We start from the raw sequence: 53,755 nt of genomic DNA, 5'->3' as shown, positions 1-53,755 counted from the left end.
AGATGAAAATCCATGAGCTTAGCCTCTAGCATAAAGTTCATATATTATACAGTTTACACCGCAAACCCAGAAGACCCGTTAAGCCCAGATATTGACCGACATCAACCTTACCACAGCCAGATCCAAGAGCTTCAAGCTCAAATGAATGGCCTAAAGGCTGAAAACCTCGACTTGAAAACTGAAAACCTCGACTTGAAGACTGAAAACTTCGACTTGAAGGCTGAAAACTTCGACTTGAAGACTGAAAACTTCGACTTGAAGACTGAAAAGTCAAACTTGAGGCGGATTAACCAAGAATTGCAATGGCGTATCAATCCCAACTCTCCTGATGGGGATGCAATTTGCAATTCAGACTGGTAGTTGAAAATACAGTAGGTGTGCAGCCCTGGCTTAAAAAGTCAGGGCTGTTTTTTCAACAAAATTATGGGTATTCAGTGGGCAAGGTAGAAAATTTTGCTGAGCTTGTAGAGTTCTATGCCCCATATTTAGTGCAAATTGTCAAATATATTAACCTTTTACCCTAAATCTGAATCCTGTTGTATATTCGTAGTCTGTTGATTTATTCCGACACGTCAGTACACAACCTATGGTTCGAGAATTAGAGCGATCGAGTGCCAGCGAGAAACGCAACCTGTCCGATTTCCCCGAAACAGCACCCGCAGCCAATCCAGTATTTTTCAGGACTTACAGCCGCCGTACCGAGACGGGAAGGGAGACTTGGGCCGAAGTGTGCGCGAGAACAGTCAAGGGGCTGCAAAAGCTGGGAAACCTCACCCCCGAAGAAACACAACTGCTGCACCGGATGCAAAACCAGCTCAAAACCCTCGCTTCAGGCCGCTGGCTGTGGGTAGGCGGCAGCAAATGGATAGAGCAACCAGAGAATTTTTCCGGCGCATATAATTGCTCCTCAACAAATATTCTCGACTGGCGTTCCTTTGGTTTGTTGATGGATTTGGCAATGATGGGCTGCGGCACAGGGGCAGTCTTGGAACCACAATATATCAACCAACTGCCGCCGATTCGCAACCGCTTAACCCTAACCATGCAAGGCGAAATCGGCTCTACACCCGCTCAGTCGCGCCGTCAAGAAACCGAAATAAAAATAGCAGAAAAAACCGCAACTATTTATGTCGGAGATTCTCGCCAAGGTTGGGTAAACTCCTATCAAACTTTGCTGGAATTATCCACAGATGAAAGATTTGCAGGAGAAGTTCAAGTATTCATCGATTTGAGCGACGTTCGCCCGGTGGGAGAACCTTTAAAAGGTTTTGGGGGAGTAGCAAATCCGGTGAAATTGCCCGACCTTTATCAGCGCTGCGCCGCTATTTTGAATAAAGCTTTAGGGCGGCAGTTAAATTCAGTTGAATGCTGCGTGTTGATAGATGAAGCTGCGGTCACAATTGTTGCTGGCAATATTAGAAGATCGGCCGGAATGCGCCAGTTTGATTCTGATGACGAACTAGGGGCAAATGCTAAAAATAATTTGTGGCAACAAGATGAAAGCGGCAACTGGAGAATAGATCCAGAACGCGATGCCCTTCGGATGGCCAACCATACGCGAGTTTTCCATACCAAACCTACACTAGAAGAATGTATTGATGCTGTCCGCAAACAGTATTACAGCGGCGAAGGTGCGATTCAATGGGCCGGCGAAGCTGTAGCTAGATCTAACGTTGATTTACTTTCAACACCGAGTCTTAGAAGTGAGTTTTTGAAAGCTTACGACGAAGGAAAAGCTAAAGAGTGGTTGCAGGAACGCCATCCTAATATGACTGCTGGCGAGTTAGAGCATCGGTTAGTCCGTGTGGGCTTAAACCCGTGTGGTGAAATCATCGGCTCTAATTTTCATTGTGTCAGTGGCGACACTCTGCTAATTACTAGAGACGGACTGCATAAAATAAAGGACGTTCTTGGAACTGAAATTGAGATTTGGAATGGTAAAAGATGGAGCTGCGTCACACCATTTAAGACAGCGAGTGATAATTGTGGCGGGCGACGCAAACTTTATCGTGTAAAGTTTGGTGATGGTACTTATCTGGATGCCACAGAATATCATCGCTTTTTTGTCAAGGATCGCTTTGGTAAAGTTTACAGAGAAGTTCAAACCAAAGACTTGATGGATACAAGTCGGTATAGCATTCATACTGAACCTTTTACAATTCAGTATGAAGATGGCTTGAATATCGATTCAAGTTATGCTTACACTTTGGGGGTGGCTGTAGGAGATGGGACTACAGACAAAAATGACAATGCGAAAGTTCGACTTTACGAACACAAAATGGCATTATCAGTAGCAGGAAATAAGTCTCCAGAAAGAAGCTATGACTATTTACCTGCTTTTACCGATGTAACTAACTTGAGCTTTTCTGGAGAGTTGCTGAAAAGTTTGAAAGTTAACCCAGAAGCACTAAATGTAATTGCGAGCTGGAATCGGCAAGCAATTTTACATTTTATTGCTGGATTAGCCGATACTGATGGCTCGAATACCCACAGTAATGGTATCAGAATTTATATTTCTGACCGCGATCGCGCTTTCAGAGTTCAGTTACTTTTGACCAAATGTGGTATTCGTTCGTCGCTAAATCTTTGCGCTCATCAAGGGTCAATTACTAATTACGGTGTCCGAAGTCGGGATTTGTACTACTTGCAAATTACTGACTGTGGTGAAATTCCTTGTCAGCGGTTAGATGTGAGCAAAGGGACGAATGCTAAACACAAAGGTAAATGGCAAGTGGTCAGAAGTGTCGAAGAATTACCAGGATTGCACGATACTTACTGCTTCAACGAACCAGAGTTTCATAAGGGAGTTTTCGGCAATACCCTAGCTGGAAACTGTAATCTTTCTGAGGTTCACCTCAATCAAATTGACCCTTACAATTTCAAAGAACAGGAGGAAGCTTTCAAGGCGGCGGCTCTATCTGTCGCGGTACTTCTCAATCACAAATTTCTTGAACCCCGCTATCAATACAGCCGCGAACTAGACCCGATTGTCGGCGTATCTTTCACCGGATTGTTCGATTTCTTCGTTCATGCTTTTGGCGTTGAGTGGCTGCGCTGGTGGGTGGAAGGTCGCCCGCAAACTCCGCAAGGAATCGCTTTTAAACAGCGGGAAGAAGAGTATTTGACTGGTTGGCGAGAGATTGTCAATCGGGTAGTTTGGGATTATTGCGATCGCCATTCCTTAAAACGCCCAAATCGCTGCACAACGGTTCAACCATCGGGTACTAAATCTCTGCTGACAGGCGCTTCTCCCGGCTGGCATCCGCCGAAAGCCCAGCGTTTCATTCGCCGAATCACTTTCGGCAAAAACGACCCCGTAGCCCTCGCCTGCATCGACTACGGATACAACGTGATTCCGTCTCAATCTGACAAAGATGAAAACGGCAATTTGCTAAACAATCCCTTCGATGAACGCTGCACGGAATGGCTGGTAGAAATACCTGTTGCGGTAAGTTGGGCTGATTTACCGGGTGCTGATGAAATTGACATTAATAAGTTCTCAGCAGCGGCACAAATGGACTTTTATATGCAGGTGCAAAAGTTCTATGTCAGACATAACACTTCGGCCACGATTGAATTGCGCGAAAATGAAGTGGAAAGTTTGGGTACGCGGATTTACGAAGCCATTCGCGACAACGAAGGCTACATTTCCGCAGCGCTTTTGGCTCGGTTTGATGCTCTTGAAACTTTCCCGCGTTTGCCCTTTGAACCGGTGAGCAAGGAAACTTACACCAAGATGGTGGAAGAGACTTTAGCGCGTCGCCAAATAGATGTTTTTCATGCGGCACTAAGTCGCTATGATTTGGGTGAAATGATGGATTCGGGGCCTGCGGGCTGCGACTCCGATAAGTGTTTGATGCCGGAGACTAAGGCTATGTAATAGCCAATAGCCAAATCCCCGACTTCTGAAATTACTTCGATATTTCACGAACATAACCAGAAGAAGTCGGGGATTTTATTTCTCAACCGTTTATGTAATAATCCCGCGTTCCCTTCGCATTCATCGCTTCTCCGAGTCGATTTAACCCGTAGACGTAAGCCGCAGTTCTCATGGAAACTGACAATTCCTGAGATTTTTTCCAAATTGCCTCAGTTTCTTCGACCATTTTATGCTTCAACCGCTGGTTGACTTCCTCCAGCGTCCAATAAAGTCCGCTGCGGTTTTGCACCCACTCGAAATAACTAACCGTTACGCCTCCGGCATTGACTAAAATATCAGGAATTACGTGAATTCCCCGCGTTTCTAAAACCAAATCAGCAGCAGAATCAATCGGGCCGTTAGCTACTTCAAAAATAAACTTAGCCTTAACATCATTAACATTGGCTTCAGTTATTTGATTCTCCAAAGCGGCAGGAACCAGCACGTCTACATCTAATGCTAAAAGTTGCTCATTGGTCAAGATTTCGTGTTCGATAATATTGCAAACTGAACCTTCACAGTAAATAGCTTTGATACCTTTGTTAGAGTCTTTAAAACCTCGAATACTTGGGATATCCAGCCCTTGTTTAGCATAAATTCCCCCTTGGGAATCGCTGACAGCAACAACTTTGTAACCTGCTTTCCAGAGCAGTTCTGCTATTTCTGCACCGGCATTACCAAAACCTTGTACCGCTACAGTTGTATCTTGAGGAGTTAGCTCAAATTTGGGTAGAAGAGTTTGTACTACAAAAAAAGCACCCATTGCTGTTGCCGTATCTCTGCCCAAACTACCGCCAATTGTCACTGGTTTACCAGTCACAACCGCTGGAGAAAGCTGCCTCTTAATAATATTGTACTGATCCATCATCCAACCCATAATCATGGGATTGGTGTAGACATCTGGCGCGGGAATATCGACATCGGGGCCGATGAAATCTGCGATCGCATCGACATAGCCCCGGCTCAACCGTTCCAATTCCAGTTTGGACAATTCCTTGGGATTGAGAGTAATTCCGCCCTTGGCTCCTCCAAAAGGCAAGTTCAAAACTGCACATTTAAAAGTCATCCAAAATGCTAAGGATTGCACTTCATCAAGGGACACTCCCGGATGATAGCGCACTCCTCCTTTAGACGGGCCTCTGGTATTGTCGTAGCGCACCCGATAACCTTGAAAAATGCGCAGGGAACCGTCGTCCATCCGCACGGGAATCGATACAATTAAACTGGATTTGGGGTATTTCAGCCGTTCGATCGTATCCTCGGAAAGCGACACATATTTTAAGGCTCGTTCTAATCGGCGACTGGCATCGGCAAATAATGAATCAGACATAATAAGACGAAGGAATAAGGAATAAGGAAGAGGTTGGAGGGAAGACAGGAGAAGAATTTGCCGGAAAGCTGTTGCTTAGCGGGCATCTTAAATTTAATTGTTTCGGCTTACCTGCTGCTTTTGGGATACTTTCTAATTTAATCACAATCCCGCCTTAATTCTGCATAAGAGCCTTCTACATAAGTGCTCTCTACCTTGTGTCGATCGACAATATCGCAGTGCCAAGCACCGATTAAGCAGATACACTTACAATAGAAGGTGATATTTAAGCTCAAGCCGCAATTTGAGTTCGATCGCTCAAATCACAGCCAGCCATCAGGGGAATTAAATTCTGAAATAGATCGAGGCTTTAGCTGACGTTATCAACTGAATTATTATTATGGTTGGACTCCTAGCCGCACTCTCTGGGTCTGCGGCAGGGGGTATGAGAATTGCCCTGCCCCTGCTGTTAATTGGTTTGTTGCGGATTGATAAACTTTGGTCGGAAATACCTCTATTGTCGGGGGTTCACCCCCAAGTGGCTATCACCATCTTGGTGAGTTGGTCGCTGTTAGAATTATTTGCTTCTAAAACCTTTGTAGGACAGCGGGTACTGCAAGTTGTGCAAATTATTTTCAGTCCCATTGTAGGAGCAATTATGGGCATTGCGATCGCTCAGGTAAGTTCGATCGACGAAATTATTGTTCACCCTTGGATGCTGTGGATTATTGGTGTTGTCGGAGGTTTGTTGGCTTTAGTGCTGCAACTGGTACAAGCAGGATGGCTTTACCGACTGCGGGGTTTGCCGATTTGGGTGATTTTCCTCCAAGATGTTCTGTGCATTTCCTTGGTTTTGTTTGCCTTTGACGCTCCGCGGCAGGGAGGGCTAGTTGCTATGATGCTGCTGTGGCTGGCAATTCGCAGTTCTAAAGAGTGGTATCGCTGGTACAGAAGTCAGGGAATAACGGGGGATAGGGGAAATCCCCGCCGCCACAAGCGCGATCCAGATTAGTTAGTGATTAGTTATTTGTGATTAGTTATATCGTTTACAGTTGTTTCGGAATGATTTAACCGCTGAGACCGCAGAGGAAGACAACAGAGAGATGAATAATTCCGATCCCAACGGATTTGATATCATTAGTCATTTGTAACAACGGTCAACAGTCAACAGTCAACTGTCAACTGTCAACTGTCAACTGTCAATTTAAAGCAATCCGATCGAATGTAGCGGGCCCTGACCCGTAATTAACTCCAGCAATAGTGCCACAAAACCAATCATCGCCACACGACCGTTCCAGACTTCGGCCCCCGTGGTCAAACCCCACTCCCACTGCTCTTGAGGGTACATTTTCACTATCTTGGAAGGGCGTATAACATCAGAGAATTTAACGCTAGGAGATTCGATCGACTCGATGACTAAATCAGCCAAGGCTTCAATAAACACCGGATGAGTATTCAGGGCGGGCACTCGGTAGAAATTTTCAATCCCCGATTCTTCTGCTAATTCTCGATACTCCATGTCAATTTCTTGCAGAGTCTCGATGTGTTCGGAAACAAAACTAATCGGAACTACCAACAAATCTTGGACTCCATTTTCTGCCAATTCGGTAATAGCGTCTTCGGTGTAAGGCTTGAGCCATTCCACCGGGCCAACCCGACTTTGATAAGCTAGAGTGTGTTCGTTCGATCGGTTCAAATGTTCCATAATCAGACGAGTGCAATCTTCTATCTCGCGCTGATAGGGGTCTCCAGCCTCTTCTACATAGCTGAGGGGGACGCCGTGGGCGCTAAAAAAGATGTGAACTCGATCGGGATCGGGATTGTGGTCTAGTTCTTGGGCTATCAGTTCCGACATTGCCTGAATGTAGCCCGGCCGCTGATACCAAGAAGGAACAGCGGTATATTCTATATCCTTGAGGGCTGGATCTTTGCCCCACATTTCTTCTAGCTGCCGGAAGCTAGAACCGCTGGTGCTGATGGAAAATTGAGGATACAGCGGCAAGATTGTCAAGTGTTCGATGCGATCGCGCTTAATTTTGGCGATCGCCTCTTCAGTAAAAGGATGCCAGTAGCGCATCCCCACGTACACTCGAGCATCCTGTCCCTTTTTTTGCAAGAGTTCTTGCAGCGAAGCGGCTTGTTCCTCGGTAATCCGCCGCAAAGGAGAGCCGCCCCCGATTTGGCGGTAGTTTTCCTGGGATTTCTGAAAACGCAGGGTCGAAATCAACCAGGCGAGCGGTTTTTGCATCCACGGAAACGGAATGCGAATGATTTCCGGGTCAGCAAACAAGTTGAACAAGAAAGGACGGACATCCTCGATTTGATCTGGCCCGCCCAAGTTTAATAGCAATACTCCCACACGACCCATAGCGGTTACAGCTCTCCCATCGTCTCAGTTCTGTTATTTATCTTTATCATATAACTTAATAATCTCTTAAGTCGATAGCAAGGTATACATAATTTTGACTGTGGCAACAATTTTGAGAGATTTAAGTTATCGGTATCAGTGGCTCTACGATGCGATCGCGGGTCTTGCTGATTCGAGCGCAGGCGGCGAGGCTCGTTTGAGCCAACTAGCCTTGCAAAATTTGACCGTCAGCGCGGAAACTAAAGTTTTAGATTGCAGCCGCAGCCGTCAAACTACGCAGTTTCTGGTGCAATATTCCCAGGCTCTCACAGGACTTGACGCTTCGCCATTATCTCTGCAACGGGCAAGAAAAAATGTACCATCAGCCAATTATGTAGAAGCTTTTGCTGAGTCGATGCCTTTTCCCTACAGTCTGTTTGACAGCAGTGCACAGCAGCATTGCGATGCACGAAATGCGATCGGCGCAGTTGCGAGAAATCTTTCTGGAAGTATACCGGGTGCTTAAGCCGGGTGGTCTATTCATTTTGGTAGATTTTCATCTCACAAATCCGGTATTTTGGCCGGGGTTGGCTGTATTTTTGTGGTTGTTTGAGACTGAAACTGACTTGGGGAGTTTGTTGGCAGAAGTGGGATTGCGATCGTACAATTCCGAAGAAGCTCAGCAACCAAAACTTTATCCTGGCGGCAGCATTCAAGTAATCCAAGTTCAAAAGTCATTAGTCATTAGTCATTAGTCATTAGTCCTTAGTCATTAGTCATTAGTAGACAAGATTGCAAAACACACAAACAATGGGGAAAAGCATCTGCGTTTATCTATGTTTATCCGCAGTTTCCCTATCAATCAAAAAATCTGCAATAAGTCTACTAATGACTAATGACTAATAACTAAACAAACTTTTTCGCTTCTGCCAAAGCCGCCTCAAACTTGAGCAATACATCCTTTTCTGTGTGAATAACTTTCTCTTGTTCCAGCAGCGGGCGGCCAAAGCGAAAAATGCCGTCCTGTTCTACGTGCTCTACATAAGGCAACGTTTCTGGATGCGGCAAAAATTTTCTGCCGATTGTGTACGGCGTGTGGAAAGAAAAACTAAAATCGGGAAACTTGTCGCTCTTGATTTCCAGGTAGTAAAGCGAGTAATAATCTTTGGTTTCGGAGTACACACATTCGCGGCACTTATTTACAAGTTTGCGGTTCTGATAGAAAAACTCCCACTTGTCCCAATAGTAGCCATCTTTCATCATTTCCTGGTGGTCGTCGCACAGTTCTAGATATAATTTGTCAGCATCCGCCGGACGGTAGAAGTAAAGCATGGCGTAGGGCATCTCAATCAGTAACTTGACAGCTTGATTTTTTCGCTGGTACCATTCCTGCTGGTGAGTTTCGTATACTTCCTTATATTTAATTGCTTTAAAGCTGTTGAGCTGATTTTCTTTGGCCCACCGCGACGCCCAAACAGTCCAGTAAGCTAGCTGGAAGGTTGCTGAAATTTCCGCCGAACCTTGTTCTTTCCAGTCGGCAATGATTTTTTCCCAAGCTGAACTAAAAGCTCCTCGGGATTGTTCGTTTTCGGCGCGGTTTTCTGTATTGATTGGGGAGGCTGTTGGGCGATGATTTGGAATCAGCCCTTTGGGTTCTTTGCGCCAATTATTAATATCGGTTTCCGTTAGACTTAAGATGAATCTTCTGTCGTGAACGGGATATTCTAAATGGATTCCCGATTTGCGAAAAGAGCGGTATTCTAGAATAGGGAGTTTGCCTTGTTCAATCCACTGCTGCCGTTCTGCTGGCGAACACTTGAGTATTGCTTCTAATTCTACGGGATCGACTGCTAATTCACTTTTGAATGTCTCCCAAAATCTTTCTTGTTCGGCTGGATTTACTTCCAGCACGGATACAATTTTGCTGACGAGGTAATCGGTTTTGTCTTGGCAGTTGTCGGGAAGTCCTAAAAATTCGAGGAGTTTGGTCTTGAGTATGCGTCTGGCAGAGATTAGCTCGGCTAACATGAGAAGCTCCAGTAGAGTCATGACTTGCGCCCTTGAATTGGCAAGATTTGCGCAAGTCTTATATATCTTAATAGATTCTCCTGGGTTGTTGACAATTGAAATGTCCGCGCCAGCGAAGCTATCCCGAACCCGCGTGCCTTCGGGAATGGTAGGGAATTCCCCAACCTCCGCTCCATGCTTAAGCCAAAATACTCAAAACAAGGCTAAAAGACCGATCGACCTTTTGGCCTTATTGGCTAAAATCGATAATTGCGATCGCGCACCCACAAAGTCACAGGCACAGCATGGCCTGTTTTGTCAACCTTTACTTCTACCAAAAAAGATTGTCGCTGATTCCTTTGAGCTTCGCTAATCTCCTGATTGACTTTTTCCCTTTCATCCTCTGGCATATAATAAGTTTCTAAGCCGTATTCCATCCGCCAACTGTTATATTTGCCCTTAATTGCGATTTGATTTGCGGGCAAATTGGTGGGATTTTTGAGACTGACGCGGACGGGTTTCCAAGGTTGGGGGCGGCCCGGATTAGTCGCCGCTTTTGGCGCTTCTAAGATTACATAAAAACTGGTTTGCGGCTTGGGATTGTGCGTATTTTGCGGACAAGCAGCCCCGGGCGGACAAGGTGTTTTTTCCGCAGGTAAATCTTTCCAGCCGGGGAGTTTTTCGAGATTTGTGCGATCGGAAATATCATAGCTCAAAACTTGGTAATATCCGCGCAGCAAATCGTAAGGATCTACTGGTAGAGTTTGCAGGACAACTGTTTTGCCAGTAATAAAAGTGTAAACTGCCGTCGCTGGTACTGCGGCAATTAGTCCGATTTGCAAGAGCAAAGGAACCCACAGCCGCCACGCGGGAAGGCGTTTTGCTTCCCGGGGAAGGGTGAAGGATGGAGGATTAGCGCTGGTATCTGCTATTTCGGAACTTTGATCTGTTAAATCTTTATTTTCGGTGTTCATATTGGGAATAGGGAATTGGTTCGCAGAATAATATCGTTGACCTTTGAATCGGAATAATAATCTTCCGATTGCAGTGCAAGGGGGACGATCGCACTATAGTAGAATGCTTCTATTCATCGTGAATTTTTGCGAAGTGGCGCTCAAACCACAAACCCGCAGCAATTACGCCAACCCCGCACAAAACAAATACAAAAGATTTGAGCAACAATCCTGTGTTGTATTCAAATACTCGGCTGATAACTTGCAGGGTGATTAATACCATACCTCCCCAAAAAGTCTGGCGGTTTCCTAAAGCTAAACCTTCTCGGATTAAGCCGACAGCGAGCAAAAATAAGCAAACATTGAACAGAAAAGTCGCTAATTGAGGAATGGGAGTAAAATTGAGGTGAATAAGCGGTATTAAGGCGCTGGCGAGGATTAAAATGCCGATCGCACCTGTGGTCAAATTCACTTTTTTTTGTTTCGGCCGCCGGAGTTCCAAACGTCCCAAACGCAGCCATTCAAACACTGTGAAACCGCCCAAAACAGCCACATTTGCCAGCAAAACCCAATCCGGATCAGTTGGCGCAGGATTCGGCGAATCTTGCCAAAACCCGTAGAAAGAAAGAAGATAAAACAAACCGGCGAGAAACAGCAGTGCTAAACTGCGGGCGGTAGCTTGAAACAGCCTGCTGTGTACCTTCGGCCACATTGCATCGTCGTATCCCCACAGCAAAGCGGGCGGTAGGGCGCAAAAAATTACAACACCCCAAGTTGAATTTAACCCTTGGGCAATTGAAACTTGTAGGGAAAAAATTATCGCGATCGCACCTATGGCAAAAATAGCACGCGATCGACACCAATAAGCCAGCGGCACAAACATTATACTGGCTGCGATCGGCATTTGCCGCACCAAAACTTCCAGCCAAGAAAACTCGACTTTGGAAGACCAATCTAACACGGCAAGCCAATAGCCCAAACCGATTAAAAGTGCGGACAAAACGCCCAATGAAGTCAACCGCAAACTGTAAGCCATTCCGAGCACGCCGATTCCCCAAGCAAGGAAAAGTCCGTAGGAAGAACCGCCAATGTGGAACATTTGCGCCATCAATGCCATATTTGCTCCTAAAATCAGAGCACCTAACAGCAACAATCCTTCACCTAGGAGTTTGTTTCGCCCTTTTGTTGCGGGCATATTGGGATTGGAGTTTTTGCTTCGGGATGGGGGAATTCGCCACAGATAGAAACCTGCTGCATTGACTGCTACGAAAAGACTTAGCAGCAGTGCAACTCTCACTTCGCGCGACCAAACTTGCCAGTTTGCGGCTACAAAGGTGATGACTCCTATACCGAGGAGAATGCCGCCGAGACTGATGAGAATGCTGAGGAAACGGTTGCGGGAGGCGGTTTCGAGTGTGTTGAATTGATAGCGATCGGAAAGTTGTTGGTAGAATGAAGTATCGATGAGTCCTTCTGCTTGCCAGAGTTTGGCTTGATCCCGCAACTCGCGCCGAAATTTATCTGAAATCATTTTTAATATTCCAGAGGATTTGAACTGTGATAGTTATTAATATGTCACTTGTGGGTTGATTGTCGATGGAGGCTGGGACACCTGCTGAACTTGCACAGCAGATTTGATTGATATCCTTCGGCTATTGAAACCGTTTCTACATAAACAAACTCCCAGCAGAAAGGAACGAATAAATCAAGGAATGTAATATTATGGTACAAGCTCAATCTAAAAAATTAACTTTTGACGAGTACCTTAATTACTCAAATGATACGGGTCAACGCTATGAGTTAATTGATGGGGAGTTAATAGCTTTGCCACCAGAATCTGAACCTAATAATTTCATTGCTAACTATCTATTTTTCTATCTTGCTAGCAGCGGGCTAGTGCCACTCAGGCTGATTAAAACGCATAATTGCGAGGTTCAAGTTGCCGTTTTGCGATCGGGAGATGCGGCCAACCGCTACCCCGATTTGATAATTCTGGAACCCGAACACATTCCGCTGACAGCAATCAGGCTAACTATCACTTTCGATATGCTGCCTCCTCGGTTTGTTGTGGAGGTAGTCAGTCCGGGTAGAGTGGGCAGGGATCGGGATTACGAGCGCAAACGAGCTCAGTACGCAGCGCGGGGCATCGCAGAGTATTGGGTTATCGATCCAATTGAACAAGTAGTGACGGTTTTGCGGCTTGAGGATGGGCAATATGTTGAGGTTGGGGTGTTTCGGGATGGAGAGGCGATCGTATCTCCGATGTTTCCACAGCTAAATTTGACGGTTCAACAGATTTTGAGTGGAGAGGTTGAGGGCCAGGCTAATAGCTAATTGGTTAGCATTCATCTAACCAGTCACTTTTCCTAGTAACGCAGAATTTTGTTTAAATGCCCGATCGCAATTTAGTTTGATTGCAACTATGAATCATTTGTTGTCGAGGATTACAATCCTTGATGTTTCAATCCCTCATAGGGTTTTATGGTAATGGCAACCGGAATTACTTCCTGCTGTCGATCGCACTCGCGATCGCCTGCGGACTGGAAATGTGATATCAATTCCGGCGGCGCCGGAATGATATAGAGGACAGGGCAGTGGGAGCATCCCGGTTTTGTAAATATCCGAATAAGCGTAAAATAGTTAAAATCAATAAAAGCGTCAAAAAAAGTCGAAAACAAGAGCCATGACCCCTGAAGAACTAGAGCGGTTGCAATCCTGTACGGCAGAAATTGCTAAAATTTTGTATAACAATACACCCCCAAGTGAACTGACCAGTCTGGAAAATATTGAAAAGCATCTCAGGCAACAATGGCTGGAAAAAGTTGGCCCACAAATCGGTTTTTTTTTATCAAACAAGCAACGGGAACAGAACAAGGACGACCCCGCACAGTAAAAAGCTGTATTGGTGAACTAATAATTACTGAAAAACAGGCAGAAAAATTAGATATCAAGAAATCTACTCGACTATCTCCATTATTTGAAAAATGCTGTCTCCGTCAAATAGCTAATCTTTCCTACGAAAATGCTGCCCAAGAAATGGAAGTTCAGACAGGAGTAAAGATTGGACACACTTGTTTACATCGATTGGTAGAAAAACAAGAATGGTCAGAACCTCATGCCAAAATAGAGGTCAAAGAAACAAGCATAGATGGAGGGAAAGTCCGTCTGAGAGGGAAGTTGGGAGAAGGGTCTTATTGGCAAGATTATAAAGCCGTGCGGTTACATGAAAGTTATTATGGGGCTTTTTATCAAGATAATGAAGCGTTAATTAAGTATATAAACCATCAGCATTTAGCCGATATATTAACTTGTCGCTTGTGATGGACATGAGGGAATATGGAAGATTATTAGCCAGTTGAATCCTGGTAAAATCCGACGCGAAATTTTAGATTGGTATCATCTAATTGAAAATTTATATAAAGTGGGAGGGTCGTTGAAACGTCTAGCCAAAGCCAAGGAACTTTTGTGGCAAGGCCGGGTCGAACCCACCCTAGATTTATTTAAGTCGGGTCGCAAAAAAACCGCCCAGAACTTTTGCAAGTATCTAGAAAAGCATCGCTCTCGAATTGTTAACTATGAGCAATTATCAGAAGACAAGATTTGTTCCATCGGCTCGGGAGCGGTGGAATCGACGGTCAAACAAATAGATAGAAGGTTGAAAATTTCAGGCGCTCAATGGTTGAAAAAAAATGTCAATCAAATGCTAAAACTTCGTTGTGCTTACCTCAACGACCTCTTGGCCATTTGAGGCTTTTGCAAAACCGGGATGCTCCCCAGGGCAGTGCCGTTTCTTGCGCGCCAGATTTATTGTAGGGAAACGGCACTGCCCTGTCCTGATTGCGGGTTATATTAATTCCGATGCTACCGGATTTGATATGAGAGGGGTTGGCGATCGGTGAAGCAAGTGCTGGCAAAATAGCCGTACTAGCCACAATCACCGCAACACTGTTTGGCGCGCGGCAATTGTGGCCCATCAGCTTGTGATGTTAACTGATGTTTAACCCAGTTCTAAGGTTGTCACCCCAAACACTTGATTTAGGGGTAAAATTGGTGGCGTTAATGTGTACATTCGTGCAGTTTCAAAAACTGGTTTCATTCGGTACTTATCAGCCAGATTAATACCTTCTAAATTGGTATCAGGCACATCTAAAAATACAGTAATATCGGGTACTTTTGCCATTAACCCTTGCAATAATAATTCGGCAAAATAGACATTATCGGCAAATAACGGCCCAATTTTATACCCCTGACGGCAAACTCTTAAAACGCCATAACCGCTGAGTTTTCCCTGATATTTGACACCGAAAGCGATTATTTCAGGTTGTTGAATCCAATGCTTTAAAAAAACCGGACGGGGAACAGGAAAATGTTGAGAATCATAGGCTAGAATTTCTTCCCAAGGAACGGTTGAAAGTGGCATCAGATCGTCAGGAATAACTCCAAATCCTAGACCTTGATAACGAATGTGACGGTTAGCTAATTTAAAACCAGATTTTTGATAATTTTCCTGTTGGGCAATAACGCCATCCAAACCAATATTTCGCGTTCCTAAATATTCGATCGCGGCTTGCCACAATTTGAATCCCCATCCCTGGCCCCGAAAGGAAGGTTTGACAATATAAAAACCAATAAAACCAAAACTGGAATCATAGGCAACGGCAGAAATTGCAGCAATAGGTTCATCATTCAAATAACCCATGAAAAATCCTTGAGGATCGGTTTGAAAAAAACATTCGGCATCATAATATCCGGGGTTCCAACCTTCTGCCGCTGCCCAATCTACTGCTAAATTAAGTTCCGATATCGTCATCCGGCTAATCATCCATTGTTTTTGGGTCATATTTTTTACTTAAAGTTATTGGATCTGGGGTTTTTGGTGGTTGCAAAATCGGCTGCCAGTTCAGGCGCTGTTACTGCGTTTCAATCCCTAATAGGGGTTTAGTTTGATTGCGGCTACAAGCGAAAGCTTTGAGCGGATTGTCTGGTGTTAGTCAAGTTTCAATCCCTAATAGGGGTTTAGTTTGATTGCGGCGCGTAGGGGATGATTACAATAAAGTTGCTTTCACCCGAGTTTCAATCCCTAATAGGGGTTTAGTTTGATTGCGGCCCAATTGTCAAGGAGGAGATTCATCCGAAAAGTCCGTTTCAATCCCTAATAGGGGTTTAGTTTGATTGTGGCCAAAGCAAACTAAGGTTCCGAACAGCTCAGAATGTGAGTTTCAATCCCTAATAGGGGTTTAGTTTGATTGCGGCGAATCTAATCGCTTACCAAAGACAGTCTGCCGACGTTTCAATCCCTAATAGGGGTTTAGTTTGATTGCGGCGTTATGAGTAGCATTGGTGGCAACTATAATTTTGGTGTATGGAAGTTTCAATCCCTAATAGGGGTTTAGTTTGATTGCGGCATCCGGAGTATATTTTCGGCGAATTAATGACTGGTTTCAATCCCTAATAGGGGTTTAGTTTGATTGCGGCGTGAATGCACAGCGCACTGCACTTAGTCCGAGCGTTTCAATCCCTAATAGGGGTTTAGTTTGATTGCGGCTTTGCTAACGACACAATCACCATCCCGATCGCAGACTTGTTTCAATCCCTAATAGGGGTTTAGTTTGATTGCGGCTTTCCCTCCTCGATGCCCCTCCTTTTTTGAGAGCGATGTTTCAATCCCTAATAGGGGTTTAGTTTGATTGCGGCCCGATCGTCGGTTCCAATTTGCGGGCCGTTGATTTTGAAGTTTCAATCCCTAATAGGGGTTTAGTTTGATTGCGGCCTTATTCACAGGGCAGCGTATTGTACCCAAACAAGTGGTTTCAATCCCTAATAGGGGTTTAGTTTGATTGCGGCTCTCTGCCCCAAGTGATGCTCTGTCCGGCGATGCTGTTTCAATCCCTAATAGGGGTTTAGTTTGATTGCGGCTTCAGGCTATTATGACTGTTATTATTGCTGGTGTAAATGGGTTTCAATCCCTAATAGGGGTTGAGTTTGATTGCGGCAGTAGAGTTAGCCAAGCTAAATAAAGGTATTCCGTTTCAATCCCTAATAGGGGTTTAGTTTGATTGCGGTTGATACTAAAAAAGATAAGTCTGCCACAACTTGGAAAGGGTTTCAATCCCTAATAGGGGTTTAGTTTGATTGCGGCCCTTGCAAATTTTTATCCAGTCACCCGGTTTGTAAGGTTTCAATCCCTAATAGGGGTTTAGTTTGATTGCGGCAAGAACTCCTCACCGCCATGCAGAAACAACTCACAATCTTTGTTTCAATCCCTAATAGGGGTTTAGTTTGATTGCGGCAACAATAAATATGGGTTTGATTTTTTTGGAGTTCAGTTTCAATCCCTAATAGGGGTTTAGTTTGATTGCGGCTTTAGGGTGCGCGCCCTCACAAGAAAGCAGCGGCGTTTCAATCCCTAATAGGGGTTTAGTTTGATTGCGGCGACCTCGCAAGCGGAATATGGTGTGTGATTCTAGTTTCAATCCCTAATAGGGGTTTAGTTTGATTGCGGCTTAAACGATATCTATCAGAAGCCACGGGAGGGATAACGCTAGAGTTTCAATCCCTAATAGGGGTTTAGTTTGATTGCGGCTGAGAATTAAGCCTATATAATTAAAACAAGGAATGTTTCAATCCCTAATAGGGGTTTAGTTTGATTGCGGCTATTACCGGAGGTTAATGTCTGGCACGGGAGCGCAGTTTCAATCCCTAATAGGGGTTTAGTTTGATTGCGGCCTCAAGCGACTCTCTTCCAGTCGCTTTTTTTGTGCCTAAGTTTCAATCCCTAATAGGGGTTTAGTTTGATTGCGGCTGTCCAGTTTGTCTAGTTTGTCCAGTTGCTCAGTGGTTTCAATCCCTAATAGGGGTTTAGTTTGATTGCGGCAAGAACTGAAAAATTCAGCACAAGTACAGCAATTGCAGCGTTTCAATCCCTAATAGGGGTTTAGTTTGATTGCGGCCCGATACAAAGCAGTGGCATCGAATACGAATTCGTTTCAATCCCTAATAGGGGTTTAGTTTGATTGCGGCCGTATCCACCAACAGGGTTGTCACCCCTCACCGCATATGGTTTCAATCCCTAATAGGGGTTTAGTTTGATTGCGGCCCGCCATATTTGAAAGCCTTATTCTATTTAGTTTTCAAGGTACATTTCCGTAAACCGATCTAAAAAGTACCATTTCAGCGATCGACCTGTCAAGAGGCAAAATTTTCAACAGCCATCAAAACGAATCACAGCAAGCATTACAGCGTTTCCGCAAACCGATTTTTTCCCAAAAGTAGCTCAACTCCTTACATAGCCGATACAGCCGAAAAAAAACCACCCCCAAAAAAAACACCTACCCATTCCCGGAAAACTCAACCCTCAACCTGATTCAAATTCCAGTCGTAAGGCAAAAAAACGATCGCCCATCCATCGCCCACAGCCGCCTCCGGCCCCAAATAACCGCCCACATACTCAGCCACCGAACCCGCCGCCTTCACAAAATCCTCGCCGTACCACTTAAAAATCTTGCTCAAATAAAGCGTCTTTTTCTGGGCATCGTACCGCACCTTATCGGGATTGTGAATAAAACGGCTGGCATCCGCTTCTAGTTGAGTTCGTACCGACTCCGGGAAATAAGCCCCCCGGCGCAGCAGCGGGCACCCGACAGCAGCGCAAACTAATGCAAAATGGATGCGCGGTTCCGCAAAATCCGGCCGCAAAATTCCGTGTTCGATTTGATTGAGACTGTACTTTTTGCCGCCAATAATCGAATTTGAACGAGTGAAAAAATCCAAAAAACTCAGCCAGTTGGGAATTCCCAAAACTTTGGGACGGATCGACGCGATCGGATATACTTCCAGAACTTGAGAAATTGCGATCGCATTGTACGCATTCAGCCACAACGCCAGCCGCGCATCCGCATCGGTACATTCCGCCAAATCCAAATCGGCCAAACTTTCCAGCCACCTCCTCAAAACATCCGCCCCCTCAGCTTTCCAGCGCCGATAATTGACACGGCCGAAATCGTCAACGTAGCGTTGCAGCAACTCGTCCCAAATCCTAAAGTCGATCGTACCGATCATTTATTACTATCCATATGATAAGGCGGGCATTGCTTTAGCTTCTGCTTCTATTTAATACTACCGTCAATCGATTTTAGATTTTAGATTTTAGATTTTAGATTGACCCCACGGATAAATGCGGGGGCTTGAGGATTTTTGATTTGAGATTTTCGATTGATTCCACGGATAAATGCGGGGGCTTGTACCATCAAGAAATTCTTGGTCAACCGAAATAACACCTGCAACGGTAGCATTTTTTAGATTAGCCCCGTCAAACGGGATCGGCTTAAATTAGCATCGCTCAAATTAGCACCTTGTAAATTAGCTTGCCACCAAGAAGCCCCGCTCAAATTTGCCCCCGATAAATTAGCTTCCCTAAAATTTCCTCCTCTCAAATCTGCCCCTGGCAAATCCGCATTTGCTAAACTCGCCTGCGCTAGGGGAATGCCGATCAAATCACAGCCCGGAGACTGGTTAGCTTGCCGCAACTAATTGACTTGCTGGGGGTTAGCTGCAATCACCGGTGCAGCCAACCCGAACATCTGTTCCCATGAAACTGCTCCCTAATTTACAGATTTCCTGCTCTTTACCTTCTACAATTTTAAAAGATTCTTAATTTCAACTTCAACAGGGATCGGTTTCTTCCGGCACAACACCAATCCCACTTTGAGCGGCAATTTTTTAAATTCCCCTTACCTCCCTAACAAACTATGACGGATCGAACCAACTTTTTCGATAAACTGTTAGCGGCTGTTGAAAACAATCAAAGTTTGCTGTATTTAGCCCTCGACCCCGACCCGGAAACCTTGCCCGCGCTGGTTTCGATGACTGGGGAGGAAACTCAAACTTTTGTAACTGATTTGTTGTCAAAGCTAAAAAGTGCGATCGACCAAACAGCAGATTTAATTTGTGCCTGCAAAATCACCCTCGGTTTTTACCAATCTCTCGGTATTCCCGGTTGGGCATTGCTGCAAGAAATTTTAACAATTATTCCCCCTCACCTGCCAGTAATTTTAGATGCCAAACACTGCGATTTAAATACCAGCACAGTGTTTGCCAAAATTGTATTTCAAGATTGGCGAGTTGACGCTATTACTTTAAGTCCCTATCCCGGATTCGACCAAGTAGCGCCTTTTTTGTTATACGCTGGAAAAACTGTTTTTGTGCTCTGTGCCACCGCCAACTCGTCAGCGGCGGATTTGCAAGAATACCCGACGCCAAACAACCCTTTTTACTTGCAATTAGTCCGACTCTCTCAAACTTGGGGAACTCCTGAAAAAGTCGGTTTAGAAGTAGGAGTAATGCCGGATATGTTAGCCCGCATCCGCAAAGAGGCTCCTGAACGCCTAATTTTAGTCGAAGGAGACATCCCCGCAGAAAATGACCTCACAGAAGAAAACGACCTCGCACAACTGCTGGCGGCCGGTTTAAGCAAGAATGGTGAAGATTTGCTGCTGCCAGTCCCCCCGAGTTTATTAGCGGGGAAAGAGCCGCGCCGAGAAATTGAGAAATTGCGGGATAGTATTAATAAACAGAGGCTGCGGGCGATCGAAGGTAGTCCCACTTGCGAACTGTGGCTGCCCGATGTTTGCTTTTTACAACCGGAACCTCACCGCGATTTAATCTTGCAACTTTATGACATCGGCTGCGTAGTTTTTGGCGACCACGTACAAGCATCGGGAGCCGTATTTCCATATTACATCGACTTGCGGAAAATTATCTCAATTCCGCAGATTTTCCACCAAATTGTCAGCGCTTATGCAGACATTCTTAAAAACTTAAAATTCGATCGCATTGCCGGAATTCCCTACGGTTCTTTACCCACAGCAACGGGTTTAGCATTGCGGATGGAACGCCCGATGATTTTCCCGCGCAAGGAGGTGAAAACTTACGGTGCAGGCAAATTAATTGAAGGGCATTTTCAGGCAGGAGAAACGATTGTCGTAGTCGATGATATTCTAATTAGTGGCAAAAGCGTGATGGAAGGCGCGGCTAAGTTAAAATCGGCTGGCTTGAATGTGGAAGATATTGTAGTATTGATCGACCACGAACAGGGAGTCAAAGATAAGATGCAAGCCAACGGTTATTGCGCCCATTCTGTGTTAGCGCTTTCGGAAATAGCTGAAATTTTGTATCGAGCAAATCGCATCGATACCGAGCAATTCAATCTTTTGACTGCGGAACATTAAATTATAAAAATTCTAGTTACCAGGCTCTGCCTGGTAATTAATACCCGGAGGCTCTGCCTCCTTTATTTATGTCTCATTTGGCTTGTTTTAATGGAGGCAGAGCCTCCTGAAATGCGTTCCCAGGCAGAGCCTGGGAACGAGTAAAGGTAAATAGATCAACCTTGCAAAACTTCAATTAAAGCATTGCCCATCGCCCGACAGCCGACGAGTTTCATGCCTTCTGACATGATATCACCAGTGCGATAACATCGATCCAAAACTTCGACAACTGCTTGCTCGATTTTATTAGCAGCTTCCGGTTGATTTAAGGCGTAGCGCAGCATCATTGCCGCACTCAAAACTTGGGCGATGGGATTGGCTTTATCTTGTCCCGCGATGTCCGGTGCGGAACCGTGCACGGGTTCAAAAACCCCCGGCCCGTTTGCTCCCAAACTAGCAGAAGGCAGCATCCCAATACTACCAGTTAGCATCGCCGCCGCATCGGAAAGAATGTCGCCGAATAAATTGCCGGTGACAATTGTATCGAACTGTTTCGGCCAGCGAATTAACTGCATTGCTGCGTTGTCAACGTAAATGTGAGAAAGTTCGACATCAGGGTATTCTGAAGAAAGGGCAATAATGCGATCGCGCCACAGTTGCGAAACATCCAAAACATTCGCTTTATCAACGGAACACAGCCTTTTTCCCCGCTTCCTGGCCGTCTCAAAAGCGACTCGCCCGATTCTGTCAATTTCTGACTCGGTATAAGCCATCGTATTGACACCGCGTTTTTCGCCTGTTTCCGTCTCAAAAATACCTTTTGGTTTGCCGAAGTAAATGCCGCCTGTGAGTTCGCGGATTACCATAATATCTACGCCTTCGACAACTTCCCGTTTCAAACTAGAAGCATCAACCAATTGCGGTAAAATAGTCGCAGGACGCAAATTTGCAAACAATCCCAATCCGGCGCGCAGTCCTAATAATCCAGTTTCCGGGCGCTGTTCGCGGGGCAAATTATCCCACTTGTAACCGCCAATAGCTGCTAACAATACTGCATCGCAGTTGCGGCATTTTTCCAGTGTTTCTTCTGGCAGCGGATTGCCTGTTGCATCAATAGCAGCGCCGCCCATTAAAGCTTCTTGAAATTCAAAGCCGATGTCCAATTGTTGACCGACAAGTTTCAGGACATCTACCGCCACAGCGATAATTTCAGGGCCGATGCCGTCTCCTGGTAAAAGAGTGATGCGGTAGTTTTGAGTCATATCTACTAAGTTGAGAAATTTTTGCGAGCTTATCATTGTATCAGGACAAGTCAATCGATTTTAGATTTTAGATTTTAGATTTTAGATTTTAGAGGCGACGCCACGGATAAATGCGGGGGCTTGAGAATTTTCGATTTTCGATTTTGGATTGATTCCACGGATAAATCACGTGGCGGGTACCATCAAGAAATTCTTGGTCAGCTAAAAATTCATTCTTTATCTCTTAGTCCGCAGAGGCAGACTTCGTTTGACTGTATGCAGCGGTTTCAACAGCCGATTGATAAAGACGATAACTTAATCTATAACTAACAATAGTTCGATCGCACGCACGTACAAAAAAATCGGCAAGGAGTCGCGGAGTGGCAGAGGACGAAGGCATACCAACATCAGCACAGATTGATTCTCGGGACTATTCTTGGGCTTTTTGGCCAGTTGTCCCCCTCTATCCCTACAACAAGCGGCGCACCATCCGCAAGGAAATAGTCAAGGACACAATCTGGACTTTTGACCAAATACAAGGCATTTTCTACGTTGTCGTCCCGATTCGGATGACAGTAATTAAACTAGAACCCGAAGGCCTTCTCGTCTACGCCCCCGTTGCACCGACTCCTGAGTGCATCCGCTTGGTAAAAGAGTTAGTAGCGGAGCACGGCGAGGTGAAGTACATCTTGCTGACAACGGTTTCGGGCATCGAACACAAAGTTTTTGTCGGCCCCTTTGCGAGGAGTTTTCCCGAAGCGCAGGTGTTGGTCGCCCCGCAGCAGTGGAGTTTCCCCGTGAATTTGCCGCTGAGTTGGCTGGGTTTGCCTGGGAAACGCACGTCTGTACTGCCATTTGACAGCAGCAACACGCCGTTAGCCGATCAATTTGACTGGGCAATTCTCGGCCCGCTCGGCCTGGGTTTGGGCAAATTTGCGGAAGTTGCTTTATTTCACAGGCGATCGCGCACGCTGATGTTAACAGATTCCATAGTTTCCATTCCCGAAAATCCGCCCGCGATCGTCCAACTCGACTCCTACCCGCTGCTGTTTCATGCCAAAGACAGCGCCTTGGAGACGGTGGCAGACACCCACGAAAATCGGCGCAAAGGGTGGCAGAGAATCGCCTTATTTGCCATGTATTTTACGCCTAGCGTGCTGGAAGTGCCGCCGTGGTCGGAGGTATTTGCCAGCGCACGCAAAGCGCCAGAACGCTCTAGGAAAGCTTATTTCGGGTTATATCCGTTCAAGTGGAAAAAACATTGGGAGCGATCGTTTGAGGCTTTGCGGGGAGGAGGGCGGTTGTTTGTGGCGCCGATTTTGCAGACATTGATTCTCAACCGCGCGCCGAGGGAAACTCTGGATTGGGTGGATAGAGTCGCGAGTTGGGACTTTCAAAGAATTGTACCTTGTCACTTCGATAGTGCGATCGACTCCCGGCCCCGTGAATTTCGGCAAGCATTCTCGTTTCTGGAAAAACACTCGCCTGTTAATTCTTTACCCGAAGATGATTTTAAATTGCTCAGGCAGATTGATGCGGGTTTGAATAAAACCGGTTTGGTTCCGCCTGCGAAAGAGAAAGTTTAATCTTACATCTTGCACCTTTGTTAAGAACAGGCAAGATGCCTGTTTCACAATAAAATTGAGTTTTGTGGAACGGGCATCTTGCCCGTTGCTAAACAGCTAATTAAGAATGGTGCAACATCTCAGTTTAATCTTAGATCTTGCACCATTCTCAAGAACAGGCAAGATGCCTGTTCCACAATAAAATTGAGTTTTGTGGAACGGGCATCTTGCCCGTTGCTAAACAGGTAATTGAGAATAGTGCAACATCTCAGTTCACTCAGATATCTGTAGGGACAGGGCATTGCCGTGCGCTTACCTTTCGCACTTAAACTCATCAAACTTCACCACTTCCGACTCGGGTTTCCGCGTATCAAAATAGTAGCTGCTAACCGTACCCTCCCCCGTATCAAAAATAGTAAAAGCCGTAATATCGTTGCTATCAATATACGGCAGCGGCCGCCCCTCTTCTCCCAACAAAGGCGCAACAGTCGGCATCACAGGTTCCAATCCGTTCGGGTCTCCAATAGCGCTGTAATCTTCCCGATATCCCGGCGGCACAAATCGGCGCTTTTCCCCCGCAAACGCACCGTAACTGTTACCAACATTTGAAGTCTCCAAAAAGTGCATTCCGCTGGAACTGACAAACCGATTCCACAAGTGCGAATGTCCGTAAAATACCAACTGCACCCCCGCTGTTTCTAGCAATGGCACTACATCTCGAATCAGATAATCTTGCTGTTTCGGATACTCGTAACGCACCATTTTAATCTCGCCATCGAGAGCGCGATCGACTATTTGCACAGGGTCAGTATAAGCAGGTACAATATTGTCACCCAGAGAATGCGGCGGGTGGTGAAACATCACAATTTTATATTTTGCCTGCTGGAATTCCGAACTTTTTAACTCTTGTTGCAGCCAAGTATATTGAGCGCTGCCCTTGACAATCGGCTCAAAAATATGCTGTCCGTATCCCCATTTTTCGGGACTATTAAAATCTTCGTCCCGTTCCCGATACCTGCCTCTCGCACCCGGATCTAAATTCGGAGTCCGCCAAATATTCGTAACATACAAAGTTATTAACCGCACGTCCCCAAAAGTCACAGCATAGTAATTTTTGCGTCCAGGAAAGTTGAAAATTTCCTCATATGTATCGCTATTAAAACTATTGTTTTTCCGCCATATTTCCCGCACTGAAGGGTCATTGTTGGGATTCACAAATGCAGCTCGTTGAGCGTAGATTTTATCGGCTGTGGCGCGGGGAAAAGGATCGTTAAATTGGTCGCCGAGTGTGCTGTTGGTTGCAAAGCGACCCATGATTTCGTGATTGCCAATCGCCGGAAATAAAGGCGCGTGTTGGATCAGTTCGCCGCCGCTGTAAACTGTTTTGATGCCGTTTTTGTCCAGTTCGGAAAATGCGCGACCTTGCAGAGCTGGAAAGAAGGCGCGGCCTCGGTAGTCGTCGAACCATTCAGAAGCGCGATCGGGTATGTTAATTAAATCTCCTGCCATAAAAACCGCGTCAACTCTCCCAATTGTTTCGGCTACTTTCTGGAGATTTGCTGCTGTCATAGGCATCAATTGATGGTCGGAAGTGAGGAGAATTTTGAGCGGGATTCCTGCTGCTGGTGTCGGAGAAAGAGTGAAAACCTTGCTGCTGACAGATGCGCCGTCTTCTCTTTCGCTGGTGACTCGATAAGGAATGCGAACACCGGGCTTTAAATTGGGGACTTCTGCTTCGTGCCGCCAGATGTCGCGGACAATTGGATTGCTGTCAATTATGCTTTGTTTGATTTCATCGGAAATGTGCGAGTCTTTGTCTTCGCGAGTGCGGCTTAGCTTAGTAGTATTGGCTGCCGTAATTTGATTCAAATTTTCGCCGTAATCAACCGTGTGGCCAGTACCAGCAAACTCGGTAAACCAAACAACTCGTACAGAGTTTGCTGTTGGGAGTTGCAGAAACGGATCGGTTAAAAGTTGAGGTTCGTTGAGGTAAGATTGCATCATGAAGCCTGGCAAGAAAACAATCAAAATCAAAACAGCAAAAAACCAGGGAGTGCGGGGCAAATCTCTAGGGTTTTCTAATTTATCAGGCAATGGTGTCAACATAAGTCATTAGCCATTAGTTGGTAGTGGCGGGTTTCACCAGCCAAATAGAACTCTCCACCCAAATACATATAAACCCGCCCCCGCCAACTTTAAATTTTAAACTACCAACCTTATCAAAAAGTTAAGAAATTAGTAAAATATCTCACATCTAACAAACTTCAACCATTTTTTCACATCTTCTTATCTCTCCATTCTCTTTCTCTGCGCCCTCTGCGCCCTCTGCGGTTAATTTTTTTAAAAAATCTTTCTCAAAAATGATTGAGACTTGCGATATAACATTCTTAACACCCTTCCTTCAATCTAAAATCTAAAATCTAAAATCTAAAATCCCATGACCCGCCACCTTCTCAAGGCTAACTGCAAAACCGTACACTTGGGCGGTTTTTCTCCGAAGATCGAACCTGCTTTAAGGGTGGATTCGGGCGATCGCATCGATATCGAAACCTATTCAGGATATTATGTTGCTGACAAAGCGCCGCGCGAATTTCTCACCCCCGAATTTTTAGATATTTGTCAGAATTTGTCGAGCAACCGCAAAGTTGGCCCCGGGCCCCACTTGCTAACAGGCCCGATTTATGTTAATGATGCCGAACCGGGAGACGTTTTAGAAATTCACATTGAGGATGTTTACCCGAGTTTACCAGTAGGATTTAATGCAATTCGCGCCGGATGGGGAGCTTTGCCTGAGTATTTCTCCGAATCGAAATTGCGATTTATTTCGCTAGATTTAGAGCAAAAAATTGCTGAATTTCCCCCAGGTAGTGGCATTCGGATTCCCCTGCATCCTTTTTTTGGAATTATCGGCGTTGCCAATGCAGAAATCAACCGTTCTTCTATTCCTCCAGAGCGCTACGGCGGCAATATGGACAATCAGGAACTCCAACCAGGAACGCGGTTATTTTTACCTATTTTTCTGCGCGGCGGTTTACTGTCCATCGGTGACGGACATTCGGCACAAGGAGACGGTGAAGTTGACGGTACTGCAATTGAAACTTCGATGAACGGGACTATTAAAATTATCTTGCGCAAGGATTTCTTTCTGATATTTCCCTTTGCTGAAACGCCCACTCATATTGTGATTATGGGATTTGGTAGAACATTAGATGAAGCGTTTGAGATGGCGGTAAAACAGACGGTTTATTGGCTCCAAAATTTTGCGGCTTTCAAAGAAGAAGATGCTTATGTTTTGTGTTCTATTGCGGTAAATTTTCGGATTACGCAGGCTGTCAACAATCCCCAAAAAGGAGTTCACGGAATGATGCCCAAGTGTATTTTGCCGGAGGTGAAAATTATTGGTCACCGAGTTTGAGGTAGTATGATAACACGCGATCGACAAAAAAATTAAGATCGCGATCGCACAATCTACACAAATTTGTCACTGCTGTGGCCGATCGTGATCGCCATGCTGTTGACAATTAAGCTTAAAATGAGATAAGTTACAATATCTACCTAAATCGAACTCAACATGAAAAACCAGACTGACGATGTTGCCAAAAAAGATTTAGTCGATCGAGCTTTTGAGAGTGCAGTAATACCAGATCCGACAGCGTGGGTGCACGAACATTATTTTCTGGCTAATTTCGCCTATACTCTGGCCAACATTCAAGAACATTTGTCTGATGAGAGTTGCGAAATCGGCGAGAATGGCGAATCTGGCGAGGGGATATTATCGATCGATGCCAAAATTAGAGATATGTTGAGAGCTACTTTTAGCGACGACGGCTGGCAGTATGTCGAAAGTTTATTGTGAGTTTGGTAAAATCGATAACAATTTGTACGTTCATAATTTTAGAGCGTCAATTCTACCAGTTTAAAAAAAGAATGTAACTGTAAGCCCGTGCTCCCAACCCTGATATCGTCACTCATTCCTAATTCTTCAATTCTTTAATCTAAAACCTCAAATAGTATCAGTTTCCTCCCCCAACATTGACTAGCAACTCAGAGGGCGGGGGTGCATTTCCACCACAATTTGACCCCGCCCAAAAACGGATACTTGTGAATGACTCCTCTCATCGTGGATAGCTCAATATTTTAGACTAAGGTTTAAGATTCCAAATTCACCTGTGGAATAAATCAAAAATTTCAAATTTCAAATTTCAAATCGACTGACGTATTGTGATGTATGATACTCTACGTCAACCCCAAATTACTGTCGCTAGGAATTTCGATCGATCGCAAAAACCCCGCACTTTCTTCCGGCAAAGCAGTATTGATAAACATCCCGCTGCCCAACTCAAATCCAGCTTGCTTGGTGACTCTGGGAATAATTGCCATATACCAGTGAAAGTATTTTGTTGTCCGTTGGGCGATCGGCACCGATCGAATATTATAGTTGTAATCGGGATTGTTCAATCCGTAATAAAACTTAGCTAGTACAGTTTTAACAGTCTCAGCAAGATCAGTAATTTCCGCATCAGTAATCTCATCAAACGAAGAGGAATGCCGGCGCGGAAAAATCCAAGTGTGGAAGGGTGAAAGTGCAGCATAAGGGATAAACGCCACAAAATGTTCACTCTCAAAAATTACTCTTTCTCCTGCCGCTAATTCATCTTCCAAAGTCCGGCAAAAGAGACATTCTCCCGTGTCGTCAAAATATCTAATAGCTTCGTCGATGCGGCTGCGAAATTGACTTGGTACAACGGGCGTCGCTGCTATCTGCGAGTGGGGGTGTTCGAGAGAAGTTCCGGCACTTTCACCGTGATTTTTGAAGATAATAATTGTTTCAATGTGGGGATTTTTTCTAATTTCTACATAGCGCTGGCGGTATACTAAAAGTATGTTGGCAATTTCTTCAACCTTCAACAAAGCGGTCGTCAAATCGTGTCGCGGGTGTTCGACAATTACTTCGTGAACGCCGATTCCCGCCATCGTGCGGTGAATTCCCGAGGATATCCTCATCCATTCTGCTGTCGGGGAGAGTGCGGGATATTTGTTGTAAATTGCCCGGACTTTCCAGCCAGTGCGATCGCCCAAACGGCAAGTTTCTAAGGTTCCGTCTTCCTCATTTCCCACGCAAAACGGGCAATCGGCACGGTGCGGTGGCACTACTGCTGCCCACTGTTTTTTGTTAGCGAATTGATCCGGTCTTGTCGCCCGTTCCGTGGCGATAATTACCCAATCTCTGGTAATTAGATTTTGTCTAAGTTCAGACATTTTCTTACCTTCAGTTTCCGGGTCAAATTGTCTCTTATTTTAGATACATAATTTGTGATTTGTCATCGCTTTTTTGTAAAATCTTAATAAATCTTGACTTTTAAATTTCCGGCTTGTAGTCTGCTAGATACCCGAATTATTCAATAATTCAGGTGTCTAAAGTGGGTAAAGCTAATAGCAGTTTGAAGAAGTGAAAAAGAATCGTAAAATCGCATCTCTTGTCGGGCTAAAACTGACACTATTTCCCGAGTTATTATGTCCGGTGAATGTTACCAAGCAGTTACCCAGAAAATATTTCCGAAAAAACAGTGTTGACATCAGTTCTGTTATTTGTTACTGGTTATTGGTTATTTGATGACTTCGGTCGGAGTTTGGGCGATGCCCTAGGGGATAGCTGCGCTTCACGGGCTTATTTGAAAAAACCAGGGTCGATTTATGTGAAAAGCAATATGAGAGAAATTATGTCGATTTCGGCAATAGAATGTCCGCCACTTTCAACTCAGGGTTGCACCTGTTCAATTGGGATTTGTGGAGATTGCAGCCAGAACTAAATCAGGTTGATTGTCTAGCCTTTAGTTTTACAGTTTCTCAAGAATCGACCAAAGTTATGAGCCGCTAAAGTTGTCTTGAAGGCGAAATCGGTGCCAGAGTCTGATAAAGTTCGCAGTCTTTGTATTATGAAGCGTCCTGCGAGGATGGCGACTGACTCTGGATTAAATTGGGACATTCCGGCCGCGAGCGCATCTGGATTGACATATCCCAAACCTTCTAAAAATTTGGGTAATAATCCCAGAAAAACTATATTTTTACCTGAACCGTTAGGGCCGCAAATCATGTAAATAATTGGCATAATAGTAATATTAATTTTCTAGCTTTTCTCTTAGTCCCCCTCGGCTGGGACGATAGTTTGTGTAGGATTGGTTTCAACCGCCCAATACTCAAAGGGATAACTAACTATTCCTTCCCTCCCCATGACATCTGAACCCAGCGGCGGAATAGTTCGACAGTAATACTGTAGCAACCATCACTTTCTCGAACCACATCGTGGCGATCGAGAGTTTTTAGTGCTTCCTGTAAACTTGTCTCATCCATCCCTGTTTCTTGACTCAGCCTGTCGAGATTCATTCCTTCTAAGTGAGGTGCTAAGGCTTTTAAAATCTCCTGTAGTCCCGATGCGCCTTGCGCTGCTTGACCCCAAACTCCTGTAAAATAGTAGCGACCTCTGCTGAAGAATTCCGGGTCATCGATGACAGTTGCTACGTCTTCTAGTGTAAACATTGGATCGCGGGGGCGTCCGATTTCAAATACTTGGTCGTTGTAGAGGCGGACTAACAGAAATCCTACCAATTGCGTGAGATAGGGTTGACCGTGAGTTAGTTCATAAATGCGATCGAGGGCTTCTGGTTTGTAGTCGAGGAGAAAATCATCATCGGGATTCGCTAAAAGTTGGCGAGTTGCACCTAGACTAAGGAAACCTACTCGGATGGGGATAATGCTAGCAAAAAAAGGATTGAAATAATCCTCGGTCATTTCATCTAAGGTGTGCAATCCGGCAAAAGCAAAGGCTACTTTAGAACTCATTTGCACCATCCCTCGCAAAAAACCGATAAAATCTTGATTGATGTTCCCAGCGTCTATCAATTCTTCTATTTTTTCAAACTCGTCTAAAGCAACGATCAATCCACTTTCTACATTTGCTATTACTTGTTCGATGTAGCGTCCAAAAGTGAGATAGGGTAAATCGAGTAAATCGCGATCGGCAGGAGGTGCAATCTTGACTGTTTTGGCAATGGCATCGGTGATGAATATTAGCAATTCGCCGGCTCCTTGAGAGCAATCTCCTACCCGCAGCAAATTGACATAAGCCACCTGTACTTTTGAGCCTAAGCAGTTGCTAGCATTCAACAAAATCGAAGTTTTTCCCATCCGCCGATGACCGTAGAGAGCAACAGATTGAAGCGGATTGCCTTTTACCCACAACTCCTCTAGGTGTCTGATGATGTCTTCGCGGCCGACAAATAGCTTGCCTTGGACTGGATCGCCAATTATATAGGGGATACTGACTGGTTGAGTAATCGAAATATCTCCGATTTTCCCGGTCACTTGCAGTAATATTTGTTGCCATTTTTGGGCAGTTTGAATAATTAAATTTCGTTCACATTGTGGTATAATATCTGGACGATAAAGGATAGTTTCAAGTTCACCTAATGCTCGGTTGAGGGCAAGGGAACGCGCAGAACGAGATAGGCTATTCTGGACGAGTTGAACATCGGCAATTACCCGCCGTAGAGAAGCAATTGCTTCCCAAGTAGTCTCACGCAGCAGAGGTGGATTTGGGGAAGCAGGCAGCTTCAGGGAAGCAATCTCGGCTAGTTCTGCTGTTTGGTGAAAATCTGTGAGAATCTCCGCTAAGGTAAACATCTCCTCTCCATAAAGCAGATCTCGCACTACAGCGAAAGCTTCTGTGGCTTTGTCTGGTTTTTGCTCGTGGAGATACCAGAAACCAGCGGCAGAGGCGTGGGCAGGAGTATTTAAACGAATTTCTGTTTGAAAACGAGCTTGAATTTGTTGTGGATAAGGTAGGTTTAAGAACAGACCTTCTACTGCTTGTGACTTCATTACTTCACTGAGAGAAACTGAGGCAAAACGCACCAAATCCCAATCATAAGGATTTTCTGATAATTGAGCGACGCGATCGATAAGTTGGTCTTTTGGTGTCTCTGCTAGCGCGCGATTTACAGCTTTAACAACAGGGATAAACTGAAGGGTAAATCCTAGTAATTGGTTAATGTTGTGCAATCCAGTTTCCCAATCCCGGCTCAGCCAATTAGCTATTTGAGAAGACAGGTAGGGAAGGGGAAGTGGTGTAATGTGAGGAAATTGTCTATTTTGCTGTTGACGCTGGAGTAGGGTAAACGGTAAAGCGAAAAGCCAATTTTCCGGACGTGCAATCGCCACGCCGATCGCCAAACCGATCGCCAAGCCGATCGCCACGGCTGACGGCACGCCCCACTCCAGGGCTGACGGCACGTCCCACCCCACGGCCCACGCCACGGCCCACGCCACGGCCCACGCCACGCCAAACGCCACGCCAAACGCCACGCTTAGCCCCACGTCAAACGCCACGCCAAACCCAACACCTGACCTCAGAACTAGCATGACTGACTCCACGCCTAACCCCACGCCAAACCCCACGGCTGACGCCACGCCTGACGTCAGGGCTGATGCCAGGACTGACCCCACGAACACCACCCCACACGCCACGCCTAACCCCACCCCGAACAACAGGACTGACCCCACTAACACCACCCCGAACATCACGCCCAACCCCAGGGCGGACGCCACGTCCAAATCAATAGAAATAATACCTATTTCCTCCAAAAGTCTATTCAAGCCGATTGGCATAACAATGATTAACACCAAGGCTTGCAAAATTAACTGACGCTGGACTGAATTGTGACGTAACCACTCCCACTTTTCTCGCCAGGTTGTGGCGTATTTTAAATTAGATTCCCCCCCAAAGGTAGACTCATACCACCGCAAAGCTTGAGGAAATAAAAACACCCAATATAACAATCGCAGGTAATCTAAAGGATTCCACAAACAAAGAGGACGCTTCAGTTTGGGAGCTAAATCTAACCGAAGAACAGGGCGATCGTTTTGACTCATAAATAGGTGGGAATGAATAAACAGGACTTACGCACGGGTGGTGAGAAACCGGGTTTTTTACCGAATTTGCGATGCGCCAACGAAATATTATCGTAAAAAACCCGGTTTCTGGGCCCCGATCTGTAAGTCCTAGTTGATATAACGAGCATAAGTTTGATAGCACAACTGCATCAATTTCTGAGGATAGCCGCCACTTTCAGCAATTAACCCCGCAATTTCTGCCTCAGTAAAAGTCACGGGTTTGGCAACAAGTATTAACCATTCAGCGTGGAGGCGACTAGCAATAAATTCACGGCAGATTTTTTCATCCCATTGCTTCAGAGTTTCCTCAATGCAAATTCCTTTAAAAGGAGATGTCATATTTTTGTCTTGACTGTCAGGAAACAGCGTATCCAGAGAGGTGCAGGCGGCGACAACTAGACGCAAAGGTGCGTTATTTCCCTCCGCCAAACCCCGCAATTGGCCGCGTACTTGGTTAGTAAATCCATCCCAGGTCATTTTCTCGACTTCATCTAAAAGCAACAGCAATCGGTGCGATTCTAAAGCCCGTTCTAGTAAATATCCCTTCACTGTCTCGATACCCGCTTTGTGGCATAAAGCACCGTAAAAGTCATTTTCATCGCAAACATTTTTTAAATCGAGGTAAATGGGTTGGCGCGGATGATGGAGTTGATGTGGTGCTTCTCGGTAAATGGCTTGTAGCACAGAACTTTTGCCGATCGCTCTTTCACCAATGATTGCTACGCTACTGCCACAATTCAGCGTCTGGAACACCCACCGAATTTCCCTTTCTCTGCCAAAGAAAAATCGCGGATCGTCTATCTTGCCATGCTGGGGAATAAAGGGATTATTATGGTTGATATTTAGCTGTTCTAATTCTGCTATTGGATTGTCATTTGGTAAGGATGTTTGGGGCGATGTAGTTGTATTAAGCTTTTTAATTTCTTGCCAATCCAATCCTAAAGCCTTGCAAATTCCAACAAAATACTGGCGTTTGACTCTGTTGCCGGTGAAAAAATTATTAACTGTTTGAAGACTAATGCTTTTCTGGAGAGTTTTGCCTTCCACCACGACGTAATCGGCTAAGTCTTCGCGACTCCAGCTTTTGCCTGTGAGAGCAATTGTTGCTTTTGCGATTCCGGCCTTAGATGCTGTGAGCGTTGGTTGTGGCATACCTAAATTACAGACCTTTTAAGTATTATAGCGAGCGATCGCCAACCAAACGCATCCTAAACGCATATCAAACTCATAGTATTTGAAACCCATACACACCTTGGCTTTCAAGGTTTTGCCCTTTATGATTAAAACATCACCAATCAAAAGGTAGCAATTATGAAAGCTCAACCAAATATGACACCTGCTAAACCTAAATCTCCTAAAATGACTCCTAAAAACACTTCTCCTAAATCTCTCTCTCCTTTCGAGTACGTCTTCGCAACTGTTGTCTGTATTACCTTTTTTTCTGGAGGGATGTCTTTTTGGATTAGTACAGAAGTTCAGCTATCTCCCCAACGAGAACGCATTTTCGAGAATTGCAATCGCACTTGGAATATGGGTGTGGGTGCGATTTTCGGAATTTTAGGTAGTAAGGTAGTTCAAGATGATGATGATGATGATAATGAGTAATTTCTGATAGTTTATTTGCAAAAAGGCGATCGCCCGACCTGTCCAAAAGTGCGATCGCTCTTTTAAAAACCCTAACTCCTGCTCAGACAGTTGACGTGCTAAACTCAGAGTATCGTCACAGCCACAAACAGAATGCAAACCATTACCATCACAATTCCAGACGATCGCCTGCACAAGCTCCAAGAAACCGCCAACCGCCTCGGCGTTTCCCTAGAAGCATTACTGCTTGCGGGTGCTGAAAACTTGCTCGCACCACCAGAAACATCCTTCCAAAATGCTATGGAATACGTCCTCAAAAAGAATGCTGAACTTTACCAAAAGCTCGCGTAATGCGGTATCTAACTTTAACAGAAGTCTTAGAACTTTATCGGCGCATTATTGCGCTGTCATATTGTTCCTAATTCTATTTGAGAAATTCGGGCTCTGAAAACTAAACTGTATTATGCCACAGTGCGATCGCCCTTCATCTCCAAAACTCCGTGAAGCGTAGCTATACCGTCGGGAATCGCCCTTAATCTCACTTCCCTTAATTACAGAACAAACTCGGCTCTACATGAAAAAAACTTCCCAGAATCAATGCCAGCTCTTTACCAATATCTCGATCGCCGTTAACCACTTCATACACTCTTTTTTCAGAGCCAATCACTCCCACCAAATCCGCAGGCTGTAACTCTCTTTGTTCTATCAAAAACAGCAATATTGAATGAGGCGTTGCTGTGAGTCCTGGTGCATAGTATTCTTGCTCAAATTTTTCAATTAATGCAATTAGCAATTCATATAACTCGTCTTCTTCAGGAGTGCGATCGCCCCGGTGCATTAACTCTTCCACCATAGCCAGAGCCTTCTCATTATCCGCTTCATTTCTAATGATTTTAGGTTGATACAGAGACAATAACTCTTTGTATTTATCTGGATTAAAAGTAAGGGTCATTTTTCCATTTCTCCTTATCATACTCAGCATGGGTGAGAATATATTTGATATAAATTAATTGGCTTTCATAATCCATACTAACGATTAATCGATAATTATTACCTTTGATATTAAAAACTGTAAACCCTCCAACAGCTTCGGCTTTAGGAAAAACAGATTGTACCTCAATTAAATTAGACCATTTAGCCTTGCTAGCAATTTTAAACCAGTTATCCAAAGCTTCCCCGCAATCAGCATGAGTTTCGCTGTATTCACGCACCCGTTTGTAGCTGATTATGTGCATCTACTATACGCAATTTAAACTAAGTTTTAGTTTAGCTCAACCAATTTCTTTGGTCAAGAGCGATCGCCCTTAATCTGCAAAAGGTAGAATAGGCCGGAAAGCCTGTTCCTAGAACCCCATTTGTGGAACAGACCGGAAAGCCTGTTCCTAGAACCGACAAAAAAACAGACTCTTTGTGGAACAGGCAAGATCCCTGTTCCTGACAAAAAGCCACACAGATTACGAATCCCGATCGAGCTTCAGCACAGCCATAAAAGCCTCTTGCGGCACATCCACAGTACCCACAGACTTCATCCGCTTCTTACCCTTCGCCTGCTTTTGCAGCAACTTTTTCTTCCGCGAAATATCACCGCCGTAACACTTCGCCAACACATCTTTCCGCAAAGCCGGAATGTGTTCCGAAGCAATCACCTTAGCGCCAATTGTCGCTTGAATCGGCACCTTAAACTGGTGGCGGGGAATCAACTCCTTGAGTTTTTCCGTCAACCCGCGGCCCACATTATAAGCCTTATCGCGGTGTACGATCATCGCCAAAGCGTCAACCGGATCGCCATTAATTAAAATGTCCAATTTCACCAACGGATTTTCGCGGTAGCCAATTATGTGATACTCCATGCTCGCATAACCGCGCGATCGCGATTTCATCTGGTCAAAAAAGTCCGTCACCACCTCCGCCAAAGGCAACTCGTAAACTAGCGTAGTTCTGCCTTGACTCAGATACTTCATATCCATAAAAATGCCCCGCCGACTTTGAGACAGTTCCATCAGCGCGCCCACATAAGTTTCCGGCGACAGCATTTCTACCCGCACATAAGGTTCCTCAATTTTCTCGCGATACTGAGGATCAGGCAAGTGGCTGGGATTGTCAATTGTTAAGAGTTCTCCTTTAATTGTTGTGACTTGATAAACCACAGAAGGAGCCGTAACAATTAAATCCAAATTGTATTCTCTCTCCAGTCGTTCTTGCACAATTTCCATGTGCAGCAAACCCAAGAAACCGCAGCGGAAACCAAATCCCATCGCACTCGAAGTTTCCGGTTCGTAAGAAAGCGCCGCATCGTTGAGTTCGAGTTTTTCTAAAGCTTCCCGCAAATCTGGAAATTGGTCAGCATCGATCGGGAACAAGCCGCAAAAAACCATCGGCTTTGCCTCTGTATAACCCGGCCAAGGCTCCGATGCAGGCTTTTTGACCAAAGTAATCGTATCGCCGACGCGAGCATCAGCTACCGCTTTAATTGCCGCGCCCAGATAACCAACTTCCCCCGCGTGCAGTTCGTCTACTGGAACTTGAGTCGGTGAAAGGATGCCCAATTCATCGATGACATATTCCTTACCCGAAACCATCAACAAAACTCGATCGCCCTTTTTGACACTTCCGTCCATCACGCGGAAATACACAATTACCCCGCGATAAGCGTCGTAATAACTGTCAAAAATTAGCGCCCGCAGCGGTTTGTCAACAGTATCCTGCGGTGGCGGCACCAATTCGACGATCGACTCCAAAATCTCATTTATACCAATTCCTTCCTTAGCCGAAGCCTCAATCGCCCCGCTACAGTCCAGACCGATAATTTCTTCAATTTCCCCTTTTACCCGTTCCGGTTCTGCCCCCGGCAGGTCAATTTTATTTAAAACAGGAATAATTTCCAAATTGTTTCCCAAGGCAAGGTAGACATTTGCCAGGGTTTGTGCTTCCACGCCTTGAGATGCGTCTACCACCAGCAGCGCCCCTTCGCAAGCAGCGAGCGATCGCGACACCTCGTAAGAAAAGTCCACGTGTCCGGGAGTGTCGATCAGATTGAGTACGTACTCCTGACCGTCCTTGGCAGTGTAATTCATCCGAGCCGCCTGCAGCTTAATCGTAATGCCGCGTTCGCGCTCGATATCCATATTGTCTAAAAACTGCTCCTTCATCTCCCGTGGCTGCACAGTCCCAGTCGCCTGCAACAGGCGATCGGCCAAGGTGGATTTTCCGTGGTCGATGTGAGCAATAATCGAAAAATTGCGAATGCGAGATACAGGGACGTTAGTCATGTTTTTTGTCAAAGAGCTAATCGGCAAAGGATACTTTTTGTTGTATGATTACACAAGCAAGAGTAGAGTGCTTACTTCCACCTCTTACTGGGATTGAGATCAAACCACAACTGAGGCAAACCTCAAGAGTATCAGTTATTACCCTTTCAAGTGTCCGACCGAGCCCGGACACCCAAAAGGAAAAAACTTTTCTCTCTCTCATTGTACAGAAAGCGGTTAAGCGGTTGAGGAAAGGTTGGGTGCAAATCAGGGACTTCAAATATCTAGTCCAGTCGGTTGTCATCAAAAGAATTGAAACTTAAGAATTAAAACTAGGATTTTTTAACTATGAGCGAATCAAGAATACCATCCCACAGTTCCTCAGAAAAAGTCGAACTGTCCATCCATATCGATCCTGAACTGCTAGACCAAATTAAGCACTTGACGAATGACCCCAGCAAAGTCATTGAAACAGCAATCAAGCAGTGGCTCAGAGGCGAGCGCCGCGAAGACGAGCTGGCTCTGAATTTGCGCCGCAACCCCCCAGTCCCGCCGCGCGGCGAGTGGAACGACTGAGCTTCTCTTGCCCCAGACGGCGCGCGCAAATCTGCGGGCTGTAAAATTTAGATCGCGCAGGCGATCTCCGGCAGATTTCGCCGCGAAAGCTACAGGTTGTTCGGAGCGAACTGCGCTAACTCACAACCTCGTAACTCTTCAAGGTGACGGAAAAAATGCGCGATCCAGTCCCCGACTAGAGTTGTTTGCAGCCTTAGATTTTGGCGTAATTTTCAAACTCGATCGTTAATCGGTGCAGATTCCTAACTCCTAAATCTTAATTGTTATTTTTTAATTACCCAAAACGGCTGACAACAAAGAGTTTTGAGCTTTGAGTTAAGTTCAGAATTAAATAATCAATTTTTTTTGATTTCATTGATTGCTAAAAAATCAATGGTAGAAGCATAAAATTGTTGCGATTTGTGAGTTTTGATAGGTTAATTTTTAATTAAAAAGTCAACAACTTTTTAGTAGATTAATAACTCACAACTTAACGGTCGAAGCCCAAAACAATTTGGAGTCGTGAGTTTTTAATTAAAAACTCACGACTCCAAAATCAGAACTACTTTCATCCTCTACTCTGATGGACTCTAACACAGATTTCCGGCGATCGAGCCTCGCCTCTACAGCCTTTTTTCAAGAGTTAGGGGCAGAATTAGTATTTACCCAAGACGCCTCTGGTCGATATCTATCTTTTTACTGGCAAAAAGCCGAGCAGTACAACCTCACAGCAGAACAAATTGTCGATCGCCCCCTCAGCGAAACCCTGCAACCCATCGCCCCTGAGCCTTATCTCGATATCCTGCGGCGGGCGCTTGAAACCCTCGTACCGCAACGCTTCAGCTATCCATTTTCCCACGCCGGACAATATTTTCTCTTCGATTTGACACTCACTCCGGCGATCGACTCAAACGGCAAAGCTGCAAAAGTCTTAGTTATGGGAAGGCTGCTGTCTGACAAACCCACAGACAGACCGCCAGATTCACCAGAATTCATGCTCTATCGAGCTTTGCCATCCCCCTCGGACGCCCACCGACAAATGATGCTTTCCGCGAGCCGCATCCCCGGTCGATCGCTCCCTCCGTACTCGGAAATCGACCGCAAAACCATCTCCCAAATCGCTCAAAACCTGCATAAAACCCTCGACCTAGAGACAATTTGGCAGCAAACTGTTAACAGTTTGGGTCAAGTCTTGAACGCGAGTCGCTGCATCATCTGTTCCTACACAAAAGACAGCGAAAATCTCGAATCCTCCCCGTTCCTAGCCTCGGAAAAGCAACAAAATTATTCAGCCGCAGCAGCCGAATTACAACACTCAATTGCCAGCGACCGCTCGCCCCCGCTTTCCCCAGCTCAAATCGAAAATCTCCAATCGAAAACTTTTAAAGTAGTAGCTGAGTACCGCCAAGAACCTTACTCTTCTATGCTGGGATTAGAACTGCGCGCAGCGGAACAGCAGGGGTGGATTCAAACTTTAGCCACCCTAAAGCCAGTAGCAGTAGATTACGCCTCCCCCCTCGCCGATCCCTTCCACCGTCATTCCGTGCTCGTAGCAGCTACTTCCCATGAAGACCAACCCAATGCACTGATATGTTTGCACCGCTGCGGCAGTTCCCCGAAATGGAGTCCTGTCGAACTCGAATTCGCCCGCGAGTTAGTCGCTCAAGTCGGCAGTGCGATCGCCCACGCTACACTTTACCAAGAATTAGAACAGGCCCGCGCCGAAGCCGTAGCTCTTTCCCAACTTAAAAGTCAATTTCTTGCCAATACTTCTCACGAACTCCGCACCCCCCTCAACGGCATCCTCGGTTTCCTGAAACTGCTTGTGGACGGCATGGCAGATGACCCCGAAGAAGCGCACCAATTTATCGAAGAAGCTTACCGCTCGGCAGTACATTTGTTCAATGTTATTAACGATATTTTGGATGTCGCTAAAATCGAAGCTGGCAAAATGGAGTTAGACCTCGCTCCCGTCCAACTCGGCGAACTCTTGCAACAAGTTGAGAATTTCACACGGGTTCAAGTCGAGCAAAAGCGATTGCAATTTCAAATCCAAAAACCCGCTGTGGAAGACGAGATTATTGTATATGGCAACTACCAACGCCTGCTTCAAGTAATCTTGAACCTAACGGGCAATGCAATTAAATTTACCGGGGAAGGGGGAATTCGCATCAGTGCCGAAGTTATTAAGAAAAAGGTGACTGTTGACAACCAGCAGTTCCCCGGAATGGTAAAAATTCGAGTCGCTGATACTGGCATTGGGGTTTCTCTCGACAAGCAAGATAAATTATTTGAGTCGTTTTTTCAGGTGGACGGCGATCGTACCAGGCAATACGGCGGCACCGGTTTGGGATTGGCTATTTCTCAAAAACTGGTAGAAGCAATGGGGGGTACAGTAAATTTTTACAGTATGGGGGAAGGACTGGGATCGACTGTTACTTTTACTGTGCCGCTTTATCAAGAACCACTATTGAAAAATTAATCACTGGTAATCAATCATCGGTAATCGATCGTCGGGACTTTGAAGTAATCAGGAGTCAGCAAGAGGGAATTAGGAATCAGGAATCAGGAAAAAAACAGCTATACCAGTTCTCAACTTTCGTGCGGTACTCGCCAGCTTTCTTACCAATTAGCAATTAGCAATTAGCAATTACCCAACTGTACCTCACTCACTTAAAAATTGCCTGAAGAATTGCTAGATTCGTGTATCCGCGAGTTCCATTTCGTGAATAAAGGTCATCGATAATTAGTAATTATCCTACCCAAACAGTTCGATCGCCAGTGTATCAATTTTAACTTTTCTCCGTCGCCAAGCTCCCTCCTTGGGATGTTGGAAATCAGATCGATCGCCCCCGCCGCTTCCGGGCCCTACCCAGAATTCGCATCAATGGAATCCGGGGGTACGGATAACAAAGCCGATCTTTATCTGTCCGCTGGGAGCTAACACCTCCGAGTAAACCCCCGTAAACCGCCAACTTTACAAGAACTTAATCCCAGCTTGCATCACAGATTCAGCTTCTCAAACCCCTAAAGTAAAGGATTATTTAGAATACTGGATACTCTCTGTTCTCTGTAAAAATCATAAAGATCTTGTAAAGACACCGAAACTACTTAGTAATGTTTGACGGCTTGTGGCAAGATTTAAGTATAATTACGTAATTCCTAAATCGGACAGCGACAGGCTGGTAAATTCGGTAAATTCCTGCTCTGTTGGCCCAGTGGTACACTTTTGCCAGTGTAGTAGAACAAGGGTTGCTATGAATCAGCAAATATCAGCTCAATCGCAAAAACTTTTACTCCAAATTGGCAGAAAGATTCGTCGAACCTTGGATCTTGATACCATCTGGCAGCAAACAGTTAACAGTCTGGGAGAAACACTAGGCGTCAGCCGCTGCATCATTTGTCCTTATGAAAGTTCTAGCCTGCAAGTCAAAGTAGCTGCTGAATACTGCCAAGAACCATTTTTACCCATGCTGGGAATGGAAATCTCGCTCACAGCAACACCTCATTTCATTCAAGCTCTAGCCACCCTCGAACCGGTGGTAGTAGAGTCCTTTGCAGCCAATGACCATTTTGGGCCGCAGTCGCTGCTAGTGCTGGCTACCGCTTATCAAGACCAACCTAACGGCATAATTAGCTTGCATCGGTGCCAGGGCCGATCGTCGCGGAAGGGTAAGACCGATCGACCTTGGACTCAATGCCAAATCGAATTTGCACAAGAACTTGCCGATCAAGTAGGAAGTGCGATCGCCCTCGCCACCCTCTACCAAGAGCGCAGCAAGCGAGTACAAGGACTATCCGAGATCAAAAAGCAATTTTTGTTGAAGGCGTCCCACGAGCTGCGCACTCCCCTAAATCACATCATCGGCTATCTACAACTAACCATAGACGATCAAGCTGACGATCCGATCGAGGAGAGAGATTTTATCCAAGAAGCTCACCGTTCGGCTATCCACCTTTCTAAGGTAATTTCCAATATCTTAGATTACATTGAGTTAAGTGAAGCTTGCCAGACTCACGGAGAGTTAGCCGCTTTCAGGAGCCAGGAGAAATCTGAGAACCAGTAAAGATTCGAGCGGCGTATTCAAAAAGTCGAATATTTACCGTGCAGACAAGTCTTCCGCCTGACAAATCGGACACTTTATCGATAGATTCCTTCAATAAATTCCGTAGCTGGTTAATCTATTATTTTTAGGTAATTAGAGTTTTATACAGCGCAGGAGACCAACTACTACACCTAGCAACCAGGTGTATTTATCATATTATGTGCGCTCGATCTACTGCCATCGAATAGGTTATTTTACCGGAAATGATATCGCCAGCAAAAGATTGCAGTTTCACACTTTCCATGCTCTTAACTTGTGCTTGATAAGATTAGCGTTCGCCCTTTTTTTTAGGAGTTTTTGGAGGGCTGACATAGCGCGCCCAAAAAGGTTCCTCGATATCTTTCATCGCTGCTAATTTTTGGCGCTCTTCCTCTATGCGCTTGCGTTCTGAAAGATCGGAAAATATGTTGATACTGCCGACAGTCTGACCGCCCGCATCTCGCACGGGAGCGGTCCAAAACCAAACATCGATCGAGCTACCATCTTTTTTCAACAAAGATACTTCCACACCGTTGTGCGGTTGGCCATTAGACGCAGACTTCAGCAGCGCGTAAAAATCTTGCTTTTGGCCTCCAGGAATATTCGGTAAAGGTTTCCCTAAAACCTCAGCCGCAGTCCAGCCAAAAAAAATTTCGGCGGCGCGGTTCCAAACAATGGTATTGCCGTCATTGCTGGTACAGTTAATCGCCAGCGGCGCCGATGCTATCTGCGCTTGCAAAACTTGGTTAACGAGTTGCAGTTTCAATTCTACTTGCTTGCGATCGGTAATTTCCTGACAAGCGCCCCACAAACGGACAACCCGTTCAGCAGTTTTGTCCCACACCACTTGCCAGTAGTCCCGCACCCAGCGCACCTCGCCTTTTTGATTAATAATGCGATACTCGTTGGCTCCCGTGCGGCTGAAACTACAGCATTCTAATTGTTTAATTAATATTTCCCGGTCGTCGGGATGAACGATCTCGGAGTTCCACCAACCAAACGATTCTAATTCTTCAGGAACGAGACCGGCGCAGCGCTCAAAAGCTTCTGTCGCCCACTCGCAGGCGAACTTGCCGTCTGGCAGTCCCTTAAAAGAATAGGCAAAATCCGAAGTAATTTGCGACATAACTCTGTAGTGCAGTTCCGACTCCCGGACTGCCATTTCTGCTTGCTTGCGTTCCCCTATTTCCCGCGAATTAATTATAACTCCCTGCACGCTAGAATCGGAAACCAAACTGTTACCTATCGACTCGATGTAGAGCCAATAACCGTCAGCGTGGCGTATCCGATATTCGATCGGTCCAGCAATTGCGGGAGCTTCTAACAAATTGCCAAAATACGCCTGCCAAGCCAGTAAATCGTCTGGATGGATTAACTCGCCGTGAAAATTGCCAATTCTTTCTTCTAGGTTGTAACCCAAAAGCCGCTGTAAAGCTCCGCTGTGGTATCGAACTCGCCCGTCGGAGCCGACAATACTAATTAGATCCGGAGAATTGCGCAGCAGAGCTTGCAGTTTTGCTTCGCTTTTAATTAATCCTTGATTGTCCCTGCGGTACTGGCTGATTTGTTTTGCCAACTGCTCCTGTAGCTGTCTGATTTGCGATGCTTGCTGGGCGACAGTGCGTTCCAAGAGGCGATTATTTTTTTCAATTTCAACCAGCTTTGCTTCGTTATATCTCGCGCTTTCAAACAGGCTGCTGGCTGCTATTTTCTGCAAAGAATTTGATAATTTTTCCAGAGTTTTTTTTAAAATTGCCTGTTGCGGTGGTGGCAATTCGCTAGCTTGTTTCTGCAATGTTTCTAAATGTTTGTAGACTGTTTCTAGCATTTTATTAATGGGGGAATCTGAGAGTTGCCACAGGTGCAACCCCTAAAAAGCGGACACAAGTTTTTTCAAAATAACCGATAACTAAGACTGCTGTCTGGCGATCGACCGATCGCGATCTCAATAACCAGCCATTTTGTGATTTTATTTTCAGATCGTAGCAACCGATAGAGAAAGTAAATTCGGCGTTGCGATCGAATTGCCAGCCCAGCAGCACGCTCAAGAAGCGGCCAGGAGTGCGGGTAACTCCCCTATCCAGTGAATGTGGGGCTTCTCGCGGTTAAGCTAAACTAGATGGGTGTCAAGAGAAAGAGGGATTTATGACAGAGCAAGCCAACGCTCGCGATTTGTTTCGCGCTGCTTACGAACACCGCTATACCTGGGATGCTAATTTTCCCGGTTACAGTGCCGATATTGAACTCAAACAGGGCGAGGAAGTATACACGGGTCATGTTTCCATCAAACCCGACATGAGCGTGGAAGTCACCGGCATTGAAGACGAGGAAGTGCAGCAAAGCGTCTACACCCAAATGCGCGATATTGTCACCCACCGCAAACGCTCGACATTTGAAAAATCTCACGGCAAAAATAGCTTCACCTTGGGCGAGAAAGACAGCACCGACGCTGTGGATATTTTAGTGCAAGGCGACTCAATGGGTTCTAACTATAAAATCCGAGGTCTTTCAATTTGTCAAGTCAGCCGGGTGATGGGCCGCATGGCTTTCGTAATTGACACGCACAAAAGCTTAGAAACACCCGAAGGTTCTTTGGCGACTCACTACGATGCCGTTTTCCGCAACCCCCAAACAGACGAAATCATCAGAGAACTCGAATTTGAAGATACCTTTGACAAGATAGGCGACTATTATGTCATGACAAAGCAAGTAGTTCGATCGAAAGAAAAAGGTCAACTGACAACAACCGAGTTCAACTACTCCAACGTCAAACTGCTAGAACCAGCAGTAGTGTAGCGCTAACCAAAAAACCGGATTTCTTAAATAAAACGGGTTTTTTTTGGATAACGTATCAGAATCAACTTGATTTGGCAGCAAGTAACGCTACGATCGAACCAGAGACCGAATTCAGATCTAGCATCAGCGTGACAGAAACCGGGTTTCCTGCGGCCAGCTCACCCGAGTGCGCAAGTCTTTTTTCAAGAAACCCGGTTGCTTAAATCCTGCGCGGTTGAGAATGCTGCCCTTGAGTCAAATCGAACAAAATCAACTGCAAGAAATCATCACAGAGGCGAAATATGACACTAGCACTAACGAAAGATAACGTCGAAACAGTTCTCGATGAAATGCGGCCCTACCTGATATCAGATGGCGGCAACGTCGAGCTCGTAGAAATCGACGGCCCAGTCGTACACCTGAGACTGCAAGGAGCTTGCGGCTCTTGCCCCAGTTCCACAATGACTCTGAGAATGGGTATTGAACGCCGCCTGCGCGAGGCCATCCCAGAAATTGCCGAAGTCGAACAGGTAATGTAATTAGTCAGTTGGTAATTGGCAGTTGGCAGTTGACGGTTGACAGTTGACTGTTACCAATTACCAGTTGACTGTTACCAATTACCAAATTCAATTACCAATTACCAAATTCAATTACCAATTACCAATTACCAATTACCAATTACCAATTACCAATTACACAATTCAATGTCTCACCCTCTTTATGTAGCCTTCATTTGGCACCAACACCAACCGCTGTACAAATCCCGAGTATCAGCTAGCACAGCAGCATCTCAGTACCGACTGCCTTGGGTGCGCTTGCACGGAGTCAAAGACTACTTGGATTTAGTTCTCCTTCTGGCAAAATATCCCAAACTGCATCAAACGGTAAACCTGGTTCCGTCCTTGATTTTGCAGATAGAAGACTGCATCGCAGACAGAGCATTAGACCCTTACTTGGCGGTAACTTTAAAGCCAGCAGAAACTTTAAAGATCGAAGAACAAGAGTTTATTTTAGAACACTTTTTTGACGCCAATTACCACACTCTGATTCAGTCGCATCCCCGCTACGATCGACTCTACACTCAGCGGCAGGAAAAAGGCATTCAGTGGTGTTTGGCAAACTGGAAATTGCAGGATTTTAGCGACTTGCTGGCGTGGCACAATTTAGCTTGGATTGACCCGATGTTTTGGGACGACCCTGAGATAGCAGGGTGGCTCAAACAAGGACAAAATTTTAGTTTGGCCGATCGAAAAAACATCTACTCAAAACAAAAAGAAATCCTCGCCCGCATCATTCCCCAGCACCGTAAAATGCAAGCTGAGGGACAGTTGGAAGTCTCCACAACCCCCTACACACACCCGATTTTACCGCTGCTTGCCGACACCAACGGCGGCCGCATAGCCATTCCAAACATGACGCTGCCACAACACCGGTTTCAGTGGGAAGAAGATATTCCCCGACACCTGAGAAAAGCCTGGGAAATGTATGAAGACAGGTTTGATTGCCAACCGCGCGGTTTGTGGCCGTCGGAACAAGCAGTCAGCCCGGAAATTTTGCCCTACATTGCCAAACAAGGCTTTAAATGGATAGTCTCGGACGAAGCAGTATTGGGGTGGACAATTAAACACTTTTTTAACCGCGACGCGGCAGGGAATGTCAGCGAACCAGAATTGTTATATCGCCCTTACCGTTTAGAAACTCCTGACGGCGATTTAGCCATAGTATTTAGAGACCACAGATTGTCCGACTTGATCGGGTTTACTTACGGTTCGATGGAACCGAAAAAAGCAGCATCAGATTTAGTTGGGCACTTAGAAGCGATCGGCAAAACTCTCAAACACCGACAGTCCGACGGCCAAACAGCTTTAGAAAATCCCTGGTTAGTGACGATCGCCCTAGACGGCGAAAATTGCTGGGAATTCTATCCCCAAGACGGCAAACCGTTCTTAGAATCCCTCTATCAAACTCTCAGCGACAATCCAGATATCAAATTAGTTACAGTCTCGGAATTTCTCGACAAATTCCCAGCAACCGAAACAATTCCCGCAGCCCAACTGCACACCGGTTCCTGGGTGGACGGTTCCCTCACAACTTGGATCGGCGATCCCGCGAAAAATCGGGCTTGGGACATATTAGGGCCCGCCAGACAAATGCTGGCAAACCATCCAGAGGCCACAGAAGAAAGCAACCCAGAAGCTTGGGAAGCGCTTTACGCTGCCGAAGGTTCCGACTGGTTCTGGTGGTTTGGCGAAGGCCACACATCGAACCAAGATGCCATGTTCGACCAGCTATTCCGCGAACACGTAGCGGCGATTTACGAAGCTCTCGGCGAGCCGGTACCCCCGGAAGTGCGGCGGCAAGTAGAGGCGCACGAGGTTCAAGGCGACCACCTGCCGATGAGCTTTATTCACCCGGTAATTGACGGTATCGGCAACGAACAGGATTGGGACAAAGCCGGCCGGATTGAAGTTGGGGGAGCAAGGGGTACGATGCACCGGAGTTCGGCAATTCAGCGGCTTTGGTACGGGGTTGACCACTTGAATTTTTACATTCGCGCCGACTTCAAGGCAGGGGTGCGGCCGGGAATTGATTGCCCTCCAGAGTTAAATTTGTTCTGGTTTTATCCCGATCGCACGATGAAAAACAGTCTGATGCCGCTGTCTGGTTTACCTGACGAAGCACCGCTAAACTACCGATTCCACCATCAGTTAGAGATTAATTTGCTGACGAAATCGATTGCGTTTCACGAAGCAGGAGAGGGCGATGAGTGGCAGCCCCGCCTCAGCCGGGCCCAAGTGGGATTGGATAAATGTTTGGAGATAGCAGTGCCCTGGGCGGATTTACAGATTATGCCAGACTGGCAGGTGAGGCTGATTGCAGTTTTATCGGAAGGGGAGCGTTACTCTACCTGTATGCCGGAAGATGCTTTGATTGCGATCGGAATGCCGTAAAAAGTAATTAGTCATCAGTCATTAGTCATTAGTCTGTAGGGGCGGGTTTCACCAGCAAAATAGCACTGCCAAGCCAAATACTAAATATAAACCCGCCCCCCCCAACTGAATTAGTCAACACTCATTAGTCATTTTGTGAAGGAAAAAACAATTAAATAATTATCAACTTTTCTTGACAGGGAGATTCGGATATTGCTGCCTAATGCTTTCATCATTACGATCGCATCCGGTCGTTGTATAGCTATAAAATTTGTTTGTAGTGAGGGCTTGAGTCCTGATTGCAAAGAGGAAAGGATTCGTCAATACAAACCGTATAATGGTTAATTTACCGGATCATCATCATATCATTAGTCATGGGGAAATCAACAAACTAATGAGCTGCATTTTACTCTTGGTCGATCGCCACCAACAACCTAATTTCCCGATCGCCAACCTCAACACCGAGCATGAGGTGATCGTAGTCGATCGCGCTTTAGATCCCAACTCCGAATTTCCCCTTCCCCAAATCGCTTTTGACTTGTGCATTCTCGACGAGGCAAATTTCGATCGCATCGGGCCGCTGATAGAAGTATTAAAAGCTGCCGCCGAGCCGATATTTTTACCGTTTTTGCTCCTTAGTAAATCCCAAACGCCTGCTCTTTCTGAGCAATTTTCGCTGCCGCCAGCAAAACAACTCGATCGCAGAATTGACGATTTGATAGCAACTCCCCTCGATGCCGCCCAACTGCACTTGCGGGTAGAAAATTTGTTATCCCGCCGGCGGCTGTCGCTAGAACTCCACAGACTTCAAGAAGTAATTAAAGAAAGAACTTTTAAAGAAAGTTTGTTAATCGACTCGCTGCAAACGGCAAACGAAAACCTGCAACGGGAAATCGCCAAGCGGGCGGAGGTAGAAGCTGCAGGGCGAGAAAACTCCTATCTCGACTTGCTGATGAATGCCATGCCAGATATTGTCTGCTTCAAAGATGGCGAGGGCAGGTGGCAGGAGGCAAATCAAGCGATATTGGAAGTGTTCGAGCTAGAAAAAATAGACTACCGCGGCCTTAAAGATTTTCAGCTAGGAGAACTCAGCACTTTTTACCGCGAGGCCCTACAGGCGTGCGAGGTCAGCGATCGAGAAGCGTGGGCAAAAGGTAAGCTTTCTAGGGGAGAAGAAGTGATTCTCCGATCGGACGGTACTGTGAAAATCTACGACGTGATTAAAGTACCCGTATTTCACCCCGACGGCAGACGCAAAAGTATCGTGATTTTGGGCCGCGACATCACGGAATACAAGCAAGCTAGAGACGAACTCGTGCGCTTAGCGTCGATTGTCGAGTCTTCCGACGACGGTATAATCAGCAAAACCCTCGCCGGGACAATTCAGAGCTGGAACGCAGGAGCAGAGAAGATTTACGGCTACTGTGCGGCGGAAATCAAGGGGCAGTCGATCGAGATTTTAGCAATACCCGAACGCCCCAAGGAAATTCCCCAAATTCTGGAACATATTAGGGCGGGAGCCAGCATCGACCATTACGAAACCGTGCACTTGCGCAAAGACGGCCAACAGATAGATGTGTCCCTGACGATTTCTCCGATTAAAGACGCCACAGGAGCGGTAACCGGCGTTTCAACAATCTCTCGCGACATCAGCGACAGCAAGCGAGTCGAAAAAGCCTTTGAACAACTCCGCCACCAAACAGAAATGATTTTGTTCTCCGCAGGAGAAGGAATTTGCGGGTTGAACAGACATGGAAAAGTAACTTTTGTCAATCCTGCGGCGGTGAGAATGGCAGGCTGCGAATCGAAGCAATTGATCGATCGACCGCTCTATGAAAGCTTACACCGTTCACAGGAACAATCCTCAAAGGCGATCGAGCAACTGTCACCTGCAAGAGACATCAATTCAGGCTCTGAACTTGTCCCACACTGCGCGGCACCGCAGGCCGGCAAACTGCTGCCTCAGCGGGTAAGTTCTCAAATTTTAGCCACCTTGGAAGACGGAGAGGCGCGGCGCGTCACCGATGAGATTTTTTGGCGGCGAGACGGTAGCAGTTTTCCGGTTGAGTACGTTGTTGCTCCGATGCGAGAACAAGGCGAAATTATTGGAGCTGTGGTTACTTTTAAGGATATTACTGAGCGACTGGCGATCGAGCGCATGAAAGATGAATTCATCTCTGTTGTCAGCCACGAACTGCGGACGCCCATGACTTCGATTCACGGCGCCCTCGGCCTTCTCAACAGCGGCCTGCTTGACGTTTACCCCCACAAAGCCAAGCGGATGCTGGAGATTGCTGTCACTAACACTGACCGTTTGGTGCGCTTGGTCAACGACATCTTGGATTTAGAGCGGATGGAGTCGAATTACAGCACTGCCATCAAACAAACTTGCAATGTCGCTGAGCTGATGCGGCAGGCGGCCGACGAGATGCAAGGAATGGCTCAGGAGGCGGGAGTTACTCTGTCGGTGAGGCCTGTGGGGGCGCAATTGCAAGCTGTTCCCGATCGGCTAATTCAAACCTTGACAAATTTGCTCAGTAATGCTATCAAATTTTCTCCCTCCGGGGCTACGGTTTGGCTGAGCGGGGAGTTGATCCACAATCGGGATTTGGCAGAAAAAGCTGGGTTGAAGTCGGTGTCGTCTCCGTCTTTGTTGTCTGCTGAGGCTGCCCTCGCCCATCCGCACTTGACAGTATCGAGATCGTCGTACATCCTGATTGCTGTGAAAGACCAAGGGCGGGGTATTCCGGCAGACAAGCTGGAGATGGTCTTTGAACGGTTTCAACAGGTTGATGCTTCTGATTCTCGGCAGAAGGGAGGTACTGGTTTGGGGCTGGCTATTTGTCGCAGTATCGTGCAGCAGCACGGGGGCCGGATGTGGGTGGAGAGCGTTTTGGGGGAGGGCAGCACTTTTTTCTTAAGTCTGCCAGTTCCAAGGGAGGCGCTTGCAACGGAAAGTTAATTTCTACGCAGGTGTATCCAAAGTTACTGATTTTGTGCAGATTGTTCGATCGAGTCAATCGATTTTAGATTTTAGATTTTAGATTTTAGATTGAAGCATTGACCCCACGGATAAATTCGGGGGCTGGTTTATCGGATACAGGTTTTTTATTTCTCCACGGATGAATACGGGGGCTTGTATCCTGGATGCTTTCGGTCACCGACAAACAATCTCAGCCTTTTCTGTCGTTCGGGGACTGCGAGCAAAAACCGCGATTTGAGGTCGAAAAACGGCTTTTTTTGGGGGAGAGATTTTACAGCAACCGCGCCGGACGGTTAGGATGTTCTTAATTGTTGAAAACCTGGCGGTAGATTACAACTTCGGTCTTCTTTCTTCTTTCTTTTTACCCGCTCAGCTTCGCCGCTATAGCCTTCAACAACTGCTATACAGTTTTGAAAATTTACTGTAAAGTCTGATCTGGTAAGATAATTTGTTTTACAAAAAATTCACATTTCGCCTCTAGTCTACGATCAGTTCTCATTTCTAAAAAAATGTTAATATTGACTGCCAAGCGCATCTTGGTTATTGACGATGCGGAAGATATTCGGGAAGTGGCTCAAGTCAGTCTTGAGGTAGTGGGGGGCTGGGAAGTCCTGACTGCTAGTTCTGGCCGCGAGGGTGTTGCTAAGGCTCTTGCCGAACAGCCTGATGCTATTTTATTGGACGTGATGATGCCCGACCAAGACGGGCCTACTACTTTTTTACAGTTACAAGCTAATAATGCTACGCAGCACATTCCGGTAATTTTATTGACGGCTAAAGCTCTGGCTGGGGACAGGCGGATGTTCGCGGATTTGGGGGTTGTGAGCGTGATTGCTAAGCCTTTTGAACCGATGTTTTTGGCGGCTCAGGTCGCTGAAGCTTTGGGCTGGGATCAAAAATAGATCGATCGCGCGCATTGAATTGTGCTGTTTTTCAAGCATTAGTCTTGCAGGCAAAGAAAGTTAAAAAAACTTGGTTTCTTTGGTATTGTGCCTCAGATTGAATCCGGGCGATCGCACAGCATAAGTGTAAGGACTTAGGCTCTGTGCCTTTCGTCCAGTCAGTTTAAGACTAAAAACCGCAAGGAAGGCAGGCGTTTCAACCCTGCCTTCCTTGCGGTGAAATTGATACCAATAGACTAGGCCTAAATCCCTATTTCTAGTGCGTTCATTTAACCGGATTCGACCTCAGCCATGAACTCAATATTCCTGCTGGTTTCTGATAAAAATATAAGCTGGCAGGAGTATTTTACTTTTTGTGACAACTTTCTCGTCTTCATAAGTTCTTCAGGTTTTAGTTTTAAGTTTAAGCACATGGTCAGGGAGCGATCCTGACTGGTGGCAGATACATTGGGAGAAGACGACTATGCCCTCAGCTTACATTTTGCTACTGATAGTTTCTCTGGTGGCAGTCGGGATTTACTGGCAAACATCTCAAGATATTTTTGTTCTTGTGGCTTTAGCCGGACTTGGTTGTTTTCTTTGGGGTTTCTCTTGGGCCCCTTGGAATGTTCAGCTTCTGATAGTGGTGTTGCTGTTCGGTTTCCAAAAATGCTACTTGCGAGACGCTCAAAGTTGTGATTGAAAAGAGATTTTTTCTTGTTGTGTATGAAGTTGAGATGCACCGACATTCGTCAATATCTGTAATGAATTGGTTATCGCTCCATATCTTAAAAAAGGTTTAAAATCTCATGAATAGTTGCCCTTGTTGCTCCTCTCAATTGCTCCGCCACGCTCGCCACAATCGCGTTTATTGGTTTTGCTCGCACTGCTGGCAGGAAATGCCGGATTTGTCGGAGATGATTTTAGGTAACAGCGCGCGGACTCACAAACGGGACGGTTTGGTGAAGCTTCCTGCTTTGACTCCTAAAATGAGGATGTTGGATTCGGTAGGAATTGCTTAGTTTGCTGGAGTTAGTCTCGCGATAAATATCGAGACGGAAAAGATTTTTGATTCTGCCATCAGTGGGATTTTTTGAGAGAAAATGCAAAAGCCCCCTTCCGTGTGAAGTGAAGGGGACTTATGAGCGGGGGGGCTTTTGCAATTGTGATGGGGTCGATCGCCCGACTGAATTTCAGCTATTGTATGCAGTTAAGCTGATTACATCAAACCGACTTGAGAGAGAATGCCTTGACCGGTGAGGAATTCGGTAGCTAAGCCGATAACGAAGCCCAACATTGCCAAACGGCCGTTCCAGGTTTCAGCAAACTCAGTGAAGCCAACTTTTGCGTCTTTGTTTTCCATGACCAGAAACCTCGTTTAATTTCAACCTTATGTAACTAAACTTAACATAGCAGTACAAAGTTTGCAACATATTTTTACATTTACTGTTCTAATGCCGGAGATAAGCGGGATGGGCCCGCAGGGAGAGGGGCTCGCGGGGGAGGGGGAGAGGGTTTTTTATGTGGAAACGGTCGAGGGGTGTCAAATTGGCGAAAACCTTGGTGAGATGTCTAAGGATGTAAGACAATTATCTTTAGTTAATACTTGACATCCAATAATTAGAACGCTAGCCTAAAAGCACAGCCAAAACTAAATATTGCATTGAATAATTAAGGAATGTTGATTGAGTCGTCTTAGCGACAGGGATTATATAGCAATCCTAAGTCATTTATGAACGTGGTTCAGGCTTCTAGCCTAGACGGGCTCTCCGGCCCATCCCACAATTCATTTAGGATTGCTATAGAACTGGGGCAAGTTTCTAGCGCCCCGTTGAGGAGAAAGTACGTCTAATGTCGTTTTAACAAGTTAATACAAGCTTGAGAAAATCAAAACATTATTGAGTTCAATTTCTTTTCAACGGGGTGCTACTAAGCTCGTTCCAGTTCAGTAAGTCCTGTAGCTAAGACGCTAATCAAATCCCACAAAATTACAGTGTTTTGTGGTAACAAATTGTCCTGTGCCCAGATGTTCATTTGTGAGCAAACCCACAGACAACGTTCCATTAATCCTAGATGCGCGATATGTCGAGGCTGTCCAGTCAACCTCTTTGTAGGACTTAATCAAATGACGGACAATCATCGAACCACAGGCAAACAACAAACCCCGTCTCAGCGAGTTACTATGTTTTTGGATTCTCAGGGTGTCTACTTAAACCAAA

The 53,755-nt window shown here is 45.8% G+C and carries 42 protein-coding genes, 2 pseudogenes and 1 CRISPR repeat array (1 of these 45 cut by a window edge); of the genes and pseudogenes, 23 read left to right on the top strand and 21 right to left on the bottom strand.

Going from position 1 to position 53,755, the window contains the following annotated elements; all coding sequences use genetic code 11:
* Positions 1-12 precede the first annotated feature (12 nt).
* Together QUA54_RS07000 and nrdJ are read left to right on the top strand one after the other, a co-directional pair.
* Positions 13-360, top strand: a complete 348-nt coding sequence (locus tag QUA54_RS07000; RefSeq protein WP_333413954.1) for a bZIP transcription factor — start codon at positions 13-15, stop codon at positions 358-360.
* A gap of 226 nt (positions 361-586) precedes the next feature.
* A complete protein-coding gene (nrdJ, locus tag QUA54_RS06995) occupies positions 587-3,880 on the top strand; it encodes a ribonucleoside-triphosphate reductase, adenosylcobalamin-dependent (protein WP_333413953.1) in 3,294 nt (1,097 codons plus the stop codon).
* An 82-nt stretch (positions 3,881-3,962) separates the two neighbouring features.
* Here nrdJ and QUA54_RS06990 read toward each other — a convergent pair whose 3' ends face one another.
* Positions 3,963-5,249, bottom strand: coding sequence for a Glu/Leu/Phe/Val dehydrogenase (locus QUA54_RS06990; RefSeq protein WP_333413952.1), 1,287 nt, complete (start codon positions 5,247-5,249; stop codon positions 3,963-3,965).
* A gap of 379 nt (positions 5,250-5,628) precedes the next feature.
* Between QUA54_RS06990 and QUA54_RS06985 the strand changes: the two genes are divergently transcribed.
* Positions 5,629-6,240: a DUF4126 domain-containing protein gene (locus tag QUA54_RS06985; protein ID WP_172192268.1), complete on the top strand. Its 612-nt coding sequence runs from the start codon at positions 5,629-5,631 to the stop codon at positions 6,238-6,240.
* A 192-nt stretch (positions 6,241-6,432) separates the two neighbouring features.
* Here the strand turns inward: QUA54_RS06985 and hemH are convergent, their stop codons facing one another.
* A complete protein-coding gene (gene hemH, locus QUA54_RS06980) occupies positions 6,433-7,596 on the bottom strand; it encodes a ferrochelatase (RefSeq protein ID WP_333413951.1) in 1,164 nt (387 codons plus the stop codon).
* A 100-nt stretch (positions 7,597-7,696) separates the two neighbouring features.
* Here hemH and QUA54_RS06975 point away from each other — a divergent pair.
* Positions 7,697-8,330, top strand: a pseudogene (locus QUA54_RS06975) (class I SAM-dependent methyltransferase).
* 151 nt (positions 8,331-8,481) lie between these two features.
* On the opposite strand, the gene QUA54_RS06970 reads toward QUA54_RS06975, so the two are convergent.
* The 3 genes from QUA54_RS06970 to QUA54_RS06960 form a co-directional block, all read right to left on the bottom strand.
* The gene (locus QUA54_RS06970) at positions 8,482-9,624 is read right to left on the bottom strand and encodes a hypothetical protein (protein ID WP_333413950.1); all 1,143 of its coding nucleotides are present in this window, start codon (positions 9,622-9,624) and stop codon (positions 8,482-8,484) included.
* Positions 9,625-9,839: 215 nt separating this feature from the next.
* Positions 9,840-10,556: a GDYXXLXY domain-containing protein gene (locus QUA54_RS06965; protein ID WP_333413949.1), complete on the bottom strand. Its 717-nt coding sequence runs from the start codon at positions 10,554-10,556 to the stop codon at positions 9,840-9,842.
* 109 nt (positions 10,557-10,665) lie between these two features.
* Complete coding sequence (locus QUA54_RS06960) at positions 10,666-12,066, bottom strand: DUF2157 domain-containing protein (protein ID WP_333413948.1); 1,401 nt, start codon at positions 12,064-12,066, stop codon at positions 10,666-10,668.
* Positions 12,067-12,257: 191 nt separating this feature from the next.
* Between QUA54_RS06960 and QUA54_RS06955 the strand changes: the two genes are divergently transcribed.
* A complete protein-coding gene (locus QUA54_RS06955) occupies positions 12,258-12,869 on the top strand; it encodes a Uma2 family endonuclease (RefSeq protein WP_333413947.1) in 612 nt (203 codons plus the stop codon).
* A gap of 110 nt (positions 12,870-12,979) precedes the next feature.
* Here the strand turns inward: QUA54_RS06955 and QUA54_RS06950 are convergent, their stop codons facing one another.
* Positions 12,980-13,213 (bottom strand): hypothetical protein, encoded by a 234-nt coding sequence (locus QUA54_RS06950; protein WP_333413946.1) that lies wholly within the window; start codon positions 13,211-13,213, stop codon positions 12,980-12,982.
* Between the two features lie 5 nt (positions 13,214-13,218).
* Between QUA54_RS06950 and QUA54_RS06945 the strand changes: the two are divergent.
* A pseudogene (locus QUA54_RS06945) lies at positions 13,219-14,283 on the top strand (ISKra4 family transposase).
* A gap of 249 nt (positions 14,284-14,532) precedes the next feature.
* Here the strand turns inward: QUA54_RS06945 and QUA54_RS06940 are convergent.
* From QUA54_RS06940 to QUA54_RS06930, 3 genes are all read right to left on the bottom strand, one after another.
* On the bottom strand, positions 14,533-15,375 hold the full coding sequence (locus QUA54_RS06940; RefSeq protein ID WP_333413945.1) for a GNAT family N-acetyltransferase: 843 nt from the start codon (positions 15,373-15,375) through the stop codon (positions 14,533-14,535).
* A gap of 77 nt (positions 15,376-15,452) precedes the next feature.
* Positions 15,453-17,631: direct repeats of the CRISPR family, unit length 37 nt; unit sequence GTTTCAATCCCTAATAGGGGTTTAGTTTGATTGCGGC.
* A 251-nt stretch (positions 17,632-17,882) separates the two neighbouring features.
* Complete coding sequence (locus QUA54_RS06935) at positions 17,883-18,593, bottom strand: DUF547 domain-containing protein (protein ID WP_333413944.1); 711 nt, start codon at positions 18,591-18,593, stop codon at positions 17,883-17,885.
* 236 nt (positions 18,594-18,829) lie between these two features.
* Entirely contained in the window at positions 18,830-19,060 is a 231-nt protein-coding gene (locus QUA54_RS06930) for a pentapeptide repeat-containing protein (RefSeq protein ID WP_333413943.1), read from the bottom strand.
* Between the two features lie 222 nt (positions 19,061-19,282).
* Here QUA54_RS06930 and QUA54_RS06925 point away from each other — a divergent pair, with 222 nt between their 5' ends.
* Entirely contained in the window at positions 19,283-20,761 is a 1,479-nt protein-coding gene (locus QUA54_RS06925) for a bifunctional orotidine-5'-phosphate decarboxylase/orotate phosphoribosyltransferase (RefSeq protein WP_333413942.1), read from the top strand.
* Positions 20,762-20,916: 155 nt separating this feature from the next.
* On the opposite strand, the gene leuB is transcribed toward QUA54_RS06925, so the two are convergent.
* Positions 20,917-22,002, bottom strand: coding sequence for a 3-isopropylmalate dehydrogenase (leuB, locus tag QUA54_RS06920; protein WP_333413957.1), 1,086 nt, complete (start codon positions 22,000-22,002; stop codon positions 20,917-20,919).
* Positions 22,003-22,361: 359 nt separating this feature from the next.
* Here leuB and QUA54_RS06915 point away from each other — a divergent pair, with 359 nt between their 5' ends.
* Positions 22,362-23,567 (top strand): DUF4336 domain-containing protein, encoded by a 1,206-nt coding sequence (locus QUA54_RS06915; protein WP_333413941.1) that lies wholly within the window; start codon positions 22,362-22,364, stop codon positions 23,565-23,567.
* 291 nt (positions 23,568-23,858) lie between these two features.
* Here QUA54_RS06915 and QUA54_RS06910 read toward each other — a convergent pair whose 3' ends face one another.
* The gene (locus QUA54_RS06910) at positions 23,859-25,652 is read right to left on the bottom strand and encodes a metallophosphoesterase family protein (RefSeq protein ID WP_333413940.1); all 1,794 of its coding nucleotides are present in this window, start codon (positions 25,650-25,652) and stop codon (positions 23,859-23,861) included.
* A 331-nt stretch (positions 25,653-25,983) separates the two neighbouring features.
* On the opposite strand from QUA54_RS06910, the gene QUA54_RS06905 reads away from it, so the two are divergent.
* Positions 25,984-26,961 (top strand): acetamidase/formamidase family protein, encoded by a 978-nt coding sequence (locus tag QUA54_RS06905; RefSeq protein ID WP_333413939.1) that lies wholly within the window; start codon positions 25,984-25,986, stop codon positions 26,959-26,961.
* Between the two features lie 156 nt (positions 26,962-27,117).
* Positions 27,118-27,402: a hypothetical protein gene (locus QUA54_RS06900; RefSeq protein ID WP_333413938.1), complete on the top strand. Its 285-nt coding sequence runs from the start codon at positions 27,118-27,120 to the stop codon at positions 27,400-27,402.
* Between the two features lie 380 nt (positions 27,403-27,782).
* On the opposite strand, the gene galT is transcribed toward QUA54_RS06900, so the two are convergent.
* The 4 genes from galT to QUA54_RS06880 all read right to left on the bottom strand — a co-directional run bounded on the left by galT (position 27,783) and on the right by QUA54_RS06880 (position 33,647).
* Complete coding sequence (galT, locus tag QUA54_RS06895) at positions 27,783-28,805, bottom strand: galactose-1-phosphate uridylyltransferase (RefSeq protein ID WP_333413937.1); 1,023 nt, start codon at positions 28,803-28,805, stop codon at positions 27,783-27,785.
* Between the two features lie 565 nt (positions 28,806-29,370).
* On the bottom strand, positions 29,371-29,655 hold the full coding sequence (locus QUA54_RS06890) for a hypothetical protein (protein ID WP_333192209.1): 285 nt from the start codon (positions 29,653-29,655) through the stop codon (positions 29,371-29,373).
* Positions 29,656-29,759: 104 nt separating this feature from the next.
* Positions 29,760-32,474 carry an ATP-binding protein gene (locus QUA54_RS06885; RefSeq protein ID WP_333413936.1) on the bottom strand — a complete coding sequence of 905 codons (2,715 nt, stop codon included), beginning with the start codon at positions 32,472-32,474 and terminating at the stop codon, positions 29,760-29,762.
* A gap of 129 nt (positions 32,475-32,603) precedes the next feature.
* On the bottom strand, positions 32,604-33,647 hold the full coding sequence (locus QUA54_RS06880; RefSeq protein ID WP_333413935.1) for an ATP-binding protein: 1,044 nt from the start codon (positions 33,645-33,647) through the stop codon (positions 32,604-32,606).
* A gap of 159 nt (positions 33,648-33,806) precedes the next feature.
* On the opposite strand from QUA54_RS06880, the gene QUA54_RS06875 reads away from it, so the two are divergent.
* Together QUA54_RS06875 and QUA54_RS06870 are read left to right on the top strand one after the other, a co-directional pair.
* Complete coding sequence (locus QUA54_RS06875) at positions 33,807-34,100, top strand: hypothetical protein (RefSeq protein WP_333200244.1); 294 nt, start codon at positions 33,807-33,809, stop codon at positions 34,098-34,100.
* A 132-nt stretch (positions 34,101-34,232) separates the two neighbouring features.
* On the top strand, positions 34,233-34,430 hold the full coding sequence (locus QUA54_RS06870; RefSeq protein WP_333199067.1) for a DNA-binding protein: 198 nt from the start codon (positions 34,233-34,235) through the stop codon (positions 34,428-34,430).
* A gap of 196 nt (positions 34,431-34,626) precedes the next feature.
* On the opposite strand, the gene QUA54_RS06865 is transcribed toward QUA54_RS06870, so the two are convergent.
* From QUA54_RS06865 to lepA, 3 genes are all read right to left on the bottom strand, one after another.
* The gene (locus QUA54_RS06865; protein WP_333304658.1) at positions 34,627-35,031 is read right to left on the bottom strand and encodes a transcriptional regulator; all 405 of its coding nucleotides are present in this window, start codon (positions 35,029-35,031) and stop codon (positions 34,627-34,629) included.
* Positions 35,015-35,314, bottom strand: a complete 300-nt coding sequence (locus QUA54_RS06860) for a type II toxin-antitoxin system HigB family toxin (protein ID WP_333147832.1) — start codon at positions 35,312-35,314, stop codon at positions 35,015-35,017. The genes QUA54_RS06865 and QUA54_RS06860 overlap by 17 nt, the downstream gene beginning before the upstream one ends.
* 219 nt (positions 35,315-35,533) lie before the next feature.
* Positions 35,534-37,348, bottom strand: a complete 1,815-nt coding sequence (gene lepA, locus QUA54_RS06855; RefSeq protein WP_333200249.1) for a translation elongation factor 4 — start codon at positions 37,346-37,348, stop codon at positions 35,534-35,536.
* A 327-nt stretch (positions 37,349-37,675) separates the two neighbouring features.
* On the opposite strand from lepA, the gene QUA54_RS06850 reads away from it, so the two are divergent.
* The 3 genes from QUA54_RS06850 to QUA54_RS06840 all read left to right on the top strand — a co-directional run bounded on the left by QUA54_RS06850 (position 37,676) and on the right by QUA54_RS06840 (position 41,949).
* Complete coding sequence (locus QUA54_RS06850; protein ID WP_172191156.1) at positions 37,676-37,903, top strand: type II toxin-antitoxin system CcdA family antitoxin; 228 nt, start codon at positions 37,676-37,678, stop codon at positions 37,901-37,903.
* Between the two features lie 562 nt (positions 37,904-38,465).
* Positions 38,466-40,364, top strand: coding sequence for an ATP-binding protein (locus QUA54_RS06845; RefSeq protein ID WP_333413934.1), 1,899 nt, complete (start codon positions 38,466-38,468; stop codon positions 40,362-40,364).
* A 775-nt stretch (positions 40,365-41,139) separates the two neighbouring features.
* The gene (locus tag QUA54_RS06840; RefSeq protein ID WP_333413933.1) at positions 41,140-41,949 is read left to right on the top strand and encodes a GAF domain-containing protein; all 810 of its coding nucleotides are present in this window, start codon (positions 41,140-41,142) and stop codon (positions 41,947-41,949) included.
* 307 nt (positions 41,950-42,256) lie between these two features.
* On the opposite strand, the gene QUA54_RS06835 is transcribed toward QUA54_RS06840, so the two are convergent.
* Together QUA54_RS06835 and QUA54_RS06830 are read right to left on the bottom strand one after the other, a co-directional pair.
* Positions 42,257-43,795, bottom strand: coding sequence for a PAS domain S-box protein (locus QUA54_RS06835; protein WP_333413932.1), 1,539 nt, complete (start codon positions 43,793-43,795; stop codon positions 42,257-42,259).
* Positions 43,796-43,799: 4 nt separating this feature from the next.
* A complete protein-coding gene (locus QUA54_RS06830) occupies positions 43,800-44,015 on the bottom strand; it encodes a hypothetical protein (RefSeq protein ID WP_333413931.1) in 216 nt (71 codons plus the stop codon).
* Between the two features lie 97 nt (positions 44,016-44,112).
* On the opposite strand from QUA54_RS06830, the gene QUA54_RS06825 reads away from it, so the two are divergent.
* The 7 genes from QUA54_RS06825 to QUA54_RS06795 all read left to right on the top strand — a co-directional run bounded on the left by QUA54_RS06825 (position 44,113) and on the right by QUA54_RS06795 (position 52,558).
* On the top strand, positions 44,113-44,763 hold the full coding sequence (locus QUA54_RS06825; protein ID WP_333413930.1) for a DUF3386 domain-containing protein: 651 nt from the start codon (positions 44,113-44,115) through the stop codon (positions 44,761-44,763).
* Between the two features lie 281 nt (positions 44,764-45,044).
* Positions 45,045-45,281 (top strand): NifU family protein, encoded by a 237-nt coding sequence (locus tag QUA54_RS06820; protein ID WP_172191146.1) that lies wholly within the window; start codon positions 45,045-45,047, stop codon positions 45,279-45,281.
* A gap of 165 nt (positions 45,282-45,446) precedes the next feature.
* Positions 45,447-47,693: a glycoside hydrolase gene (locus tag QUA54_RS06815; RefSeq protein ID WP_333413929.1), complete on the top strand. Its 2,247-nt coding sequence runs from the start codon at positions 45,447-45,449 to the stop codon at positions 47,691-47,693.
* Between the two features lie 373 nt (positions 47,694-48,066).
* Positions 48,067-50,634 carry a PAS domain S-box protein gene (locus QUA54_RS06810; protein ID WP_333413928.1) on the top strand — a complete coding sequence of 856 codons (2,568 nt, stop codon included), beginning with the start codon at positions 48,067-48,069 and terminating at the stop codon, positions 50,632-50,634.
* 530 nt (positions 50,635-51,164) lie between these two features.
* Positions 51,165-51,557 (top strand): response regulator, encoded by a 393-nt coding sequence (locus QUA54_RS06805; protein WP_333192173.1) that lies wholly within the window; start codon positions 51,165-51,167, stop codon positions 51,555-51,557.
* A 463-nt stretch (positions 51,558-52,020) separates the two neighbouring features.
* Positions 52,021-52,239 (top strand): hypothetical protein, encoded by a 219-nt coding sequence (locus QUA54_RS06800; protein WP_333192171.1) that lies wholly within the window; start codon positions 52,021-52,023, stop codon positions 52,237-52,239.
* A 106-nt stretch (positions 52,240-52,345) separates the two neighbouring features.
* The gene (locus QUA54_RS06795; protein WP_172191136.1) at positions 52,346-52,558 is read left to right on the top strand and encodes a hypothetical protein; all 213 of its coding nucleotides are present in this window, start codon (positions 52,346-52,348) and stop codon (positions 52,556-52,558) included.
* A gap of 197 nt (positions 52,559-52,755) precedes the next feature.
* Here QUA54_RS06795 and QUA54_RS06790 read toward each other — a convergent pair whose 3' ends face one another.
* A complete protein-coding gene (locus QUA54_RS06790) occupies positions 52,756-52,899 on the bottom strand; it encodes a chlorophyll a/b-binding protein (protein ID WP_172191134.1) in 144 nt (47 codons plus the stop codon).
* Between the two features lie 762 nt (positions 52,900-53,661).
* Between QUA54_RS06790 and QUA54_RS06785 the strand changes: the two genes are divergently transcribed.
* A protein-coding gene (locus tag QUA54_RS06785) for an NYN domain-containing protein (protein WP_333413927.1) crosses the window boundary here: on the top strand, positions 53,662-53,755 show its 5' portion. It continues 461 nt past the right edge of the window; only the first 94 of its 555 coding nucleotides appear in the window; its start codon is at positions 53,662-53,664; its stop codon lies off the right edge, out of view.

Source organism: Microcoleus sp. MOSTC5 (assembly GCF_036701825.1).
Classification (GTDB): Bacteria; Cyanobacteriota; Cyanobacteriia; order Cyanobacteriales; family Microcoleaceae; genus Microcoleus; species Microcoleus asticus.
The sequence above is the reverse complement of the archived record's forward strand: the minus strand, read 5'-3'. Positions and strand labels throughout refer to the sequence as shown.

Excerpts from the sequence above, each read along its gene's own strand:
- QUA54_RS06840 (WP_333413933.1), top strand. The coding sequence starts at position 41,140 with ATGAATCAGCAAATATCAGCTCAATCGCAAAAACTTTTACTCCAAATT.
- QUA54_RS06925 (WP_333413942.1), top strand. The coding sequence starts at position 19,283 with ATGACGGATCGAACCAACTTTTTCGATAAACTGTTAGCGGCTGTTGAA.
- QUA54_RS06825 (WP_333413930.1), top strand. The coding sequence starts at position 44,113 with ATGACAGAGCAAGCCAACGCTCGCGATTTGTTTCGCGCTGCTTACGAA.
- QUA54_RS06835 (WP_333413932.1), bottom strand. The coding sequence starts at position 43,795 with ATGCTAGAAACAGTCTACAAACATTTAGAAACATTGCAGAAACAAGCT.
- QUA54_RS06955 (WP_333413947.1), top strand. The coding sequence starts at position 12,258 with ATGGTACAAGCTCAATCTAAAAAATTAACTTTTGACGAGTACCTTAAT.
- QUA54_RS06960 (WP_333413948.1), bottom strand. The coding sequence starts at position 12,066 with ATGATTTCAGATAAATTTCGGCGCGAGTTGCGGGATCAAGCCAAACTC.
- QUA54_RS06815 (WP_333413929.1), top strand. The coding sequence starts at position 45,447 with ATGTCTCACCCTCTTTATGTAGCCTTCATTTGGCACCAACACCAACCG.
- QUA54_RS06880 (WP_333413935.1), bottom strand. The coding sequence starts at position 33,647 with ATGCCACAACCAACGCTCACAGCATCTAAGGCCGGAATCGCAAAAGCA.
- lepA (WP_333200249.1), bottom strand. The coding sequence starts at position 37,348 with ATGACTAACGTCCCTGTATCTCGCATTCGCAATTTTTCGATTATTGCT.
- hemH (WP_333413951.1), bottom strand. The coding sequence starts at position 7,596 with ATGGGTCGTGTGGGAGTATTGCTATTAAACTTGGGCGGGCCAGATCAA.
- QUA54_RS06795 (WP_172191136.1), top strand. The coding sequence starts at position 52,346 with ATGAATAGTTGCCCTTGTTGCTCCTCTCAATTGCTCCGCCACGCTCGC.
- QUA54_RS06800 (WP_333192171.1), top strand. The coding sequence starts at position 52,021 with ATGCCCTCAGCTTACATTTTGCTACTGATAGTTTCTCTGGTGGCAGTC.
- nrdJ (WP_333413953.1), top strand. The coding sequence starts at position 587 with ATGGTTCGAGAATTAGAGCGATCGAGTGCCAGCGAGAAACGCAACCTG.
- QUA54_RS06900 (WP_333413938.1), top strand. The coding sequence starts at position 27,118 with ATGAAAAACCAGACTGACGATGTTGCCAAAAAAGATTTAGTCGATCGA.
- QUA54_RS06970 (WP_333413950.1), bottom strand. The coding sequence starts at position 9,624 with ATGACTCTACTGGAGCTTCTCATGTTAGCCGAGCTAATCTCTGCCAGA.
- QUA54_RS06850 (WP_172191156.1), top strand. The coding sequence starts at position 37,676 with ATGAGCGAATCAAGAATACCATCCCACAGTTCCTCAGAAAAAGTCGAA.
- QUA54_RS06870 (WP_333199067.1), top strand. The coding sequence starts at position 34,233 with ATGCAAACCATTACCATCACAATTCCAGACGATCGCCTGCACAAGCTC.
- galT (WP_333413937.1), bottom strand. The coding sequence starts at position 28,805 with ATGTCTGAACTTAGACAAAATCTAATTACCAGAGATTGGGTAATTATC.
- QUA54_RS06885 (WP_333413936.1), bottom strand. The coding sequence starts at position 32,474 with ATGAGTCAAAACGATCGCCCTGTTCTTCGGTTAGATTTAGCTCCCAAA.
- QUA54_RS06890 (WP_333192209.1), bottom strand. The coding sequence starts at position 29,655 with ATGCCAATTATTTACATGATTTGCGGCCCTAACGGTTCAGGTAAAAAT.
- QUA54_RS06865 (WP_333304658.1), bottom strand. The coding sequence starts at position 35,031 with ATGACCCTTACTTTTAATCCAGATAAATACAAAGAGTTATTGTCTCTG.
- QUA54_RS06845 (WP_333413934.1), top strand. The coding sequence starts at position 38,466 with ATGGACTCTAACACAGATTTCCGGCGATCGAGCCTCGCCTCTACAGCC.
- QUA54_RS06965 (WP_333413949.1), bottom strand. The coding sequence starts at position 10,556 with ATGAACACCGAAAATAAAGATTTAACAGATCAAAGTTCCGAAATAGCA.
- QUA54_RS06990 (WP_333413952.1), bottom strand. The coding sequence starts at position 5,249 with ATGTCTGATTCATTATTTGCCGATGCCAGTCGCCGATTAGAACGAGCC.
- QUA54_RS06905 (WP_333413939.1), top strand. The coding sequence starts at position 25,984 with ATGACCCGCCACCTTCTCAAGGCTAACTGCAAAACCGTACACTTGGGC.
- QUA54_RS06805 (WP_333192173.1), top strand. The coding sequence starts at position 51,165 with ATGTTAATATTGACTGCCAAGCGCATCTTGGTTATTGACGATGCGGAA.
- QUA54_RS06985 (WP_172192268.1), top strand. The coding sequence starts at position 5,629 with ATGGTTGGACTCCTAGCCGCACTCTCTGGGTCTGCGGCAGGGGGTATG.
- leuB (WP_333413957.1), bottom strand. The coding sequence starts at position 22,002 with ATGACTCAAAACTACCGCATCACTCTTTTACCAGGAGACGGCATCGGC.
- QUA54_RS06935 (WP_333413944.1), bottom strand. The coding sequence starts at position 18,593 with ATGATCGGTACGATCGACTTTAGGATTTGGGACGAGTTGCTGCAACGC.
- QUA54_RS06790 (WP_172191134.1), bottom strand. The coding sequence starts at position 52,899 with ATGGAAAACAAAGACGCAAAAGTTGGCTTCACTGAGTTTGCTGAAACC.
- QUA54_RS06820 (WP_172191146.1), top strand. The coding sequence starts at position 45,045 with ATGACACTAGCACTAACGAAAGATAACGTCGAAACAGTTCTCGATGAA.
- QUA54_RS06860 (WP_333147832.1), bottom strand. The coding sequence starts at position 35,314 with ATGCACATAATCAGCTACAAACGGGTGCGTGAATACAGCGAAACTCAT.
- QUA54_RS07000 (WP_333413954.1), top strand. The coding sequence starts at position 13 with ATGAGCTTAGCCTCTAGCATAAAGTTCATATATTATACAGTTTACACC.
- QUA54_RS06910 (WP_333413940.1), bottom strand. The coding sequence starts at position 25,652 with ATGTTGACACCATTGCCTGATAAATTAGAAAACCCTAGAGATTTGCCC.
- QUA54_RS06810 (WP_333413928.1), top strand. The coding sequence starts at position 48,067 with ATGAGCTGCATTTTACTCTTGGTCGATCGCCACCAACAACCTAATTTC.
- QUA54_RS06875 (WP_333200244.1), top strand. The coding sequence starts at position 33,807 with ATGAAAGCTCAACCAAATATGACACCTGCTAAACCTAAATCTCCTAAA.
- QUA54_RS06940 (WP_333413945.1), bottom strand. The coding sequence starts at position 15,375 with ATGACCCAAAAACAATGGATGATTAGCCGGATGACGATATCGGAACTT.